Raw genomic sequence first — 57,671 nt, 5'->3', positions numbered from 1 at the left:
AGCCTGGTCGTTCTCGTCATCTACCTCTTTACCGGCCATGTGACGGCAACGATCATCCCGGGCCTTGCCGTGCCTCTGTCGCTGATTTCGACATTCGGCATGATGTATGTGCTTGGCTACAGCGTCGACAATATCTCGCTTCTAGGATTGACGCTCGCCGTCGGCCTTGTGGTGGACGACGCGATCGTCATGCTGGAAAACATATTGCGGCATGTCGAAGAAGGCATGCCGGTGCTCCAGGCGGCGATCAAGGGATCGGCCGAAGTAAGCTACACCATCATTTCCATGTCCATCTCGCTGATTGCTGTGTTCATCCCGATCCTGCTGATGGGCGGTGTCGTCGGCCGCATCTTCAACGAGTTCGGCATGGTGGTCGCCATCGCCATCGTGTCTTCCGCAATTGTCTCCCTCACCGTCACGCCGATGCTCAGCTCGCGCCTGTCGGCAGGTCACAGCCAACCACCCTATCCGGTACGCCTCTTCAACCGGGCTTTCGACTGGACCCAGCGCGGTTACGACAAGGGCGTCGCATGGTGCTTGCGCAATCGCGGCACGGTTCTGCTCAGCTTCCTCGCCTCCGTGGCGCTCTCGGTCTATCTCTTCATGGTGCTGCCGGCGAGCTTCTTCCCGACGGAAGATATCGGCCGACTGCAAGTTTCCACCCAGGCGCGTCAGGATATTTCCTATCCGGCCATGCGTGAACTACAGAGTCAGGCCGCAGCGCTCGTCAGGCAGAACCCGGCCGTCGACCACGTCATGTCCATCGTCGGCGGTAGTGCCCGCCAGCCGTTGAACAACGGCACCATGTTTGTCCAATTGAAGCCGAAGGAACAGCGTCCACCGCTGGACCAGACGCTGCGCGAACTGCGCACCAGCATTGGCACCGTAGCGGGCCTCAAGGCCTATATAACACCACAGCAGAGCCTGCGCTTCGGCGGCCGCCAAACCGCCAGCCAGTATCAGTTGGTCGTTCAGGCTTTGAGCGCCGACCAGACCAACCTCTGGGCCAACAAGATGTTGGATGCGATGCGCCGCGACCCCAGCTTTACCGACGTTGCATCAGACGAGCAGAACAATGCGCTGCAGGCCAATATCGTCATCGATACTGAAAAGGCAGCGCAATACGGGATCAACAACAATCAGCTGCGGACGACGCTGGAGGAAGCCTTCGGCGGCTATGATGCCGCCCAGATCCAGACCACCGGCGACAGCTACGACGTGATGGTCGAATTCGACACAAGCAAGCCTTGGGATGACCAAAGGCTGCAGGACATCCACATCACGTCGTCCAACGGCTCGCTGGTTCCGCTGTCGAACTTCGCTCGTGTCCAGCGCACGACCGGTCCGGTTACCATCAACCAGACGGGACAGCTCGTTTCGACCACCGTGTCGTTCAACCTGCCGGCTGGCGAAGCGCTTGGTGATGCCACGGCGCGGATCGATCAGATCAAGAAAGAGATCGACATGCCGGCGGACATCTTTACGTCCTACGGCGGCACCGCCCAGATCTTCCAGCAATCGCAAGGCAGCACGCCCTATCTGATCCTTGCCGCCGTGTTGACGATCTATGTCGTGCTCGGCGTTCTCTACGAGAGCTTCATCCATCCGTTGACCATCCTGTCGGGCCTGCCGGCTGCCGCCCTCGGCGCTCTGCTTGCCCTCAAGGTCTTCGGCTTCGACCTCTCGATCATCGCGCTGATCGGTCTGTTGATGCTGATAGGCATCGTGAAGAAGAACGCGATCATGATGATCGACGTGGCGCTGGAAACGCTTCGATCGACTACGGGCATATCGCCTGCGGAGGCGATCCACGAAGCCTGCGTCCGTCGTTTCCGCCCGATCATGATGACGACCTTCTGCGCACTGCTCGGCGCTCTGCCGATCGCCGTCGGCGGCGGCGCGAGCTCCGAGCTCCGTCAACCGCTCGGCATCGCTGTCGTCGGCGGCCTGGTGGTCTCGCAGCTTCTGACGCTGTTCATCACGCCTGTGATCTTCCTTGAGATGAACCGCCTGAACGAGTTCCTCGCTCGGTTCGGCCGGCGCAAGGACGAGGATCCGCATCACAAGGAACCGCCATCGGCTATTGCCGCGGAGTGACAAAGGCGGGCGCCGAGAGGCGCCCGTTTCATTTGTGCCAGACGCTACCGACAATAGGCCAAGGCGCCGGCTGAAACAGTTCCGGGGCGGGGAAATAAATCCGGAACGGCGTCTTGCACTTGCCGAGCAGCCATGCCATGACGCGCCCTCTTTGCGATCTGGGCGCGCCTTGCGCCTCGTCGGGGCCCTGCCCCAATCCATACAATCTCAACGGAAAGGAGTGCGGGCATGGCTCGGGCGCTTGGTTTCGACTTCGGCACCACGAATACGGTTCTGGCGATGGCCGATGGACCTGAAACGCAATCTGTCGCCTTCAACAGCGCCGCCGGCACGGCTGACAGCATGCGCACGGCGCTTTCCTTCATGAAGGATCCCGGACTGGGCGCAGCCGCGCTCAAGGTCGAGGCCGGACATGCGGCCATCCGCCAGTTCATCGACAATCCCGGCGACTGCCGCTTCCTGCAGTCGATCAAGACCTTTGCCGCAAGCGCGCTTTTCCAGGGCACGCTGATCTACGCCAAGCGCCATAGTTTCGAGGATCTGATGGAGATCTTCGTGCGCCGTCTGCGCGCCTATGCCGGAGAAGGCTGGCCAAGCGACGTTTCGCGAATCGTGACCGGGCGCCCCGTGCATTTTGCCGGCGCCAATCCGGACCCGGCACTTGCGACAGAGCGCTACAATAACGCCCTCGCCCGCTTCGGCTTTCCCGAGATCCATTATGTCTACGAACCGGTGGCCGCCGCATTCTATTTCGCGCAGAACCTGAAGAAGGACGCGACAGTATTGGTAGCCGACTTCGGCGGCGGTACGACGGACTATTCTCTTATCCGCTTCGAGACCGTCGCCGGCAAGCTCACGGCCACGCCCATCGGCCATTCCGGTGTCGGCATCGCCGGCGATCACTTCGATTTCCGGATGATCGACAACATCGTCTCGCCGGCCATCGGCAAGGGCAGCTACTTCAAGAGCTTCGACAAGCTGCTGGAAATGCCCTCTTCCTATTATGCCAATTTCGGACGCTGGAACCAGCTTTCGATCTTCAAGACCTCGCGCGAATATGCCGACCTGAAGACGCTGGTGCGCAGCAGCCTCGAGCCCGAGAAGCTCGAAACCTTCATCGATCTCGTCGAGCATGATGAGGGCTATCCGCTTTATCAGGCTGTATCGGCCACAAAGATGGCGCTCTCGGCCGAGGAAGAGGCTGAGTTCAGCTTCCCACCGCTTGGCAAAGCCGGCCGCCGGAGCGTTCGCCGCGCCGATTTCGAAAGCTGGATCGCCGAGGATCTCGCCCGCATCGAAGGGGCTCTTGACGACGTGCTGACAACAACGAATACCTCTCCCGATGCCATCGACAAGGTGTTTCTCACCGGCGGTACGTCCTTCGTGCCGGCAGTCCGGCGCATCTTCACGGAACGCTTCGGGCAGGAGCGCATCGAGACCGGCGGCGAGTTGCTGTCGATTGCGCACGGTCTTGCCCTGATCGGTGAGCGCGAGGACATCAGCCAGTGGACGGCGTGAGATAGCGGGCCGCCCTGCCCTTTCGCTCCGGCGCTGCTTTGATTGACGCCTTTCCGCTTTTCTTCGAATCGCGAAAAGGCTCAATCTTTTTGTTTTCACGCAATTTCGAACGGAAAACCGCTATGCACTTTTCCTGGAATTGCTTTAGGGTTCCCCCATGATTTCCGCCAGCGACCTCACACCGGCCGAACTTGCCGCCCTTCTGCATTTCCATGCGGATGCCGGCGTCGATTGGCTGCTGGAAGAGGAGCCGGTGGATCGCTTCGCCGAATTCGAGGCCATGCGCGCCGCGCGCCAAGGCGCAAGGGCCGCACAGCCGCGGCCGGACGCTCCGCAGCCGGCGGGCAGAGTGCAGCCGGATCGCCGCCAGGCCGCGAAACCGGCCGCTGCCCCGCCGCCCGCTTCACCACGCAATGCTCCGGCCATTCCCGACGAGCAAGCGGTCGAGCAGGCGCGATTCGCGGCCGAAAGTGCTCGCTCGCTCAGCGAATTGAAGGCCGCGCTCGAGGCCTTCAACAGTTGCAATCTCAAGAACAGCGCCCGCTCGACCATCTTTGCCAGCGGCTCTCCGGAAAGCCGGATCATGGTGATCGGTCCGATGCCGAGCGCCGATGACGATCGCGAAGGCACACCGTTTGCCGGCCGTGCCGGACAGTTGCTCGACAAGATGCTGGCCTCCATCCGCCTGCAGCGCGAAGACATTCTGCTGACCAACGTCATTCCGTGGCGCCCGCCAGGCAACCGCGCACCGTCAGCGCCGGAAGTCGAGATATGCCGTCCGTTCATAGAGCGGCAGATTGCGCTCGCCGAGCCGAAGGCCTTGCTGCTGCTGGGCAATTTCACCGCAAGGCACTTCTTCGAAAGTGCTGAAACGATACACGGACTACGCGGACAATGGCGGCAAATTGGCATTCTCGGCCGAACGATACCGGCGATCGCCAGCCTGCACCCGCAGGAACTGCTGACCGCACCAATCAACAAGCGGCTCGCATGGAGCGATCTTCTGGCGTTCAAGAATCGTATCGACGCCGAAATATTGGGCTGATTTTCGTTACAATTAACAGAATATGACATGAGCCATGCATTTTCGCATGACAGTTCATCGTTGTTGTGCATTGCGAAATCCATGTTGCGCTGCAATATATAATCATGTCTTGGGAGGAATCTCGAAAGGAACCAAGGCAATGACTATGCGTTTTCGCCCTATTCACTGCGGGTTTGACACCCTGCGTCGCGCCCTTGAGCCCGTGCGTGCCACAAACGGGCATCGCAACCTCGGCATCGCTGCCAATGAGCAGATGACAGCCCGAGGCACCGGCATCTCGACTCGCGTTGGCCGCCCGACCGCCATTTTCGCCGATTTCCGCGCCTGCTAATCAACAGGCGCGAAGTCGCATTCGCGCGACCCCGGACGCATTTGCGTTGGAATCCAACGACGAAAATCCTCCGTCTCCCTATTTTCATAGAATTCCGGATGCAAAGCAGGGCTCGCCGCTTGCTGGAATCGCTCAATCTTTCAGGAACTGAATCATGTCTTCGGGCTTACGCTCACTCATCAGTCTTTTCGATTCTGTCGCGCATATCGGCTCTGCCGTACGGGCAGCCGAAGAGTTCGAACGCTCGCGGAGCCTTCGCGAGGACGAAAGCCGAAACTTGAGCCCCGCCCGCGCGGCGGCTGCGAGCATTCCTCTATAGGGAATTCGAAGACCGGGCAGCCGCGACCGGTTTCGCCATCTCTGGCGAGAGATCCCCGCAAAAGCCGGAGCGCAAAACCCGCAGACATCTCGACGAGTATTAGCTCTTTTGATCGGGTTGCCCCGTGACTTGCCGCGCCCAGGCAAAGGCTTCGTCGATCGCCGCAAGCTTCACGGCTTGCCACCCACAATATTGATCCAGGAAGTCGCGCGAGATCCACATTCGCGTTTTCTTCGTCTCGTCGTACCACCCTATGTCGCCACGATCGGCGGACTTGCGGAGAAGACGCTGCAGATGGGTGCGCGATATCATGAAGTGCGCCGCAAGCGCGCGGGCATCGATCCGCCCGATGTCGATCTGCGGACCCGGCTCCCCACTGAGATCCATTTGCGACATGATATAGTCGACGACAAGGCCTCCAGCCTCAGTCCATAGAAATAGGCCGACGGATTCCGGCGGCTCGCGCCAGACCTCGGCCTCCAGACAGTAACGCGCCATGCGCGGCTGTGCGAGATCCATCAATTGCGGAGCGGCAGCCAGCGCCGCGGCGCGACCACCATCATCCAGCAGATCAAGCGTCGCCAGATTGGACAGGCACCAGCCGAACATCCCCGTCAGGCTGGCCTCGGTCGGCACGTAGCGTCGCGGGCGCCGGACATGACCGGGAGCCAGCATCAGAAAGCGATAGGTGAGCAGCTCGTCGATAAAGCTGAGCACTGTATTGCGGCTGGCGACGCGGTGATGCGTAATCAGATCGCGAAGGCCGACGACGGTCAGACCGGAACCTGGCACCGCCGGATCATATTCAAGATGAAGCGCATAGGCCGTCTGCGTCAGAAGCCAACGCTGATGCGAGGCCAGCATGCGGGCAATCCGCGGACCATGATCGTAACGATTGCGCAGCGCCTCTGCGAGAAAACGCAGTGACGACACGAATTTAGGATGGCGAGCAATTTGCTCGATAGAAAAACTCAAACGGGCCTCCTTGGGGTGCCCTTCTCAACGTATCAACAAAAGGAGGATGTTTCATTTTTGTGAACGAGTTCACCGGAATCGATCATAATTCCGACATCTAATAGCGTGCTATAGTTATGTAGCTGTGCTTATACCGCAAGAGACTAAACAAATAATTTACTTTAAGTAATTGTTTCCTTGAACAGACCTGATGACGTTCGGCAACGGCACCTCAAGGATGATGGGTCACCCAGCGCAACGATTGTCGCCCCGATTATCCGCAAATGCGGGTAGTAGGTGAGTGTGTGAGGATTCGGTATACATCCGCAGGCAGAGCTTGACCGGGCAAACGCGACGGATCGTCACCCCAATACTTGTTGTGCCACAACGGAACATTTCAGTGTAATGATATGACTTTAACTTTGGTTCAGATTTCGATGTAATGATGCGGCGACTTTCGGTCCGGAGGAGGGCTTCGGACTGTGCGGCAATGCATAGCCTGATCAGGATAGACCATGCGAACAGATACCGGCCAGATCGTAAATCTGGCAGACTACCGTCCTACCGACTTCGTTCTGGAACGCGTGGACCTCACCTTTGATCTGCACCCAACCGAAACGAAGGTTGAAGCGCGGCTGATTTTCCATCGCCGCGACGGCATCGACCCGAAGGCACCGCTGGTGCTGGACGGCGACGAACTGGTGTTATCCGAACTGCTGCTCGACCAGGGCGAACTGCCCACCGAGCAATATGTTGCCACCCCCGAGAGTCTGACAGTTCGCGATCTTCCCGAAAGCACACCCTTCGAGTTGACGATCACCACCGTCATCAATCCAGAGGCCAATACGCAGTTGATGGGCCTCTATCGCACCGGCGGCATCTATTGCACGCAGTGCGAGGCCGAAGGCTTCCGCCGCATCACCTATTTCCCCGATCGGCCTGATGTTCTCGCCCCGTACACGGTCAATATCATCGCCGACAAGGCTGCCAATCCGCTGCTGCTGTCGAACGGCAATTTCCTCGGCGGCGCCGGCTATGGTGAAGGCAAGCATTTCGCCGCCTGGTTCGATCCGCATCCGAAGCCGAGCTACCTTTTCGCCCTCGTCGCCGGCGATCTTGGCGTCGTCGAAGATACCTTCACGACCATGTCCGGCCGTGAAGTGGCGCTGAAGATCTATGTCGAGCATGGCAACGAGCCGCGTGCGGCTTACGCCATGGATGCGCTGAAGCGTTCGATGAAGTGGGACGAAGAGCGGTTCGGACGCGAATACGATCTCGACATCTTCATGATCGTCGCCGTGTCGGATTTCAACATGGGGGCGATGGAGAACAAAGGTCTCAACGTCTTCAACGACAAATACGTGCTCGCCGACCCCGAGACGGCGACCGATGCCGACTATGCCAATATCGAAGCCATCATCGCGCATGAATATTTTCACAACTGGACGGGCAATCGCATCACCTGCCGCGACTGGTTCCAGCTGTGCCTGAAGGAAGGCCTGACTGTTTATCGCGACCACGAATTTTCCGCCGACGAACGTTCGCGTCCAGTCAAGCGTATCGCGGAAGTCCGCCATCTGAAATCGGAACAGTTCCCCGAGGACAGCGGCCCCCTCGCCCATCCGGTCCGCCCGACAAAATATCGCGAAATCAATAACTTCTATACGACGACCGTCTATGAGAAGGGCAGCGAAGTCACGCGTATGATCGCGACCCTGCTTGGCCGCGATCTCTTCAAGAAGGGCATGGATCTCTATTTCGATCGGCACGATGGTCAGGCCGTCACGATCGAGGATTTCGTTAAATGTTTCGAAGATGTCAGCGGTCGCGATCTCACGCAGTTTTCACTGTGGTATCATCAAGCGGGCACGCCTCTCGTAACGGCTTCCGGCGCCTATGATGCCGACGGCAAGACCTTCACCCTGTCGCTCGAACAGATGATGCCGGCGACGCCGGGCCAGGCCACCAAGAAGCCGATGCATATTCCACTTCGCATGGCGTTGATTGCCGAAGATGGAACCGCGATCACGCCGACATCAGTCAGTGGTGCGGAACTGACCGACGATGTGCTGCATCTGACCGCGCAAGCGCAGACGGTGGTCTTTCACGGCATTCAGTCACGGCCGGTGCTGTCGCTGAACCGCAGCTTCTCGACACCCATCAACCTGCAATTCAACCAGAGCGCAGCCGATCTCGCCCTCATCGCACGTTATGAGACCGATCATTTCGCCCGCTGGCAGGCGCTGATCGATCTCGGGCTGCCCAATCTGCTGCAGGCGGCGCGCGATGCCCGGCAAGGCCACGATATCACATGCGGTCCGGCGTTCGTCGACGCGCTCTTGGCTGCGGCCGCCGACGACAGTCTGGAGCCTGCCTTCCGGGCACAGGCGCTTACTTTGCCGAGCGAAGCGGATATTGGCCGCGAACTTGGCGGCAACAATGATCCCGACGCGATCCACGTAGCGCGCCGAGCTATCCTTAAGCAGGTTGCCGAAGCCGGCAAGGATATCTTTGCGGCACTTTACGACAGCATGCAGACGACTGGCCCCTTCAGTCCGGATGCGGCAAGCGCCGGCCGGCGAGCCCTGCGCAATGCGGCGCTGGCCTATTTGTCGCAATTGGATGGCAATCCGGCGCGCGCGAAAGCCGCCTATGACGCGGCAAACAACATGACCGATCTCAGCGCCGCGCTGACAATTCTGGCACATCAATTTCCGGAAAGCGCGGAGACGGCGGCAGCCCTTGAGCATTTCCGCGACCGCTTCGCGGAGAATGCCCTAGTCATCGACAAATGGTTCGCCATTCAGGCCGGGATCCCTGGCGCCGACGCGCTTGCGCGCATCCAGCGCCTGATGGAGACCTCGCAGTTCAAGCGCACCAATCCCAACCGGATGCGTTCCCTGCTCGGCACCTTCGCCTTCGCCAACCCGACCGGTTTCGGCCGTGCCGATGGCGCAGGCTACAATTTCCTTGCGGACGAAATCCTCGATATCGACCAGCGCAATCCGCAGCTTGCGGCGCGTATCCTGACCTCGATGCGCTCCTGGCGCCTGCTCGAACCGGTGCGGGCCGACCACGCCCGTTCGGCTCTCCTGCGGATCGAGCGCACTGCCGGCCTTTCGACCGATGTGCGAGATATCGTCGACCGCATTCTCAAGGAGTGATCTCGATCACTCGCGATGCTGATCTGAAAGGCCGGTTCTCACCGGCCTTTCAGCTTCAACGAGTCCCGCGACTGCGCAACTTACCGCTGCGTGTGCGGAAAATGCCAAAATCACAGATGGTTAAGAAAGTTTTACCTCACCCTCTGGACAAGCCGAATCACGAATGATTCATTAGGGCAGATTCGGGCGAGCGGCGCAGCGAATCACACGAGGGACAAGGCTAAAGCGATGGTGGACGTGCGGCGGGCAACCGCAGCCGATGGACGGCTGCGTGTTAATTTCGACGGTCTGAAATCCTGGCATAGCGGCGTTACTGATCGAACCGGCATACGGGTGGAGACGATATCGCGCCGCTTCCCACAGACCGAACACATCCTCAAGCGCATCATCCCAGTTCTCATCGTTTCCTTCCTGATGGTCGTGGCCGCCTCGCACTTCTTCGGCATGGTGACCGAGCATGGCCGGATGGCTTCTGCCGCCCGCCGCACAACCTCGCTTTCCATCGCCGCCGCATCCGCCGCCTTCTCGAACGACGCCAGCCTGTTTCAGATGGGCGACCGGGGCGGAGCGGAGCGGAAGCTGGCCACCTATCTGCCACAGGACCGGCTGGACGCCGGTGCATTCGTCCTGCTCGTGCAATCAAGCGGTCGCGTTTTCGGCTCGTCCGCTGCCGGCTCCGCCTATATCGGCATGTCGATCTCCGATTTCTTTCCGCAAGTATCCGCCATCCGCAGCTTCGGCGACCATGCCGGCGTGATCGAGACGACGATCGCTGGCGAGCCTTACTATGCCGCCATTTCGTTGATCGGCGACAAGGGCGATTTCGTCCTCTCGGCAGCGTCGATGGATCAGATCGAAAAGCTTTGGCGCGACGAGTTGACGCTCAACGTCACCCTCTTTGCCGGCATCTCTTCGATCCTGCTCGTCATTCTCTATGCCTACTACACGCAGGTACGGCGGGCCCGCGACGCGGACGAGATCTTCCTCGAATCCAATCTGCGCGTCGAGACGGCGCTTTCACGCGGCCGCTGCGGTCTTTGGGATTTCGATTTCACCAGCCGCGAGTTTTTCTGGTCGCGGTCGATGTATGACATGCTCGGGCTGCCGGCGGCCGACAAGCCGCTCGCCTTTGCCGACGCGGCCCGCCTGATGCATCCTGACGACAGCAGCCTGCACATGCTGGCACGTTCCGTCACCCGCGGCGGCGCCGGACAGGTGGATCAGATCCTGCGCATCCGCCATGCCAAGGGGCACTATGTCTGGATGCGCGCCAGAGCGCAGATCATCCGCAACAATTCCGGCCGCGTGCATATGATCGGCATCGCGATGGACGTAACGGAGCAGCACCGGCTGGCGCAGCGCTATGCCGAAGCCGACCAGCGCCTTGCCGATGCGATCGAATGCACCTCCGAAGCCTTCGTCCTGTGGGACAAGAACGACCGCCTCGTCATGTGCAATGCCCATTTCCAGCAGGCCTACGGCCTGCCCGACAATGTGCTCGTGCCCGGCACCGAGCGCGCCGTGGTCAACGCGGCAGCGGTGCGGCCCGTTATCGAACGGCGCATTGTCGATCCCGGCCGCTCCAACCATTCGCAGACGACGGAAGTGCAATTGGCCGACGAGCGCTGGTTGCAGATCAACGAGCGCCGCACCCGTGACGGCGGTCTGGTCTCGGTCGGTAACGACATCACGCAGTTGAAGCGCAACCAGGAGCGCCTTCGCGAATCCGAGCGCCGGCTGATGGCGACGATCAACGATCTTTCGGCATCGCGGCAGATCCTAGAGCGGCAGAAGGCGGAACTTTCCACCGCCAACACCAATTATCTTGCGGAAAAGGAACGCGCCGAGGCCGCCAACAAGGCCAAATCGGAATTCCTCGCAAACATGTCTCACGAGCTGCGCACGCCGCTCAATGCCATCCTTGGTTTTTCGGAGATCCTGCAAGACCAGATGTTCGGCCCGCTCGGCTCGGCGCGCTACAATGAATATGCCAAGGATATTCACGACAGCGGCAAGCATCTGCTCAACGTCATCAACGACATCCTCGACATGTCGAAGATCGAGGCAGGCCATATCAAGCTTTCCCGCGAGCAGGTCGATCTCGCACCGCTGATAGAGGAATGTCTGCGTTTCACCCGCATTCCCGCGGCAAACAAGAACATTCTCGTCGAGCAGTGCATTTCCCCCGACATCAAGCTCAGCGCCGATCGCCGGGCGATGAAGCAGATCGTGCTCAACTTGCTTTCCAACGCCGTGAAATTCACCAATGACGGCGGTCGCATCGCGGTGCGCACCCGCAGGGTCGACGACGCGGTGATGCTTGTTATCGCCGATACCGGCATCGGCATTCCGAAATCGGCACTCGGCAAGATCGGTCAGCCTTTCGAGCAAGTGCAGAGCCAATATGCGAAAAGCAAGGGAGGCTCCGGTCTCGGGCTTGCGATTTCACGCTCGCTGACGGTGCTGCATCAGGGCCGCATGCGCATCCGCTCGCGCGAAGGCGTAGGCACGGTCATTGCCATCCGTATTCCGGACCAGGATTGATCAGTTTCCGACTGTCGCCTGAAAGATTTTCCGGACCGCTTTCGACAACCGCTTCAGCTCCGCTTCCAGCGTGCGAATATCCGGGCAATCGCCAGCGCGGCAGACCAATTCGATCAGGCCGGAAGGCGTGTTTTTCGGATCGAACGTACCGTCGATGCAGAGGCGGATAAGCTGTGACACTTCCGTGTAGAGATGCAGCGCCTCCAGGCAGATATCCAGATCGTTACGATCCATCAGGCTGCCGCCGAGCAATTTCAGCGCTTCTGCCGTGCTGAGGCCGTTCGCATCGATGCCGACCCCGCGGGCCGGTGCGATCAGCCGCAGATATTGCGCGATGAATTCGATATCGATCAGTCCGCCAGGAATAAGCTTCAGATCCCAGATGCTCTCCGGCGGCTTCTCCTGATCGATCAGGCCGCGCATCTCGCGGACATCCTTGGCGATCTTGGCGACATCCCGCGTCGAGGACAGGATCTCGCCGATGATGCGCTCCGCATCCAGCGAAAACTCTTCGTCGCCGCAAATCAGACGGGCGCGCGAAAGCGCCATGTGCTCCCAGGTCCAGGCTTCCTCGCGCTGATACTTCTCGAACGAGTTGATGCGCGTCGCGACCGGGCCCTTGTTGCCGGACGGGCGCAGGCGCATGTCGACTTCATAGAGCACGCCTTCGGCCGTAGGCGCCGAAAGAGCCGCGATCAGGCGCTGTGTAATGCGCGTAAAATACCGCGTCGCATCCAGCGGTTTCGGGCCGGAGGATTCGGCCGCAGCATCGTCGTAGTCATAGAGCAGGATGATATCGATGTCGGAACCAGCCGAAAGCTCGAAACTGCCGAGTTTGCCCATTCCGACGACGGCGACGCGGCCGCCCGGATATTCACCATGCGCCGCCCGGATTTCCTGCAGGACAGCATCGAGCGCCGCCTCGACGATAAGATCGGCAAGATAGGTGAAGGCGCGGGCCGCCATGGTCCCGCCGATTGCGCCCGTCAACAGGCGAATACCGATCAGGAAGCGCTGTTCGGATGCGAAGATCCGCAGCAGGTCAAGCGTCTCTTCATAGTGCCTTGCCGGGGCCAGGAAGCTCTTGAGGCGTTCGGCCAGATAGTCGCGCGTCGGCAGCTCGGCCATCAGGCTCGGATCCAGCATGCCGTCGAAGACGTGCGGCTTGGCCGCGATGATTTCGGCGAGCCGCGGTGCCGACGACATGATGTTGACGATGAGCGAGAGCAGTGCCGGATTGGTTCCGAGCAGCGAGAAAAGCTGGATGCCCGCCGGCAGGCCAGAAATGAAGCTGTCGAAGCGCAGCAACGCCTTGTCGGCGCGCTTGCTTTCGCCGAAGACCCGCAGCAGCTCCGGCGTCAGCTCCGTCAACCGCTCGCGCGCCTCTACCGATTGCGTGGCGCGGTATCTTCCGTAATGCCAGGTGCGGATCACATTGGCGATATCGGACGGCCGCTCGAAACCGAGACGACGCAGCGTTTCCAGAGTGTCGGGATCATCGCCCTGGCCGGTGAAGACCAGATTGCCGGTTTCGGACGATAGTTTCGTCTCCTGCTCGAACAGGCGCGCGTAGCGGCGCTCCACCGCCTTCAAGGTCGAGACAAGCGCCTCGGAGAAAGCCGGCAGATCGGCAAAACCCAACATGAACGCGATCCGGCGAAGCTCTGCATCGGTTTCCGGCAGCAGATGCGTCTGCTCGTCGCGCACCATCTGGATGCGATGCTCGACATCACGCAAGAACCAGTATGCGGTGGCCAGTTCGTCGCGCGTTTCCGCGTCGATCCAGTTTGCCTTGGTCAACTCGGCAAGCGTCTCCTCGGTCGCCCGGCTACGCAGTGCCGGCATGCGGCCGCCCGCGATCAGCTGCTGGGTTTGCACGAAGAACTCTATCTCGCGAATGCCGCCGCGACCGAGCTTGACGTTATGCCCTTTCACGGCAATCGCACCATGGCCCTTGTGCGCGTGGATCTGCCGCTTGATGGAATGGATGTCCGCGATAGCGGCGTAGTCGAGATACTTGCGGAAGACGAAGGGCACGAGATCACGGATGAACGCCTGGCCTGCGGCAATGTCGCCGCCGACAGGCCTTGCCTTGATGAAGGCGGCGCGCTCCCAATTCTGGCCCCTGCCCTCATAGTAGATCATCGCCGCATCGACCGGGATCGCCAGCGGCGTCGAGCCGGGATCGGGGCGCAGACGCAGATCCGTGCGGAAGACGTAGCCATCGGCGGTGCGCTCCTGCAGAATCCGCACCAGCCGTCGCATCAGCCGCGGGAAAATATCGATCGCATCTTCGGGATTGGGGACAATCCCGGCCATCTCGTCGAAGAAGACGACGAGGTCGATATCGGACGAGTAATTCAGCTCCTTGGCGCCGAGCTTACCCATGCCAAGCACGATCAGGCCGGAGTTTTGGCTTGGAACGGCGGTATCGGCAACCGAGATTTTGCCCGCCTCGTGCGAGGACAGCAGCAGATGATCGATCGCCGCCGATATCGACGCCTCCGCCAGTTCGCTCAGCCAGCGGGTCGTCGTTCTGCCGTCATGGATCCGCGCGAGGTCTGCAAGGGCGGCGAGAAAGGAGGCGCGGCGCTTGGCGACACGCAGGCGGCTCATCACTTCGGATTCCGAGGGCGACTGCTCTTCGCCATCGACGGGCCGCCAGGCATTCCGGGCTTGTTTGACCAGCGTTTCGATCCGTGGCGTCAACGGCTTTTCGATAGCGGCCACGAGCAATGACGGCTCGAGATTGGCCGTTTCGCGCAGATGCGGCGATAGAGCGAGTACGGCGACGACGAAGTCCCTGAGTGCACTTTCACCGGCGAGCAAGGCGGCGATGGCCGGCTCTGCGGCGGCCATCTGCTTGAGGTCGGCGAGCGCAGATTTCGTCTCTGTCTGGTTCAGCGGCCGTAACCGCCCAGGCGGGACATCCCGCAACATATCGCCTTGCGTCATCGTCATGCAGCGCTCCCCATGAGCAATCGGATAATGCAGGATTAACCTATTGTTTCTGCATGGGGAAGATCATCGTTACCGTTAGCCCCTTCGCATCGGCACTCTCGGGATTGGTATCCGAAAGCTCCAAGCGTCCGCCGTGCAGCTCCATGACGGCCTCCACCAGCGCCAGACCAAGCCCGGTTCCCGGCTTGGAACGGCTTTCATCCAGCCGGAAAAAGCGCTTGACGACATCGGCACGCTGATGAGCCGGAATGCCGGGGCCATGATCCGCAACGGCAAGCATCACCGCATCATGCGTGCGCGACAGTTTCAAGGTTACCGTCGGCTCCCCTTGGCAGCCGGCCGCATATTTGAGTGCGTTGTCGATGAGGTTGAAAAGTGCCTGGCCGATCAGTTCGCGATTGCCCTGCACTTCGACGTTAGACTCGATATCGGCGGTGAGCGTCAGACCGGCCTCCTCGGCCACCGGCTCGTAAAGCTCTGAGGTATCGGCGACGATGGACGAGAGGTCGACGCCGGTCATCTCGGCTGCGACGGATCCCGCCTCGACGCGAGAAATCATCAGCAGCGCATTGAAGGTGCGGATCAGTTGGTCGGACTCGCCGATAATGCCTTCCAGAGCGACACGGCGACCATCGCTATCGGCATTGTCGAGCGCATCGGCCGCCTTGTTGCGCAGCCGGGTCAGCGGCGTCTTGAGATCGTGGGCGATATTGTCGGAGACCTGCCTCAACCCCTCGTTCAGCTTCTCGATACGCCCCAGCATGGAATTCAATGACGCCGACATACGATCGAACTCGTCGCCGGAGCCGCCGACGGGCAAGCGCTGCGAGAGGTCGCCGGCCATGATCTTGCGGCTGGCATCCGTCATCCGGTCGATGCGCTTCAAGGCATTACGGCCGATGCCGAACCAAATGACCAGCGCGCCGACGCCCATGATCGCCAGCGCCAGCATCAGGGCCTGGCGCACCAGGACCCGGAACCGTTCCGGTTCGCCGAGGTCGCGTCCGATAAGGATACGCAAGCCGTTATCGAGAATGAAGATATTGGCGATCGCCAGGTGGCGGCGCTCGGGATCGTTCGAAGCGTCCGTATAGCGCTCGTAGATGAAGGGCAGCTCCGTCCAGCCGGACTGGCCGAGCACTCCGGGTTGCACCGAGGCAACGTTGCCGGCGAGGATATCGCCCGACGGACCGGCTATGACATAGAGATTGGCGCCTGGCTGGCGAGCCCTGCGCTCCATGGTGCGCAACAGCAAGTTCAGCCCGCCAATGTCGTAGGCGCGCTTGACCTGGCTGACTTCCTGTTGGACGGCATCGCGGATCTGCCCCGTCAGCAGTCGCTCGGACATAGCCGTGACGTAGAAGACCAGCGTGGCGGCACACAGCGCAAAGAGGAGGATGTAGAGAGCGGAAAGGCGGACTGCCGTCGACTTGAAGAGGACGCGGAAGCGACTCATCACTCGTCCTTGATCATGTAGCCGGCGCCGCGAATCGTCTTCAACAGCGGCTGGCTGAAATCCTTCTCGATCTTGGAGCGCAGCCGCGAGACGTGGACATCGATGACGTTGGTCTGCGGATCGAAATGGTAGTCCCAGACATTTTCAAGCAGCATCGTGCGGGTGACGACCTGGCCGGCATTCTTCATCAAATACTCCAGCAAGCGGAATTCACGCGGCTGCAGCGGGATTTCCTTGCCGCCGCGGCGAACCTCATGCGACAGCCGATCCAGTTCGAGATCGCCGACGCGATAGAGAACATCCTGCTCGGGCGTGCCCTTGCGGCGCCCCAGCACTTCCACGCGCGCGAGCAACTCGCTGAAAGCATAAGGTTTTGGCAGATAGTCATCGCCGCCGGCACGCAAGCCGGTGACGCGGTCATCGACCTGCCCAAGCGCCGAGAGGATCAGAACCGGCGTGTGAACGCCCTTGCGGCGCAATTCGCTGATGACGGAGAGGCCATCACGGCGCGGCAGCATGCGGTCGATAATGGCGACGTCGTAGGTGTTTTCCGTGCCCATGAAGAGACCGCTCTCGCCGTCGCTGGCGTGATCGGCAACAATGCCGGCCTCGCGAAACGCCTTGGTGAGATAGGCCGCCGCCTCGAGATCGTCTTCGATGATCAGAATCTTCATGTGGGCGACATTACCTGCCGAGGGTGTCTCGGCACAACCGGATTCGGAAGGATTCACGGCATGTTGGCCAGCGGTTGTCATCTTTCACCTGCCTCGGAGCCAGTCATCGTTGAAGTCAGTTAAAGAAGAAGCCGCGCAAGCCGTAGCTGCGCGGCTTCCCATTGCATTCTAAAGCGCGTCGCGATCTTCAGATCGCTTCTTGCGCTTTAGATCCTTGTTTGTGCACATGTCGTCGTCGCAAAACCGCTACACACTTTTGCGCGACATGCGTTGAAGACTGAAAGGATCAGCCCGCATTGATCGGCAAGGCGACGAAACGGCTGCCGTCACCGGACTGGATCTGGAACAAGGCGCGCGTGCGGCCGTCCTTCTTGGCCTGCTCGAGAACCTTGACGATGTCCTTCGCGCTCGAAACCTGCTGGTTGTTGACCGAGGTGATTTTCTCACCTTCCTTCACGCCCTTGTCGGCAGCGTCGGAGTCCGGGTCGACGGCAGTGATTGCGACGCCCTTGCCGTCGTCGGCAGGGCCGACGGTAAGGCCGAGGTCGGCCAGCGCCTTTTCGGAGGACGGCTGCGACTGGTTCTGCTGTGAGTTGTTGCCGTCGTCGTTCGAAGCCTGGCTCTGATCGAGCGGCAGCGTGCCGAGTTCGACGGTGACCGACTGAGACTTGCCGTTACGCCACAGGGAAACCTCAACCTTCGCGCCCGGCTGCATAGCTCCGATGCGACGAGCGAGATCACGCGGATCCTTGACGGGATCGCCGTTGACGGCCGTGATCACATCGCCGTTCTTGATACCGGCCTTCTGTCCGGGCGAGCCATCTTGTGGGGAAACGACGAGTGCCCCGCTTGCTTCGGAAAGGCCGAGAGATTCGGCAATATCCTTGCTGACAGGCTGGATCTGCACGCCGAGCCAGCCGCGCGAAACGGTGCCGGTCTTGATCAGATCGGTCACGACATCCTTGGCGGTGGTCGCCGGAATGGCAAAGGCGATGCCGACGCTGCCGCCCGACTGCGAGAAGATGGCGGTGTTGATGCCGACCACCTGGCCATTCAGGTTGAAGGTCGGGCCACCGGAATTGCCCTTGTTCACCGGCGCATCGATCTGAATGTAATCGTCATACGGGCCGGAATGGATATCGCGGCCACGCGCCGAGACGATACCTGCGGTGACCGTGCCGCCGAGGCCGAACGGGTTGCCGACGGCAACGACCCAATCGCCCACACGGACCTTGGAGTCATCGGCCCAGCCGACATAGGTGAACTTTTTGCCCTTGGGATCGACCTTCAGCACTGCGAGGTCGGTGCGCGAGTCCTTGCCGACGAGCTTGGCGTCAAGCTCGGTGCCATCGTTGAGAACGACGACGAAGGCTGCGCCATCGGAAACGACGTGGTTGTTGGTGACGATGTAGCCGTCCTCGGACACGAAGAAGCCGGAGCCCTGAGCGACCGGCCGCAGGCGACCCTTGCCATCCTCGGAATTCTTCTGCTGGCCGCGGCCCTGCTGCTGCTCGAACTGGCGGAAGAACTTCTTCAACGGATGATTGTCCGGGAGATCGTCGAAGCCGCGACCGAGACTGAAGGAGTCGTCTTCATCGGAAGCCGAGTTGACCCGCGATTCCACGCGGACAGAGACGACTGCCGGCGACACGGCATCCACGACATTAGCGAAGCTCGGAACCTGCGGGGCCTGAACGTTCACGGCATCGGCATAGGAGCTGCTGACCTCGGCGGGAATGCCCGTGGCGAGAGCAGCAACAGCAAGGCCGGCGACGACAGAAGCTTTCATAGCAGTGCTACGGGACAAGGTGTCCTTGATATTCCTAAACATATGCGAGTTACCTTCTCTTCTCTCGTCAGATTTCCGCCGGCGCAAGCCAGCGGTGACTTGTGGTGGTAAAGATATAAGGCGCGGGACCTTACGACGAACTGTCCGCCCCATGAAAAATTGGTAATGTAGGGAAATGATGGCAATGAGGTGAAGGAAGATGACGCAAGCGTCACTTTCCCAAGATCTCGTCCAGTTGCGCCTCTTCTTCGGCGCTGAGAGCCTTGCCGGTTGGTTTTCCGGCGCGGCGGCGGGCATAAACGGCAAGAGCGATGCCGCCCAGGACGAAGAGCGTGATCGGCGCGCCCCAGAGTATCAGCGTCTTCGCGGTGACGCGCGGCTTCAACAGCACGAACTCACCGTAGCGCGAGACGACGTAGTCCAGGACCTGCTGATCGGTATCGCCGTCGCCGAGGCGTTTGCGGACCAGCAAGCGCAGGTCGCGGGCGAGATCGGCATTGGAATCGTCGATGGACTGGTTCTGGCAGACCATGCAACGCAATTCGGCTGATATCGTGCGTGCCCGCGCCTCCAGCGCCGGATCGGGCAAGACTTCGTCGGGATTGACCGCGAAGGCCGAAAGCGGTGTCAGAAACATTGCCAGGCAGAACCACAGCAGGACAGCCCCGGACGGACGCCGGCGACTGGCAGACAACGATATAGACCCGGCACTGCTCATTCGGCTGGCTCCATAGCGGAAAGGGCCGGTTTTGCCTTCCGGCTCGGGGCGCCGACGCGCAGGCGACGATCGCTGAGCGATACAAAACCGCCGATCGCCATGACAAGGGCGCCTATCCAGATGCAGAGGATGAACGGCTTCCACCAGATGCGCACGACCATGCCGCCATCCTTGCCGGTGTCCCCAACCGATACGTAGAGCTGGTTCGGCCCAAGCGTCAGAATGCCGGATTCGGTCGTTCCCGTCCGGCTCGCGGTGAATACCCGCTTGGATGACGACATTTCGGCAAAGGCGACACCGCCGCGGCTCACGGTGAAGCGGGCGCGATCCTCGGTGAAGTTCGGGCCGACAGCCGGCTGCATACCCTCGAAACGCAGGCTGTAGCCGCCGAGTTCGGCTGTCTCGCCCGGTTTCATGCTGGTGATGTTCTCGGACTCGAAGGTCGTCACCGCAACGATGCCGAGCACGGTAATGCCCAGGCCGGCATGGGCTAGCGCCGTCCCGAAGGCTGAGCGCGGCAGACCGCGCAGCCGGTGCCAGGCGACGTTTGCTGCGACCTTACGAATGCCGGCGCGATACCAGAGATCGGCCAGCGCGCCGAAGATCAGGAAAAAGCCGGCGGCAAGGCCTAGGACGGCCAACACCGGGCCGCCATGCTTGAGATAGAACAGGACGAGCCCGGCCAGGAAGGCAAGACCCGCGACGACATAGAGCCGCTGCAACGCACCGAGCAGATCGCCCCGCTTCCAGGCAAGCAGCGGACCGAACGGCACCGCCACGAGGATCGGCGTCATCAGCAGGCCGAAGGTTAAGTTGAAGAACGGCGGTCCAACGGAAATCTTGTCGCTGGTCAAAGTTTCAAGCGCCAGCGGATAGAGCGTGCCCGTCAGCACCGTGCCGCAGGCAACCGTCAGGATCAGATTGTTGAGGACCAGCGCCCCCTCGCGCGAGATCGGCGCGAACAATCCGCCGGCGGCGAGCTTCGGCGCACGCAAAGCAAAGAGCGAGAGCGCGCCGCCGATGAAGACCAGGAGAATGCAGAGAATGAAGATGCCGCGGGTCGGATCGCTGGCGAAGGAATGAACCGAGGTCAATACGCCGGAGCGGACGAGGAAGGTGCCGAGCAGAGAGAGCGAGAAGGTGAGGATCGCCAGCAGCACAGTCCAGATTTTCAGAGCGTCACGCTTTTCCATGACCAGCGCGGAATGCAGCAGTGCCGTGCCGGCAAGCCAAGGCATGAAAGAGGCGTTCTCCACCGGATCCCAGAACCACCAGCCGCCCCAGCCGAGTTCGTAATAGGCCCAATAGGAGCCCATGGCGATGCCGAGCGTCAGGAAACTCCAGGCGGCGAGCGTCCATGGCCGAACCCAGCGCGCCCAGGCAGCATCGATGCGGCCTTCGAGAAGCGCTGCAACGGCGAAAGAAAAGCAGACGGAGAAGCCGACATAGCCGAGATAGAGCAAGGGCGGATGGATGGCGAGGCCGATATCCTGCAGGACGGGATTGAGATCCTTGCCTTCCGCCGGAGCCGGATCGAGCCGGATGAAAGGATTGGATGTCAACAGGATGAAGACCAGAAAGGCCGACGAGATCCACGACTGCACCGCCAGAACGTTGGCACGCAAAGCATCCGGCAGATTACGGCCGAAGAGCGCAACGAGCGCGCTGAACAGCACGAGGATCAACAGCCATAGCATCATCGATCCCTCATGGTTGCCCCAGACGCCGGAGATCTTGAAGATCAACGGCATCAGCGAATGGGAATTGGCCCAGACGTTGAAGACAGAGAAATCGGAGGCGACATAAGCATAGGTCAGGACGCCGAAGGAAAAGGCGACGAGCAGGAATGTGACGACCGAGCCAATGGGTGCGATATCCATCATCGAGACGTCGCCGCGCCGCGCGCCGATGACAGGCAGAATGGAGACGATGAGCGCGGTCGCCAGCGCCAGCACTAGGGCATAATGTCCGAGTTCTATGATCACCGGGTCGCCTCCTCGCCCTTCCACACGCCGTCCGCCTTCAGCTTGTCGGCGACCTGCTTGGGCATGTAGCGCTCATCATGCTTGGCCAGCACGCTGTCGGCAACGAAAACGTCGCTGCCCGGCACGAACTTGCCCTCGGTCACCACGCCCTGCCCTTCCCGGAAGAGATCCGGCAGGATGCCGTCATATTTGACCTTGATGGTATCGGTGCCGTCGGTCACGGCAAACTGAACCTGCGTGCCCTGTCCCCGCACGATGGAACCCTCACCGACAAGGCCGCCGAGACGGATCAGAGTTCCGGCATTGACGGGGGTCTTGGCGAGATCCGCCGGCATGTAGAAATAGGCGACCGACTGGCTGAAGGCGAACAGGACGAGCAGCACGGCGGCGGCTATGAAACCCATGCCGCCGGCGATCACAGCCAGACGTTTCTGCTTGCGGGTCATTGCTGCGTCACCTCCGTCGGCAGTCCCAATTCCTTCGCCAGCGCCAGAAGCTGCTGGCCTTCTCCTCCATCAGCCGGGAAAGCCGCAAGGCCCCGCTTCAGGGCGTCCGCGGCACGATTCCGATCGTTCAGCACGGCATAGGATCGGATCAGCCGCATCCATCCCTCGAAATTCTTCGGATCGTCCTTGAGCTTCGCATCGAGGCTTTCGACCATGCCTCGGATCATCTGCTGGCGATCACCGCTGCTAAGCGCATTGGCGGCAGCAACGTCCGCGGCGGTGGGATTGCCCGGTGCGTTGGTATTTGCGGTCGCTATCGGCTGGCCGCCATTCTTGACGATATGCTCATTGACGGCTGCAAGCCAGGGCGCATCCGGTGGCGACTGTTTGGCGAGCGCCTCGAAGGCAGTTTTCGCGTCGGCGGCCTTGCCCTCCTGCTCCAGCGCCAGCGCCAGATAGAAGAGCGTACGCGGATTGGCAGCGTCGAGCGCTAGGGATTGCTGCAGCACGCCGCGTGCATCCGCCGTCACGATACCATTCGCCTTGACCACCAGCACTTCGCCCAGATCGCCGAGGCGTGTCGCATTCGGCCCGAGTATGCGAATGACGTTGCGATAGGCGAGTTCCGCGTCGCCGATGCGATTGGTCTTGAAATAAATCGGCGCCAGAACTTCCCAACCCCTGGCATCGTCGGGGTTCTTGGCCAGATGCTGCTCGATCTTGACAATGGAGATGGCGAAATCGCCTCCCGATTTCTCCAACCGTGCTTCCAGCGGCTGCGAGGGCAGGCCGGGATTGCCGTTGGCGAGATAAAGACAGAGACCGACAATAGGCAGAATGGCGATGATGAAAGCCTGGGAAAGGCGATAGTTGCCGCGAGCGGACGATTTCGCTTCACTCGGCTGATCTTTGGAAACAGCAATGAGACGCCGGCCGATCTCCGCACGGGCATAGCTTGCTTCTTCCTTCGAGATCAGCCCCCCGGCCAAATCACGATCCAGCTCACGAAGCTGATCGCGGTAGACCTCGACCTCTCCGGAACGACCGTCGTCGGCCTCTTTCGCACCACGCAGAAGAGGATAGAGCAGCACAGCGCCGACAACCGCCGTGATAACGGCCACAAGAATCCAGAACAGCATAAACGCCCATTACTTTAACGGGGCGCTTATTCCAACCGCGAAAGCCCTGCTGACGAAGATTTGAGGCGTTTGGCCGCGCCTTTCGGCTTTAGAATCTAGTCGAGCGGCGTCCAGGTACCGTCGTCATTGCGGCAGGCGGCGCCTCTTCCGGTCGTCGGCTTGCCGTCGACGGTGATGGTATGGGTATATTGCCGGCAGTTCTGCGAACCGACCTGATAGGGCGCGGCAGCGACGACCTCACCGCTCGCAGCCTTCCCCTTCCAGACCACGGGCTGGCCAAGCGGTGCGCTTTCCAGCGCCCGATATTCCGCCTCCAGCGCCCGCTGCTTGTCGTTGTCGCCAAGCTTGATGCCTGTGCGGTCGATAATGCCGCCATCGAGCGCCGCGATAAATGTCGCCGACGCCGGCAGCTTCGACGAGGAAAGCAGGCTACCGCTGCCGTCCTTGCCACTTGTGGTGGAACAACCGGAAAGCGCAATTGCTGCGAATAGAGAGGGGGCGACCAAGAAAGAGGTACGAAGCTTCATACAACCGAACCAGTATCAAAAAGCAAAACCATAGGTACTGCGATGCGGCATCATCATGACCCACAACGTCTTTTGGCATCAAGGCGTGCGTCACGCAACATCCTTCGTCAAACCGGGTAGAATTAGGCTGGCGCGAAGGCCGCCCCAGGCGCCTCGGGACAGTTCGAACCGGCCCTGGTATTCATTGGTGATCTCGCTGACGATCGACAGGCCCAGGCCCGTACCGGGCTTGCTCTCGTCGAGCCTGCGGCCGCGCTTCATCGCCTCGCGGATCTGATCCGGCTCAAGACCCGGACCGTCGTCCTCTACCACCAGTTCCACCCAATGACGGCGCGCCGGATCGAGGCCCTTGACCTCGGCTGGCGCTTCGGTTGCAACCACGCGAACCTTGTTCTGCGCAAACCGCGACGCATTTTCGAGGAGATTGCCGACCGTCTCCTCAAGATCCTGCTGCTCCATGGCAAGCGCCAGATTGGGGGAGACTGTGAGTTCGAACTCCTTGTCCGCATTGAGCCGCCGCATGACGCGGACGAGCCGCTCCAGCGCGGGCTCCGCCTCTGTTCGCGCCAGCACGGATTCGCGCTGCGCGGCAATGCGGGCACGATTGAGATAGGATTGCACTTGCCCCTGCATGGCCTCCGCCTGGTTCTTCACGAGATCGCCGTGCGAGCGCTCCAGTACGCGCGATTCGTTGAGCAGCACCGCGATCGGAGTTTTCAGTGAATGGGCGAGATTGCCGACCTGCATGCGCGCGCGCTCGACGATGCGACGGTTGCTTTCGATCAGTGCGTTGACTTCGTTGGCAAGCGGCAGGATCTCGCGCGGAAAATCGCCCTGCAACCGTTCGCTTTCACCGGCGCGGATGCGCTCCAGCGCCGCGCGCGCCTTATCGAGCGGTTTCAGGCCGTAAAGAATGGCGAGCGCATTGACGATAAGGCTGCCTACGCCGAAGCCCACCAGGGCGAAGTAGAGGCTGTGGGAGAAATTGCTGACGTCGTCCTCCACGACGGCGACGTTGCCCGTGACACGGAAACGCGCCGCACGGCCATCCGTATCGAGCACGACTTCGGTTTCGGCCACCTGGACGCGATTCCCGAAGGCGTCGGTGACGACATAGTAGCGCTCGTAACGCTTGTCGAAGGGTGCCTCCAGCACCGACAGCACCGGCAGATTCGACGCGCCCAGCGAGGGCGACGCCAGCGGTGTCGCGGTATAGGTGCCAAGCGGCTCGACTATCCAATACCAGCCGGTCTTCGGCTGGGCAAAGCGCAGGTCGCCAAGCTGCGGATTGCCTGACAACGCACCCTGATCGCCGATCGTGACCGAATTGATGACGCTGGAGAGCTGTGCCCGCAACAGGTCCTGAAAACCGCGTTCGGCGCTCTTGCGATAGATATTGGAAATGACCAGGCCGATCACCACAAGCGCCATGGCAGACCACAGTGTGGTCAGCAGCAGGACGCGCGCCGTGAGCGACTTAATTCGCATTGGTCGGAGATTGGATTCGGTAACCAAGGCCACGGACCGTCTCAATCAGATCGACACCCATCTTCTTGCGCAGGCGCCCGACAAAAACCTCGATCGTATTGGAATCGCGGTCGAAATCCTGATCGTACATATGCTCGACAAGCTCGGTGCGCGAGACGACTTCGCCCTTGTGATGCATGAGGTAGGCGAGAAGCCGGTATTCATGCGAGGTGAGCTTGAGCGGCTTGCCGTCCACCGTCGCCTTCGAGCTTTTGGTGTCGAGGCGCACCGGGCCGCAAGCGATTTCCGAAGAGGCATGGCCGGCGGCGCGACGGATCAGGGCTCGGATGCGGGCGAGCACTTCCTCGACATGGAAGGGCTTGGCAACGTAATCGTCGGCTCCGGCATCGATACCGGCAACCTTGTCGCTCCAGCGGTCGCGCGCCGTCAGGATCAGCACCGGCGTTGCACGTCCGGCGCCGCGCCATTTCTCCAGCACGGTAATACCGTCCATTTCCGGCAGGCCGATATCGAGGATGATGGCATCGTAGGGCTCGGTATCGCCGAGAAAATGCCCCTCTTCACCGTCAAAAGCCGTATCGACGACATAGCCTGCCTCTTTCAAGGCTTCGGCAAGCTGGCGATTGAGGTTGATATCGTCTTCGACAATCAGAATGCGCATATTTGGATCCAATTTCCCCGGTTCGAGAAACAGTACTGTAAATCGAGCTGCAGTGGAATCACGGAAACGATAAGATTTTACGTGAAATTCAAGGTCTTAGAACATCCGTCGGGCGCGATGCCCAAGATGCCTTCACATCGGCACCTTCATCGTCACCTTGCGCGGGCGCTGCCCATTGCCTTGCACGAGAACGGTAATGACACAGCTATCGCCCGACGGCTGCGCGGAAAGGAGTTGCCCGCCCGTCTTTTCAACCACTTCGGCTGCAGCCTCGCTGCAATCGTTGCTGGCTCGGGCCACGAGGGTCGTCGGCGGCGTAGGCAGAACAGCCGAGCTGGCCAACACAAGGGCCGCTGCTGCTATGCTTGATAATGAGGCCATGCTTCGGACTTCCCACAGGGACATTAACTTGAGCAAATATGTACCCAAACACGTCTGAATGGCAAATGAATGGGCCGTAATTTTCCGTTTTCAACGCCTTCAACGAGCCTGAAACAAGATTTAACCATTTGAATTCATTGAATGTGCGATCATAAGACTACCACAATGACAGCCTATCGGCGCTCCGCGACATGTCGCCGGTACAATCGCACAGCAATGCATATTCGAGCGGTATCTAAATAGCTGATCTGAGCATGAGCAAAGCAGAGGCTCAGTCAATTTTAATCATTGTCGAGTATCTTTGATGACACAGGCGCAACACGAACGACCGCGCTACCATGGCCAATACAATTGGCCTTAAGGTGTTTTACTGAGGTAAGGCACCCTGCTTTCCTTGAGTCTTTTGAATCGCTTGGGGCGACTTCCTTTCAAATTGAATCCGCTGCCTCAGACGCCGATTCAAGAACTTCAGGTAAAGAATCCGGGCGCCGATAATTCGATTCCGCCGGCGAGCACAATCACCTGAAATGGCTCATTGCGCTCTTATGGTCGGCTCGCAATTTCGCGCCGTTCAGAAGGGCTCCCGGACGGCAGCTGATGTCTCGTAGTCGGCCGCAATCCGCATTTCCCGCAGAGGACGCACGCGCTCTATGGAGCGCTGATAGTTCGGGTGAGCTTTGTAGGCGGCAAGTGCTGCCTCATTGTCGAATTCGCCGTAGACGACGAGATCGATGTCGGTGCCGAACTGATCGGTCTTCACATTCGTCCCGATCTCCAGCAGACGTGCGTGTGGGATGGCCGTCAAAATTGAGAGGCCGGAGCGGACCTCCTCAAGCTTGGCGCGATCGGGAACAGTGAAAAAGACGATATGACGGATCACGCGACAGCTCCTTGTGCATGAGCGAAGGTCCGCGCGATATCACGCGTATCAGCGCAATTCAATGAAGGGGCTCGATCTCTGCCAAGGCTTCGTTGTCGCAGGCTTCACAGGTGCGATTTTCTGCGTGGAGCCGGGCGTGATATGCTTTTTCCATGACCGACGAGGATCTCATCGCCCTTGCACTTGGCTTGCCGGACGCTACGGAAGGCTCGCACTTCGGAACGCGTGATTTTCGGGTGCGCGGCAAGATCTTCATGACGCTACCCGGCCCGGATTTCTGCGTCGTGAAGCTGACGCCCGATCAACAGCAAATGGCCAGGGCGACCATGCCCGAAGAGGTTGCTGCCGTGCCGGGCGGCTGGGGTCTCAAGGGCTCGACTCGTCTCTTCCACCATCGCGCAGACAAGGACGCGGTCGCAATGCTCGTGCGGCGAGCCTGGCGGAATGTAGCGCCGAAATCTATGGCTTTGCCGGAGGATTAGGCAGCATGTCGTCTTCGACGGTCAGCGGCCAATCGACGACGAAATCCTCGAAATCATCGAGATCGACATCGGTTTCGCTCACCGTGCGGCCCCGCGCAGACACCCCAGCGATATGCACCGTCTCCGGATCGCCCGAGACGAGCGGATGCCACCAGTAGAGATCGCGACCATCGTTGACGAGGCGATAGGCGCAAGTGGGCGGCAGCCATTCCAGCTCCGGCACTTTTTCCGGCGTGAGCTGCACGCAATCGGGCACGAAATCCCAGCGGTTCGGATAGCTCGTGCACTGACAGCTTTCGCCATCCATCAGCTTACAGCGGATCGAGGTGAAATAGACGTCGCCGCTATCCCACTCCTCCAGCTTGTTGAGACAACAGAGCCCACAGCCGTCACAAAGGCTTTCCCATTCCGACGGGCTCATCTCCGTTAGGGTCTTGCTTTTCCAGAAGGGTACTTCGTCTGTCATCATCATCATCGTCCTCGCCGCCCGGCTAAGGGGAATTCGGGCTGCGGCATGCATGTCTCTTGTTCTTTTCTCTAAATCAACCAATTATTCAATTAGCCGTCCTATGAGATAATAGGCTTTGTGTGTGCCGCAAGGAAACACGCAGCAGTATTGTGGTCGGGAAGTAGAGCGTGGAAGACCCATCCAATCCAGAAAACGGGCCGAACATGGAGCCCGAGACGCCACAGGATAATGGGGCCGGCAAGCCGCGGCGGCGGAAGCGGTATTTTTTCCTGCGTCTTGATTCCTGGATCGACTCCACCCTTTGGAACGCCGGCTTCCGTCTTGCGGAGGCCTGGGAAGAGATCACGATTTTCTTCCGCCGCTTTCGCGTGCGCGGCTGGAAGCGCATCCTTTTCGAATTGCTCGGCGAAGGCCTGACGCTGGGCGCTGCCTGCTCCGTCGTGATGCTGATGCTTGCCATGCCGGCCTTCGAGGCGACCCAGGGCGACTGGCGCAATCGCGGCAACTTCGCCGTCACCTTCCTCGACCGCTACGGTAATGTCATCGGTCATCGCGGCATCATTCATGAGAATTCCGTACCGGTAGACCAACTGCCGGATTATTTCATCAAGGCAGTGCTTGCGACCGAAGACCGGCGCTTTTTCGACCATTTCGGCATCGATGTGATCGGCCTGTTCCGCGCCGTGACCGTCAATGCGCAGGCCGGCGGCGTCGTTCAGGGTGGCTCGACGCTGACACAGCAGCTCGCCAAAAACATTTTCCTCAGCAACGAACGCTCGATCGAGCGCAAAATCAAGGAAGCCTTCCTTGCGATCTGGCTGGAGGCCAATCTCTCGAAGAAAGAGATCTTAAGCCTTTATCTCGACCGCACCTATATGGGCGGCGGCACCTTCGGTGCGGCGGCGGCCGCGCAATTCTATTTCGGCAAGAGCATCACCGACGTCAATCTGGCAGAAGCCGCGATGCTGGCAGGCCTTTTCAAGGCGCCCGCGAAATATGCGCCGCATGTCAATCTGCCGGCGGCGCGTGCCCGTGCCAACGACGTGCTCTCCAACCTCGTGCAGAGCGGATTGATGACCGAGGGGCAGGTGATCGCCGCCCGGCGCAACCCGGCTTCGGTCGTCGATCGCGCACAAATCGAATCTCCCGATTATTTCCTCGACTGGGCCTTTGATGAAGTGCAGCGGCTTGCCACCCGCTTCCCGGAACGCTCGCTGATCGTCCGCACGACCATCGACATGGGATTGCAGAAGGCAGCGGAGGATTCGATTCAATCGAGCCTGATGGAATATGGCGAGCGCTACCACGCCAAGCAGGGCGCGAGCGTGATGATCGAAAACGGCGGCGCCGTCCGCGCCATGGTCGGCGGTAGCGACTATGGTGAAAGCCAATTCAACCGCGCGACCAAGGCGCTGCGTCAACCTGGCTCCTCCTTCAAGATCTACACCTATTCCGTGGCGATGGAGAGCGGCATGACCCCGACCTCGGTCGTCGTGGACGCGCCGATCTCCTGGGGCAACTGGAGCCCGCACAATTACGAAAACCGCTATGCCGGCAAGATAACGCTGACGACGGCTATCACGCAATCGATCAACACGATCCCGGTGCGTCTGGCCAAGGAAAAGCTCGGCATTCAGCCCATTCGCGAGATGGCCAAGGCCATGGGCGTGGAAACGCCGATCCGCAACGACAAGACCATTCCGATCGGCACGTCGGAGGTGACGGTGCTCGACCAGGCGACGGCCTATTCCGTTTTCCCTGCCGACGGCATGCAATCGAGACGCCACGGCATCGAGCAAATCTCCGGCTATGACGGCAAGGTGCTTTATGATTTCGGTCACGACGAGCCGCCTGCCAAGCGCGTGCTCAGCGAAAAGGCCAATTCCTATATGAACCAGATGCTGACGCAGGTTCCGGTCATCGGCACCGCCCGCAAGGCGGCTCTGGACAACGGCATCGTCGTCGGCGGCAAGACCGGCACGACGCAAGCCTATCGCGATGCCTGGTTCATCGGCTTTACCGGCAATTACACCTGCGCCGTCTGGTTCGGCAACGACGATTATACATCGACGAACAACATGACCGGCGGCACTCTTCCGGCAATGACCTTCAAGAAGATCATGGACTATGCCCATCAGGGCATCGTGCTGAAGCCGATTCCAGGGATCAGCGATCCGTTCCCCGCGCAAAAGCCGCAGACGGCATCCGCCAAGAAGCCGGCGGATCCGGCAAATGGCAGCCTGCCACCGCTCGTGCGCCCTCGCTCGCTTTCGGTGGACTCGACGAGGGTCCTGCGCGATATCGGCGAAAAGCTGAAGGGCGCGGCTCCGCTCGAAGCCCAGAAGCTCGCAGCGGCGAAATAGCAAGCTAAGCCGGCATAACTCCCTACACGGGCGCCCCGCCCTTCCCCCTGCGGTCAGAATCAGGAATAAATCGATATCGATTTGTCACGAGGACGATCCCAGGGTGTTCCGAGTTCCCTTTCTTGTTGCGCTTTCGCTGCTGATCGCCTTCGGCGGCGGGATCATGTTCACGCTCTTTGCGCTGAATGCGACATCCGGTTTCGGCGCCATTAAGCTTGGCGCCTGGCAGGCGTTCCCGGAAATGCAGACAGCGGATGCAGACCCTTACGCGAAGTCGCATCGCGCCCGTGCCGGCCGGCTGCTGTATGGAACTGCCGAAGGACTGGTCTTTACCGCCTCAGACGACGATGGCCGCGCGAGATTGACGACGAGCTGCAGCTATCGCATCAGCGGCCAGACGCCGCCGGCGCGGCTCTGGACGCTGTTCATCGCCGGCAATGACGGCCAGCCGATCGAAGCGACCGCCGGGCGCCCCTCCACCATCAATTCATGGGTCGTGCTGCGCAATCCGGATTCAAGCTTCAGCATCACCGTTTCGCCGAATGCGCAGGCGGGCAATTGGCTTGCCCTGCCCACCGCCGGCAATTTCCGGCTTGTTTGGACGCTTCTGGATTCGCCGGCGGCAAGCAGTTCCGGTCTGATCGACCTCACCATGCCGAAACTCGAGAAAATCGGGTGCGGCAATGTTTAAATATGCTTTCGCCATTCTGACCGGTCTTTTCGGCGCGGCGCTGCTGCATATCGTCATCATCCTGGCGCTGCCGCATTTCTCCGACCGCGATGCCTATACGCGTGTATCCGACGAGGGCGACGAGAACCATTTCTACGTGCTCGACGAAGCGGATGACGACGCGGGACTATCCAATACCGACCCCTATATTCGCGCTGCTGTCTGCGCATACGATATAGAAGACAAGCCGGTGCATCTGACCGCAAAGGGCAAGGTGCCGTTCTGGTCCCTTGCCGTCTATGATGCCGCGTCCAACGAGGTATTCAGCATGAGCGACCGCACATCCGTCGGCGGCGCTCTTGACCTGTTGCTTGCCTCTCCTGTCCAGCTGACGGGAATACGCAAGGCGCTGCCGCAAGCTCTTGCGCAATCTATCCTGGTGGAGGCTCCGCATGCTCAAGGCTATGCGGTTCTGCGCACGATGGCCCCGCAGACAAGCTTCAACGATGCGGCGAAGGAATTTCTGTCGCAAGCCGGCTGCGACGAGTTCAGCAACAATTGAAACCAATGGGCGACGATGCAAGCGCCTTCGATCGCCACATCCGGCAACGCAAGGCAACCCGTAGCAAGCGACAGGTGCGGGTTTCGCGCACCAACGGATTTCGTCAGGCGCGCGTTACTTGCCTTTCACGCGCTTGGGTCCAGCTCCCGGACGGTGAGTAGGAGTATCCAGGTGCTCGTAACGCACCCCGGTAAACAGCAATATTCTCGCTTCCACCGGCTCCTTCTGGGCGCGAGGCGGCAGGCGCAATCGCCAATCGGAAAGAGATATTATCTTTGCCATTCTCGTCTCCATTTACGTCTCGAGACGGATGAACTTGCGACTGATTTCACCCTACCCGCCACCAAGGCAGGCTAGCGCTTCCCTTTCTCAACCCTATCCTTTCCGGTTAAAACAAGGGACATTTACGCCTTCTCGCGGCATTTCAGGAACGCCTCGGCATAGGCCCCGCTATCGGTTTCCATGCCTTCACTGCATGTGATTACACTCTGCAAACAACTGCTTTCTTCGGAATTCAGACATATCGCAGTTAACAGAATGCTAATCTTCGTCGCACGCTATCCGTCGCACGTGTCGTCATGCTCTATTAACGCAGCGATGGCGGCTTTGGTTTCATTCACCGCGGAAAAATATTGAATGCCAGCTTTCTGAATAAATAGAATAATATCAGTCTCTTATCTTCAATATCGATGCGGATGAGAGGTGCACCGCCTCTGAATTCGTTGCATAAAAGCGTCACGCAAATAATATTTGCGCTCACGAAAAATTAACGTATTGTAAGATCGCTAATTGAGGGCGAAACATGTTTGCGACGGGCAACTCCGTCTTCTCTCCAGAGGATGTCATGGTCCTGCGTGGCGCGCTCGATGAGTGGTGCCAGGAGAGGCGCATCGACATCAAAAGCGCCGAAGCACAATTCGCAGCAACAGCCGCGCTCGGCCTTTTCCAATCCGGCCACAACACTTCCGAAAAACTCCTGACGGCTCTGCGTGAACACAGGGGCATCTAAGCGCCGTTTCGGGCGTTGCCACTCCAAGCGCATCTCGCTGTGGATAAACCTGCGGAGGCAACTGGCGCCCTCCGAGCCGAAACTCTCATAAGTTGAATTCTGAAACGAGCAACCCTGCGGCGAAAGCGGTCTATGGCCGGGCATAGCCTCTGATCACCGCCCTATTCCGCAGAAACGCCGCGGTTTCATTCGCGCAAGCTTAACGCGCAATTTTTATTTGGATTTTAATAAAGTTTTCACGAACCATTAACCCAACCGGCCTTAGTCTTTCCCGAAAGCCAGACAAGGACGGCCGTGTCCATACCCGTTTCGCCAATCGTTGCCGCGGACGCCCCGCTACCGGGAAGCATCACTCGACACGAACGGAAGATGGTGCGGCAACATCGGCCGTTGATGATCCGGTTCCCCGTGTTTTTGTTCTGCGTATCAGTGTGGGTGTTTGCGTGCGTGACCGGTTTCGAGACCTTGAAGAGCCTGCAACAGTCCGGAAAAAGGACGTGGTTCTAATGGCGACGATCACCAGCTTTGAAGGCATGGGACATCCGTCCAAATCGGAACTTCGCCAGTTCGCTGAACTTTTCACGCCGGTTTTCCAGGCTTCCTCGGAGGAGGCAAAGCGCCAGGCAGTAGCGGCCCTCTCCCAATGCCCGACCGTGCCACAGGCAGTCGCCCTCTTCATCGGCTGTCAGCCGATCTCAATCGCCGCTCCCTTCCTTACGGGTTCTCAGGCGATCGATGACGACACCCTGATCACCATTGCCCGGACGCAGGGAGCAGCCCATGCCCGTGCGATCGTCAGCAGGCCGTCGCTGTCACCCAAGGTGATCGACGCGCTCGTCGGCCTGCATCAGGCTGAGCCGGATCGCGGCATGGCTATGCAGGACGCCGCGATGAATGCGCCCATGGTGAAAGTCGAGACGAATGAAACCGATCGCCTGGCGCGCGAAGAAGCGCTGCGCATGCAGATCAAACAGGCAGCGCGTCATCTGGCGCGGGACGACAGGGATCGTCTCGGCCTGCGCAGCCTAGGGGAAATGCAGGAAGCGCTACTCGTTCGTTTCGCACGAGAGCGCGACGCTCTGCAGTTTGCAACTACGCTTGCCGATGCGCTTTCATCGAGCCAATGGTTGGCGGAACGCATCATGCTCGACACGTCGGGACAGCAATTGGCCGTCACGCTGGTAAGCCTCGGGATGGGTATCGCGGATGCGGTCTATTCGCTCGAGCGCTTCTATCCGCATCTGGCTGAAAGCCATGGCAGCGTCAGCCGCGCTTGGCTTGTACTTGACGGCATCGACGCCGAAGAGAGCCAGAGCCGTGTCGAAGCCTGGCGTCGGGCCGACAGCTATACCTATCTCCCGCAGGACAGCATTGCACCTCGCCCCGCCGCCCCGCTGTTCGGTGCCAAGTCCGTTTCGATCCGTGAACTGAGAGTGGCCGGCAAGCGTTGAAGCACCTGGTGATCTTCAAGATTCGCTTTAGGTCTTCGATCTTACCTGTGCCGTTGCCGTAACGCCGCGTCGCACTTTTGCACGGCATGCTTTGGCGGCCTCAATCCAAAGGATTGCGGCGCAGTTCGGCCAATGGGACGATATCGGCAATGTCGTCCGTCTCCAGCTCGATGATCCACAGATCCGGATCGAACTTCAGTTCTCGATCGAGCGTCTCGCGAACCTGCTCCGGCTGCCGCCGATCGACGCGAAGCTCGAACAGGCGCCCTGTGTCCCCTTCCCCGTCAAAGAAGCTCTGCGGCGCCGGCGCATAGAGGGTTTCCAGACCATCGCGGAAACGTTGCCGTATGAAGATCGCTCCCGCCTGCTCTTCGCCCTTTCGCTCGACGGCGGCAAAATCGCCCCGGGCAAACATCCGGCGCGTCATGGCGGAAACGAAGATGTCGCTGCGCAATCTCATGATCGAGCTATAGCGTCGAGCAGTTTGTCAGGCAATTGAAGCGATGGATTAAAGCGCGCCGATATCCTGAAGTTTCTTCAGCACCACCATGTTCGGCTCACCGGTCTCAGGCAGACGATAATGCTTCTGGAAGCGGCGAATGGCGGCCTTGGTCTGCTCGCCGGCGACGCCGTCGATGCTGACATTGCTATAGGCGATGTTGCTCAGGCCCTTCTGAATCTGCATGACCATATTGACCTTGGTGACCGGATCGCTCGACACGGGTTTCGGTGCAACGGCGCCGGTCCTCAAGGTCTTGTCGGCATTCTGTATGGCGGCGGCCACCGGATCGATTGCATCGGCAGTAGCAGACACGTTGACCGGGCGCGGCGCAGGAATGGCCGCGGCGTTTGCCTTGGTGACGGCGGCGGACGGCGGCCCTCCCGCAGCATTGCTGGCTTTCAAGGCCGCCAGAAGCTCGGGCGTCGGTGCACCCGTCTGCGGTAGGCCGGACGCTTCTTGAAAGAAGAGGATTGCGGCTGTGGTGCGCGATCCCGGCACACCATCTGCGGCGCCATCGTAGAGGCCATTACGGATCAGCTCGGACTGTACGTCGGCAATCAACTTCGCTGGCGCGGCTGCAGACTGAGAGGCAGGCGGGCTGCCGGCGGCAGGTGCGGCCGCGGTGGAATCCTGCCGCTCGATGCGGAATGTCGTAACATTGCCGGCATCAGTCTGCTGCGCATGCAGGAACGATTTGCGGCCGGGGATTTGATAGGGAGACGCGGGATCACGCGTACGCAGCAAGGGCGATGGATGCGTGCCGGGCTGATACCAAAGCGCATTTGCTGTGACGAAGCCGAAAACGCCGAGAAAGAGCGCGATGCCGCCGGCGATGGCAGGGTGCCGACCGACCGCACCGCCGACCAGGCCCGCAAACACACCCGCTCCGCGAAGGCCAAGACCACCCAGCGCGGTGCCGCCGCGCAGGCTGAGGCTGCCCAGGGCGACCACTCCGCGAGAAGCGAACCCAGGCTGCTTGCGTTTGCCTTTGCCTCTTCCCTTAGGCGATTTTCGCTTTTGCGGCGCCATCCATCCCTTCCTCTTTTCGCCCTTCACTTATCTCCACAGTATGTTTCAGACGCGGCGGAAAATCGACCGGGCGATTGACATCCACAGGCTGTTGTACAGCCGAGGCGCCCGAACCGTCGAACGGAATGAGAATTGTGATCACCGTGCCCTCGCCCGGAGCACTGGCGATGGAGAAGCTGCCGCCATGCAGGGCGACGAGCCCCTTGACGAGCGACAAACCAAGGCCGGTGCCTGCATAGCGACGGGTGTAATCGTTCTGGATCTGCACGAAAGGCTGCCCGAGGGAGGCCAGCCGTTCGCTGGCAATACCGATGCCCGTATCGCCGACCGAGAGTTTCAGCATACCGTCCGTCAACGCTGCATCGACGGTGACCGCGCCACCCGCATCGGTGAACTTGATCGCGTTGCCGACGAGGTTGATCAGAATCTGCTGGATGGCCCGTTGGTCAGCCACGACATCGCCGAGGCCGCGCTGAATGCGGCTCGAAAGGGTAAGTCCCTTTTCCTTCGCCTGCAGTCCCAGCATCGCTTCGCATGTCGCAATGGAATCCTCGATCGAGAAGGCTTCCATCATCAGCTCATAGCGGCCGGCCTCGATCTTGCTCATGTCGAGCATGGTATTGACCACCGACAGCAGATGCGCACCGGACTGGCGGATCAGGCCGACATATTCGCGTTGGCGGTTGTTTTCGAGCTTGCCGAAATATTCGCCGCTGAGGATATCCGAAAAGCCGAGGATCGCATTGAGCGGCGTGCGCAGCTCATGGCTGACGGCGGCAAGGAAGCGCGACTTGGCATCATTGGCCGATTCGGCCTCTGCCGCCTTGCGGGCGGCATCTTCACGAAGCTGCTGATCCTGCGAGATATCGCGAAGCTGACTGACGATCGCGAACAGTCGCCCATCGACATCGCGGCGCGCCGTCAGTTCCACGCGAACATGGACGAACTGCTGGTCGCTGCCGATGACGGCGGAGCGCTCCAGCCGGAGGTCGACGCAGAAGGCGTCCTTACCCTGGCGGAGCAAATCGATGGCCTGCAGGAAGACGATCCGATCCGAGACATGGATCTGCTCGATCAAGCCGCGACCCGTCGGATCGCGCATCCAACCCAGGAACTCGGCCCGGTCGCGGCCGCCGACGGTGGTGACGTTCCCCTGCGGATCGAGCAGCAATACCAGGCCAAAAGCAGCTTCCAGCATCAGGTCGCGATGCTCGACGAGAACGGCTTCGGAAGATTGAGCGGCTGGCCGCTGGCGCGACAGCGCGATGCTGCCGACCGCGGAAAACAGAAAGGCGGCGCATACGGTCGCCACACCGGCTGGCAGAGCCACGGCCGGGCTGGTGATGAAGGAAAGCCCTGCAGGCACGGCAAAAAGCGCCACCGAGGAAGCAAGCGCAAGCCGGCGAAGAATCGCCAACTCCTGCGTCCGGACTTCGCCATTACCACTCGTCCCGGAGAGCCAGCTTCCGCTCACCCGATCCACGAAGGCTACAGCCCCGACTGCCATGTCACTCAATACGCGCACACTACAACCCGTCAAAACGGTCACTTATTGGACTGCACAATAGGCCTTCGCGACTTAAGGAAAGAATAAAGAGAGAACCCGCCGATGGGCCGAAAAAGCTCCAAAATCCCGTTTTGGCGCAGAATGCGAGACCTTTGTTTTTTGTGGTTAACAGCGGGTAAGCAACGGATTTTATTCATATTTCCGCCGCGCGTTAACTTTTTCGGCGAAGCGTGGAGCCGCAAAGCCCTGCATATCAGGCGGATAGGGCGAGACATGCTTAACAGCAATCGCTACAATTTGAACGAAATGCCGGGCGAAATCGGAAAGCTAAAATTTGAATCAAATTTGCCGAAAAAGCCACCGAGTTTTGCAAAGCGATGTTGTCCTCTGCCGGATAGGGTCAAGTCACATCGGACGAATGAAGTCCGAATCGGCGATTGCGCCGACCGACATAGAGGATGGGCAGGAAAATGTGGTTTCTGATTAGAGCGGGGTTCTGGTTTTCGCTGGTTCTCATGTTCCTGCCGATTTTCGCCAAGCCCGAAGGCGCGCCGAGGCCGGCTGGCGAAGCGACCCTGCAGGTTTCCGATGCGATTTCGGCCGCCTCGGGCGTCGTTCAATATGTCGGCGCCATGTGTACCGAAAAGCCAGAGGTTTGCGTCAAGGGCGGCGAAACGCTGACGGCACTTGGATATCAGGTCGGCGACGGTGCCCGCGTCGCCTATGACATGCTCGGCCGCCACTTCAAGGATCAGTCCTCCAATGCACCTGCCAACGTTGCAACGGCGGCGCGTGCCAGTGCCGAGCAGATTGCCGCCACAACGCAGCCGATGCCTGCAAAACGCATTATAGGAACCGAGACGGCCGATGTGGTCGTGACCGGGACGGTGCGGCTGCCCGATTCCGTACCGCTGCCGAAGCCGCGCCCGCGAACCTGAAACCTCTCCTTCCCCCCATCCGACGCCGCTAGCCCTTGCATGCCCGCGGCGTTCTTTTTTGCCGTGGGTTCAAATCATCAGCCGTTTCGCCTATATCCAAAGTCAACGGATAATGTGGACAGATACAATGGCTGCGCTTGATAAGATCATCGATGACTTTTCCTTCCTGGAAGACTGGGAGGATCGCTATCGTTATGTGATCGAACTCGGCAAGGCTCTGCCCGATCTGCCGGATGATAAGCGGACACTGGAAAACAAGGTGCAGGGCTGTGCAAGCCAGGTCTGGCTCGTCACACATGCATCCGGAGATCCGGAGAACCCGATACTGACCTTCGAGGGTGATTCCGACGCGCATATCGTCCGTGGGCTTGTGGCGATCGTGCTCGCCACCTATTCCGGCAAGCCGGCCTCGGAAATCGCCGCACTCGATGCACTCGACGTCTTTGGAAAGATCGGCCTGGTCGAGCATCTCTCGTCGCAGCGCGCCAACGGATTGCGTTCGATGATCAAGCGCATCCGCGAAGAAGCCAGCATCAGGACTGCGGCCTAAATCGCCTCGGAAAAGCCAAGAGCATTTTCCATTCCGAGCCATGCGCCAGAGCGTTCAAGTCGGCGCACTTGCAAGATTCCGTCACCGCATCACCGGCAAGGCCGCCGCTACCTAGCGGCGATACACAAAACCCGGCTCGAAAGCCGGGTTTTGAAAACCGCTGGAACTCTTAGCGGGAGCCGCGCTTGCGGCGCTGGCCAAGACCCATTTCTTTCGCAAGCCGGGAACGTGCTTCTGCGTAAGCGGGCGCTACCATCGGGTAGTCGGCGGCGAGATCCCACTTTTCGCGATATTCTTCCGGGGAGAGACCGTGATGGGTCATCAGGTGACGCTTCAGCGACTTGAAGCTGCCACCGCATTCCAAGCAAGTGATCTGGTCATCCTGGACCGATTTGCGGACCGATACGGCCGGCTTCTGCTTCTCCACGACAGCAACGGCAGGGGCCGGCGCGGACGTGTTGCTTAAGGCGGAATGTACGTCGGAAATCAAATTCGGAAGGTCACTGACCGGTACGACATGGTTGCTGACATAGGCCGCAACGATGTCGGCAGTCAGTTCAACCAGTAACTCCTGCCCATTGCCAAGGGCCGCGTCTGACATTGTGTTCTCCTGTTCATCGGCTTGCTTGCTGCACCGCGCCCCACAGAGCGCGCAGGTACAGCGTTGCTATAAGATCTGCGCTCATCCCAGAAATCTGTTGATCATCAAGTTCCCGTAGCGCCGAGCAATCCGCACAAACGTATTGCTCGCATTCGTAGCAGCGACCGACAAAAAACGGTGCATAACGCCATATTTCTTACCGCAGGAAATCCACCCCTAGACTTCATGCGAGGAAAACCGTCTAATGCCGCCTGATGTTAGGATTAGCGATCGCGAAAGGTGATCTCCAATCGTTAACCGGAAGAAAGTTTCGCCCAGCTTTTCCCAAAAGAAAGTTAAGAGCATTGTGAGCTTAAACCCGGTCGAGACTAATTCAACATCAGAACTCTACTTGAATCTGAATTAGCACTCTTTACCCAAATGTCCAGTTTTTAATCCCAACATTTCTTTGCAAAAATTTCATCTACAAAAAAGCAGGTAACTAAAGAGGCGAACTTGCGTTGCTTCTTCTTCAATCTCCGCGTTTGTTAGCCCTTCTTTCCATACCCGCGTTTCGCGATTCTTCGTTGCAATAGTAGTTCATCCCGTACGGAAGGTTCCGTCAACCTGTACCCAGCTTCATGCGCGGCGCGCGCAAGAAGATGTGCAGCGATCGGCGCAGTCAACGCGAAGAAGACGAAACCTGCCAAAGCGCGGGCCAGAATCGACAAATCCTGCGAATGAATGCCGACTGCTAGCAGTAGAAGTCCCGAGCCCACAGTCCCGGCCTTCGACGCCGCATGCATGCGGCTGTAGAGATCGGGCAGGCGCACGATACCGATGGCGGCTATGAGCGCGAACAGCGCACCTCCGACAAGAATGACGGCCACGATAATCGCCCAAACCAGATCCATTAACGCCCTCCCTTACGCCGTTTGCCATGTTTGCGCGTCCTTCCGCCAAGCGATTCGCCCTTACCACCCTGATCCGAGAGAGGCTGCTTAGAGGAACTAGATTGCCCCTGCGTGATGATAAATCGAGCAAAGGCAACGGTCGCGAGAAAGCCGACAAGGCCAAGCGAGATGGCGATATCGATGTAGAGCATGAAGCCTGTCTTGATGGCGATGACAGCAATGAAGCCGATCGCGATCGCCACCAGCATGTCGAGCGCCAGAATCCGGTCCGGCAAAGTCGGGCCTGTCACGACGCGATAGACCGTGAACAGAAATGCCAGGCTCAAAATGCCTAGAGCCACCATTGCTGCGGCCGAAACGACGGATGCCGCCATCATCGGAAAGCCTCCATGATCCGCCGCTCAAAACCATCGGCTATACTTCGCCGGATGGCGTCCGGATCGGAGCAATCGAGCGCATGGACATACAAGGTCTTGCGATCTTCTGAGACATCGACGGACAAGGTGCCGGGTGTCAGCGTGATGAGGTTGGCGAGCAAAGTAATTTCGAAGTCACGCTCCACGGTCAGTGGGAAGGCGAAAATCCCCGGCTTCACGTCCATCCTTGGGCTCATGACCGTGACGGCGACCGCCCAAGCCGATTTGGCAAGCTCGCATAGGAACAGCAACAGCAGCGCGAGGATGCGGCGAACGCGGCCGAGATAGAGCGTGCCCCCGTAGGACGATCGCACGACGGTGAGTGCGAGCGCGGCAAGGAAGAAACCGAATACCAGGTTGAGGAACGATGCGCTGCCGGTGATGGCGACCCAGACGATGGCAAGCAGGAGATTGAAGACCAGGAGGATCATTGCGCGTTCCCCGCCTGCGGGAAGACCGAATGCAGATAGGCGGATGGTTGCTCCAGTCCGGCAGCGGCCACCTGAGTCAACTGCAACAGCCTCTCCGGAAACACGCCGAAGCCAATGACGAGGGCAGTAAGAGCAATGAGCGGCAGCCCCGCCTGCCACCTGATCGGCTCCGAAGCCATGCTCCCCTCATCCGCAGCCGGCCGCCAATAAGCCAGCAGGAAGACCCGACCGAAAGCGATCGTGGTCAGGAAGCCCGCGAGCAGGATTGCCGCCGCGAGCCACCAGGCTCCCGCTGCCAGCGACGCCTTTACCAGCACGACTTTCGGCCAGAAGCCGGAAAATGGCGGCAGGCCGCTGACGGCAAAGAACAATATCAGGGAAAGACCGGCGAACCAGCCGCTTCGCCGGTAAAGCCCGCCGAGCGCGGTGAGCGAAAAGCTGCCACCGAGCCGGGCGGCTTGACCGGCCATCAGATAGAGCGCCGTCATCAGCACCATCGAGTGCAACGCATAGAAGATCGCGCCGCTGAGACCATCGGCACCGCCAAGCGCAACGCCCGCCAACATCGTGCCGATGCCAGAAATAACGATATAGCCGAGCAAACGGCGAATATCGCTCGACCCGAGCGCACCCAGTACCCCGGCCAGCATGGTGGCAATGGCAACAACCGTTATCACCGGCCCAAGCTCGGCGCGCTCGACCGGCAGCAGCATGACTAGGACCCTGATGAGCGCATAGACGCCGACCTTGGTCAGCAGACCCGCAAAGAGTGCCGAAACGGTGATGCGCGGCGTGTGGTAGGAAGCAGGCAGCCAGAAATTGACGGGGAAGGCAGCGGCCTTCATGCCGAAGGCCAGCAGAAAGAGGCCAGCCAACGTCATCATTGGCGCCGTGTTGCCGCCTGCCCTCGCCTTCACGGCAATATCGGCCATGTTGAGCGTGCCAAAGACGGCATAGAGATAGCCGACCGATACCAGAAACAGCGTGGTGGCGATCAGGTTCAGCACGGCATATTTCAGCGCTCCGTCGATCTGCTCCCGCTCCGAGCCGAGGATGAGCAGGCCGAAGGACGAAATCAGCAGAACTTCGAACCAGACATAGAGGTTGAAGACGTCTCCGGTCAGGAAGGCACCGCTGACGCCCGCGAGCAACAGCATCAGGAAGGGAAAGAAGCCGTAGCGGCGGCCGCTGGTGCCGATTTCTGCGAGTGCGTAAATGCCGGCGGCCAGTGCCACGATCGCCGCGGTCAGAGCCAGAGCCGCGCTGAGAAGATCGACGCTGAAGGCGATACCGAAAGGCGGCAGCCAGCGTCCCATGACCATCGTTACCGGTCCATCAACGACAACCCTGTAAAGCAAGGCGGCGTCGGCCAGCACCAGGAGCAGCAGTCCGGGAATGGCGATCCAGGGATGCCATTCGGTGCGGTTGCGCAGCATCAGAAGAATGGCGCCAAGGCCGATGCATAGGCCAACCGGCAGGATGACCAGCCAGTGCGCGAGCGGCACCGGTGCAGCAACCAGCGCAGCGGAAAGATCGACGGAAATATCGGTCGGTCCGGCCATTTATCAGTACCCCAGGGGCGGCAGCGGCCGCTCGTCCGGTTCGGCTGCCTGCATCTCGCCTGTATTGTCCGTCTTGAGGTCCTGATAGGCCCGATAGGTTAGGACGAGCAGAAAGGCCAAGAACGAGAAGGAAATAACGATGGCAGTCAGGATCAATGCCTGCGGCAGCGGATTGGCCGCCGACAGATCAAGCGTGCTGGCGCCCTGCAGAATAATGGGCGGCACTTCGGGCGTTATCCTGCCCGCAGTAAAGAGCAGCAGATTGACGGCGTTGCCGAGGATGGCGATGCCGAGCATGATGCGGATCGAAAACTTCGACAGCATCAGATAAATCGCCGCCGAGAAGAACAGGCCGACAAGAACGGCAAAAACAGCCTCCATCAGTCGACCTCCCGCTCTTCGAGCGCAAGCGCAATCGATGTGATCGCACCGACAACGACCAGATAGACCCCGATATCGAAGAGCATCACCGTGGAAAGCGCCACTTCGACGCCGAGAAGATGCGGATAGATCCACAGCCCGGTCATGAAGGGCACGCCAAAGACGATGGACAGGAAGCCTGCAAGCGTCGACGCCAGCAGGCCGAAGCCGGCGATCGTCAACGGATGAAAGACGATGGCGCGGCGCACCGCAGTCACGCCGCAGGCAATGCCATAGATCGCGAAGGCGGATGCGGCGATCAGACCGCCGATGAAGCCGCCGCCGGGTTCGTTATGACCGCGCAGCAGGACAAAGACGGAAAAGAGCAGCATCAACGCGGTCAGAAATGGCGCAGCCGTCCGGAAGATCAGCGTGTTCACGAGCGCTCGGCCTCCATTCTATTTTCGACATCGGCCTTTTCCTCACGGTCGGGATCGTTGGCTGCAAGCTTGCGCTCACCGCCCGCACGGATGCGGATTAACGCCAGGATCGCCAGTCCGGTCATGGCAACGACGGCAATCTCGCCGAGCGTATCCGTACCGCGGAAGTCGACGATGATAACGTTGACCACATTGTCGCCGTGGGCGATCAACTTCGAGTAACGGTCGAAGAATGCGGTCAGCGTCAGATCGAAGGGAGCCTGCGTCGCCTTCAGCAGGAGAAGCGAGAAGCCTGCCCCGCAGCCAATCGCGAGCAAGGCATGGGCAAACATTTTCAGCGGCGGACGGCGATCGGCCGGCGAAAGACGCAGCCTCGTCATCACCATCGCCAGAATGACGACGGACAGGGTCTCTACCATGAATTGCGTGAAGGACAGATCCGGTGCACCGAACAGCAGGAAGATGACGGCGACGGCAAAGCCCTGGATGCCAAGCGACACGATGGCCGTCAGCCGGTCCCGCGCCAGAACGACCGAGGCAAGCCCGATGACGGCAATCAGGAAAATGGTCGCCTCGTGCCACTGCAAACTCGGCCAGGCCGGCACAGCCGGAAGCTCGCCATACACGACGAGCGGCACCAGCAACATGGCCGCAAGGCAGAGAAATGTAACCGTGACGTAGATTTCCAGGCGGCCCGGCTGCAGGATGCGTGAGACCGCATGCGACAACCGCACCAAGCCGGAGATAAGGCCATCGAAACCACGATCCGGTCCCGGCCCCAGGTGCCGCAGGATGACCGACATGACGAAACGAGCGCGATCAAGCTGCCAATAGACCAGGATACCAGCCAGCACGGTTGCGAGTGAAAGCGCCAGCGGCAGACCGACATGCGGGATCGGCGAGGCGGATATATGCAACTCCTTGCCAGCAACGGCGCTAGCCATCGGCGACGTCACATAGACATGCCATGCCCCCGAGAGCAGAGCCGCCGCGAGGCCGAGCAAGGCGAGCAACACCGGCCCGAGCCACAACAGCGGCGGAGCTTCGTGCGGATGACGCGGCGTGTCGACCAGAGGCCCGACAAAAGGCTTCAGCGCCACGGCAAAGGCGATGGCGAACATCAGGGCATTGCCGGCGACGGCGACGATCGTCAAAACGACCGCCCATGGCGAGGCCTGCGCCAATGCGGCATAGATCTCCTCCTTGGCAATAAAGCCGAAGGCGGGCGGCAGGCCGCCCATCGAGATGGCAGCGGTGAGCGCGGCGGCAAAGGTGAGCGGCATTGCAGAGCACAGCCCGCCGAGGCGCGTGATGTCGCGGGTTCCCGTCTCGTGATCGACGATGCCGGCGACCATGAACAGCGCGCCCTTGAACAGCGAGTGCGCCACCAGATAAAGGACCGCGGCTTCGACGGCATAATCCGTGCCGAAGCCGGTCAGCAGCACGAGCAGTCCGAGAGAGGATACCGTCGTGTAGGCGAGCTTCAGCTTGAGGTCGGTCTGACGGATCGCCAGTAAGGTGCCTACGAGCAGCGTCGCCGCACCGAAAACCGGCAGGATCGTCTGCCATGCCGCCGTATCGCCCATGACCGGATTGAGCCGCATCAGGAGATAGACGCCAGCCTTCACCATAGTAGCGGAATGCAGATAGGCCGATACGGGCGTCGGCGCTTCCATGGCGTTGGGAAGCCAGAAGTGAAATGGAAACTGCGCCGACTTGGTGAAGGCGCCGCCGAGCACGAGGATCAAGGCCGTGAGATAGAGCGGGCTTGCCCGCAAGACATCGCCGGAGCCCAACAACTCCGACATCGAGCCGATGCCGGTGATCTGCCAGATGAGCAGCAGGCCCGCCAGCAGCAGCAGCCCTCCTCCGCCGGTGACGACCAGCGCCTGCAGGGCCGCCCGCCGCGGCGCCTCCCGACGATAATCGAAGCCGATCAGCAGGAACGAGGTGATGGAGGTCAGCTCCCAGAAAACGAACAGTGTGAGGAAACTATCCGCAACGACAAGGCCGAGCATCGAGCCCATGAAGAGCAAGATGAACGAGAAAAAGCGTCCGAGATCCGCATGTCCCTTCAGGTAGCCGCCGGCATAAAGCACGATCAGTGTGCCGATGCCTGTCACAAGTAGTGCGAAGGTCAGCGAGAGGCCGTCGAGCAGCCATGAAAAGCGCAGGCCGAGACTCGGCACCCAATCAAAGCCGCCTCGAACCGTCTGTCCCGCTGCGATCTCAGGCAGAAAGCTGCAGAAATGGAGAAAGGCAAATGCCGGGAGCAGCGCCAAAAACCAGGCCGCATTGTGTCCGAGGCGTCGAACGAAGACGGGCGCGATCAACGCACCCAAAAACGGCAGACATAGAGCCAGGAATGTCAGGCCCGTGACACCGGCCATGCCTTCTCCCTGCTGAACGATCATGCGGAATCCGGCAAAGCCGGAGCTAGAGTGCTGGGATAGGCGAATGGGTTGATCGCCTCAAGTGCAAACGGTCGAAAACCGGTATTAAACCACTGAAATCGCTTTTCGACGGGGCAAAGCCAGGCGGTTGCCATGGATATCGAGCCCCTTCGAAGCAAGACTTAAGGAGGCTCGGGAAAGAGCCCGCGCATAGATGCATCGACCCGGCGGAAAATCATACAATCCTGCATGGCTCGCAATGAAGCTGTAATGAATTTGAGCTAATTTTGTATCATTTCCAGAATCGCTATGGAATTTCCGCTGAAAAAATGCGCTATTCTTGACCGGTTTGCAGACCCCGCCTCCGGAAACCGCAATGCTTGCCCGCCTGATAGCTTTCCTGCTGCTTTGCCCCGCCTCGGCGTTTGCCGCCGAGTGGTGGTCCTATGACGATGCAGGCTTCGGCTACGCGATCGAACTGCCGTCGGACTTCCATCTATCGACCCCTTCCCATGACGCCAATCGCTTGTCGCTGTCGCCTGCGGACCGGTCGGCGGTGCTGCAGGTTTTCGGTACGGCGCTCGCAAATGGCGATTTCGTGGAAGAGGCAAATGTGCGCGTTGCCCTCGCTAGGGATCAAGGCTGGAAGATTTCCTACACCAAGTCGAATTCACGCGGCATCAGCTTTTCCGGCACGAAACAGGGCCGTATAGTCTATGTGCGCGGCGTGGCGCTTTGCAACGGCGGCGCGGCCTTCTTCCAGATGGATTACTCGAAATCCGACATGCAACGCTATGACGCCATCGTGATGCGCCTGGTGCGCAGCCTGCGCCCGACCAAGAAGTGCACGCCGACGGCGCAGATCGTCAAAACCCTTCCGGCGACAGGCTGAAGCAGGTGAGCACCGCCGAGTAATGTACGGCGGCGGCTGCAATAACGAAGCCGTGCCAGATGGCATTCTGGAAGCGCAGCTTTTCCCAGATGTGGAAGATGACGCCAAGCGAATAGATCACCCCGCCGATGACGATGAGCAGCATCGATGCGGAAGGAATATACATCGAAACCGGCTTGGCGACGATGATGCCGCTCCAGCCCATGGCGAGATAGAGCAGGATCGCCAACCGATCGTAACGCCCCGGGAACAGGCATTTCAACACGATGCCGAATGCCGCGAAAACCCAGACGGCGATCAGCATGGCAAATAGCAGCGGATCCTCGGCCCCACGCTCGAGAAACGGCGTGTAAGTGGCGGCAATGAGCACGTAGATGAAGGAGTGGTCAAAGCGCCGGAGGAACCATTTCGTCCGCGACACCGGCCAGAGATTGTAGGTGAAGGACATGCCGAGCGTCAGCACCAGGCCGACGCCATAGATCCAGGCGGCAGCAATCGCGCCGTAGGAGCTCCAGACCGTCGCGTAGAAGATCAGGACCGTCGCGCCGATCAGCGCAAACACCACACCGACACCGTTGACGATGCTGTCGGCGATCACTTCGTATCGATCGTATGCCCAGCGGATGCCTTTGTACTCGGTCATTTGTTCGTGCGCTCAAATTCCGTAACGGCTCGATCCTTGCACCTCGCAAATGGGGAAGCAACTGCGTCAAACTGGCATTTCGATCAATCTTCGTGAACGACACCAGCTACATCGTCAACGCTTGGCGAACGCTCAATCCGCAATTTCTGGCCTTCTGTGAACAATCGAAATCCGCCATATAGAAAGGCAAGTACAGCGGGCAGAGAATATCGAAGAGGCATATCAACCGGCGAAACCTTCCGCTCGCCACTGACGGCTCACCTGCCGCCAACGCCGGTTGCCTTTTCTAGAAATGTCGAGGTTGGAACTGCTCATGACCGAAACTGCCCCCTCCTACGCGCTTACCCGCCCCGCCTATGTCGGCCAATCGCATCTCGTCGTCACCGACCTGCCGCTTGTCTCCCGCTTCTATCAAGACATGCTTGGCCTGAAGGTGATAGAGAAGACCGCAAGCGGTGAAGTGCTCGGCGTCGCCGGCCAACCGCTCCTGACCCTGACGACGGATCGCGCTGCAGCTCGGGCACCGCGGACGGCGGCCGGCCTGTTTCACACCGCCTTCCTGCTGCCGAGCCGCGTCGAGCTTGCCCGCTGGCTCCGCCACGCCGCGCATAACAACGTCGCGCTCGAAGGCGCATCCGACCATATCGTCAGCGAGGCGATCTATCTTTCCGACCCCGAAGGCAATGGCATCGAGATCTATGCCGACCGGCCGCATGAGGAATGGACCTTCCACGACGACGGCACGGTAGAGATGGCGACACTCAGGCTCGATCTGCAGAAACTCTACGAAAGCGCTCCGCAGGACCGCTGGGACGGCATGGCCGACGGTTCGGCGATCGGGCACATCCACCTGCAGGTCGGCGACGTCGCTGAAGCGAACGCCTTCTATCGCGATGTCCTCGGCATGAAGGTCATGGCGGCGCGCTATCCCGGCGCGACCTTCCTTGCGACGGGCGGTTATCACCACCATCTCGGCGCCAATACATGGAACAGCCGCGGCGCCGGCATACGCTCCGAACACATGACCGGCCTTTCGGATTATACCTTGCGCTTCAACGATAAGGCTTCGCTCGACAAGGCCGTTGCCGCTCTGGAGCAGCACGAGATCAAAACCGAAAAGCGCGACGGCGGCATTTCGCTGCGCGACCCTTGGGGCATAGGCCTTAATCTGGTCACCTGACCGCTTCGTTCAATGTGCTTTCACAAGCCCGTTTCGGAACCGGAACGGGCTTTTTCGCGTTTGAATCTCGAGGCAATCGTGCCTTCGGGGATTTGAGTGCATGGAGACCGATAGAAACGCCGGAATCCAGTCAGGCGGACCGGAGCTTTGCGATGGGAACTCCGGCGGGCGGCAGAACATGTCGCAAGGATATGGCAACGACGCAACCACTTCCGAACCGGCGGACAATCCGCCAACCGGCCAGCTTCGTATCGCCGCCGAGTGGGCGACCATAGGTATCTTTCTTATCCTTGCTCTGGCCGGCGTTTATATGATGTCGATCATTCTCATTCCAGTGACCCTCGCCGTCGTCGTCGGCATGATCCTGGGGTTGGCGGCTGAGAAACTCAGCAAGCTCGGTGTGCCGCGCGTCCTCAACGCCGTTCTCCTCTCATCGGCCGTAGCGTTCGCGATTTTCCTCGTCATCAATGCGCTTGCCGGGCCGCTGGCAAAGCTGGCGCAGGAGGCTCCCGATTTCTTCCAGCGAACCGCGGATAGGCTGATGCCTTATCTCGACCGGTTCAAATGGCTGCACATTTCGCCGGAAACCTTCCAGAGCGGCCCGATGTCGATCACCACCCTCCTGGAAAACAGCGGCAATGTCCTGCATGTCGTTTCCAGCAACCTCACCCCGGCCATCGTTCAGATCCTGATCTTCTTTGCGGCGCTGCTCCTGTTTCTCGTTAGCCGGCTCAGCCTGCGCAAGACGATCATCATGACCTTCTCAAACAGGGCGGCGCGACTGACGACAATTAGGATTATCTATGCGGTGGAGCAGGTGCTGGGGTTTTATTTCGCCACGGCCTCATTGATCTATGCCGGCATCGGTGTCGCGATGACGATCATCGCCTATGTCGGCGGCTTAAGCGTGCCGGTGCTCTGGGGCGTATTCGCCTTCGTTGCCAGCTTTATTCCATTTCTCGGCGTCACCACCATGACGATTGCATTGGCAATCGCCGGTATCATCACGCATTCGGACATAGTCTTTGCGCTCGCTCCCGCCATTGCCTTCTTTGCAGTCCACCTCGCTGTGGAAAATCTGGTCTTTCCAGCCGTCATGGGCCGTCAGTGGGAACTCAATCCCTTTGTCGTCTTCTTCGCTATCATCTTCTGGACATGGATGTGGGGTGCCGTCGGCGCCATGTTGGCGCTGCCACTGTCGCTGATTGTCATGACCGTGATCGACGAGCTCTTCATCGAAGAAAAGGCCCAGCCGCAACTGCCGGGTTAAACCAATTCCACGAGAAGCGGCGCGGTTTACTGCCGAAAATGCGTGAAAACAAAGGGATAGAGCATTTCCGTAACTCAGATTGAAAACAGATATGCTCCAACCGGTTCACGCCATCAGTTCGTCGTGCCGTCGTCGCCCTTTTCGGGAATGTCCTGAAGGCGGACGAACTGCACGCCCTTCGCTTTCAGCGCCAGGATGCTCGCGGCCACCCCCTCGCCGGCGGCGTGCGTCGGCTGGTTGATATGGGAAATGATGACGTCGCCGTCCTTGGCAGAGACATATTGCTTTTCCACCATCTTGGCCGGCAGGAGCGAACCGCCGTCGCCATTCACCGAATAGCCGGCGATCCGGTAACCCATGCCGCGGATCTGCTCGATCGACGAGCGGCTGTATTTGGCAGTAGCGCCGCGGAACCAGCGTGGTTGCGGTATGCCCGCCGCGATCATCGCATCCGCCCCGCCCTTCACTTCCTGGGCGACCGCCTCCGGCGAGCCGGCAGCAGGGATGCCGTAGACCTGGGTCGGGATGTCGACGGCCGGGATATGGTTCTGCCCGTGATTTTCCAGCTCGAACAAATCCGGGTGAGCCAGGAAGACCTTCAATGCATCGGGATTGGTGCGCAGCCAGCGCGCGGTCACAAAGATGGTTGCCGGGATGCGCTGATCGACCAGTGTGCTTAGAATGCGTGGGTCGGTCTTGCCCATGCAGGCGTCGAAGGTGAGCGCGATACGCGGCGCGCCCTTGCCGGCTCGATTGACTAGTAAATGCGGCTCGACGAGCTTGACGTTCGAGACCGCTGCCTTCGGCGGCAATTGCGGCCAGCCTGCCGGCGGTTGTTCCGGCTGTGCTGCAAAAGCAGCACCGGTGGCTAGAAGAAATGCGGATGCAAGCACAAAACGGTTCATCAAGCGGCCACCGGGCGAATCGAGACAATCTAATCTGACGGAAGACCGTGGGATCACCACGGATTTTCCACCTCTCCGCTCGCCATCTTCCGGCAACACGCCGGAAATATGGCAGACCGAGGGCAAACCCACCCATATCGCATCAGATATACGCTGGGCTTAGAAAGCATCACGCTCCGGGCTTCAACCCGGCGGCGTCTATGCTACGATTGATATGAGGCCATCGTAACACTATCTGCGTATTTTCCGTGCTCCCGAAGAGAGACATGCATGAGCCGCGATCCGTATGAAGTATTGGGCGTAAAACGCGACGTCCCGCAAAAGGATATTCAAAGCGCCTATCGCAAGCTTGCCAAGAAGCTGCATCCAGACCTCAACCCCGGCGACAAGCAGGCCGAGGACAAATTCAAGGAGGTCTCAGCGGCATACGGCATCGTCGGCGACGAGGAGAAACGCGCGCGTTTCGACCGCGGCGAAATCGACAGCAGCGGCGCCGAACAGGCACCGCGCAACTATTATCGCGACTACGCCGCCAATGAAGGCCAGCGTGGCCCCTATCAGAATACCGGCGGCTTTGCCGATTTCGGTGATGCCGATGACATGTTTTCCAGCTTCTTCTCGCGGCGCAGCCGAGGCCATTCCCAAATGCAGGGTCAAGATCGTCACTATACGATGGAGGTCGACTTTCTTGATGCCATCAACGGCGCGAAAAAGCAGATCAGCCTGCCTGATGGACCGGCCCTCGACGTCCAGATACCGCCAGGTACCCGTGACGGGCAGACGCTGCGGCTGAAGGGCAAGGGCGACCCCGGCTTCAATGGCGGGCCAGCCGGCGATGCTTTGATTTCGGTGCATGTCCGTCCGCATCGGTTCTACACCCGTGAAGGCGACGACATTCGGCTGGAGCTGCCGATATCGCTGACGGAAGCGGTGCTTGGCGGCAAAATCAGGGTTCCCACTCCCTCCGGCGCCGTCACGGTGACGCTGCAGCCGAATTCCAACACGGGCAAGACATTGCGGCTGAAGGGCAAGGGCGCGCCTGTACGCGGCAAAGACCATGGCGACGCCTATGTTACCCTGAAGATCGTGCTTCCGGATGCGTCGGATCCCGAGCTGACGCGTTTCGTCTCGGAATGGGAAGCCGGCAAGACACAAGATCCCAGAAAGACCATGGGAGGATAAGCAATGAACGAGAGAGAGTTTCGACTGCACCTCGAAATCGAGACCACGGTGCTGGAAGTCTGGATCTCACAGGGCTGGGTGGTGCCGGAGGTGACGGATCAGGGCCGGAACTTCCGCGAGGCCGACATTGCCCGCGGCCAGCTCATCCTCGATCTCGGCAATGCCATGGGCGTCAACGAGCCCGGCGTCGATGTCGTCATGGATCTGGTCGATCAGATCCATAGCCTGCGCGCGACGCTGCGCGATCTCACGGACGCCGTTCGCCACCAGCCTTCCGACGTGCAACAGCTCATCCTCTCGGAGCTCAATCGCGTCGAGGTTCTGAGGCGGCGCTGACGGCACCTGCCAGTCAATTGTAGAGATAGTGCTCCTGCCACGCCTCGCGCGGCACTTTTTCGCCGATCTGGTAGCTCAACTCCCGGACATGAATGTGCTTCGGGCCAGTGACGCAATTATATGAGAGATGATACCAGTCGCCCTTGCTGCGGAAGACCGCGCCCGGCGCATCCATCGAATCCGGGTTCATGGCAGGGTCGCCGAATGTGTAGGCGATGACTTTATCCGGCTTGAAGCCCGTCTTTTCCGTGCCGATCCGCTTCATTGCCTCTGCGTCGCATGCCTGCTCCATGCGTTCCGATGGATCAAGCTTCTCCAGTTGTTTCTTCATTGCCGGATCGACAGCGAAGGCGGAGTTGGCGACAGCAGCCAATGGAATGAAGATGGCAACGAGTTTCAGCATGAAGACCGGTCCCTTGCATTATTCTGGATTTGGTTGCGTCCGTTCCATCAGGGATGGCGGTTCGACCGCCTTTATGTCGACGCAATGTATGCCGACTTCGATAAAGATTGTGGTCTCATCAAGGCAGCTCCCGATCGGTTTCCCGCAAGCTGCCTACTGCGCCATTCCTCGGATCGAGATCGATTTGCTGAATCTTGAAGCATTTAAAGGCGCTAAAGCGCCCTTGGCGCGCGATGAAAGATGCGCGATACCGTAGTCGATCAACAGTAGTTTACCCGACTTGTATGAAGCTTGAGGGGAGAGTTCCCTATTGAACCTCATGCGGCCCGCCTCTATTTCTCTGTTCTCTTCGCATCCGACTTTCACTCCAGAGAAAGCGCACTCGTGTCTGTATTCAAGAACCTCCCCACCCCGCCTGCCGCCCCGAAGCATCCTGTTGCGGATACGCGTCACGGCATCAGCCGCAGCGACGATTACGCCTGGCTGCGTGCCGACAACTGGCAGGCGATGTTTAAGGATCCGTCGATCCTGGCGCCGGAAATCCGCGCTCATCTGGAAGCTGAGAACACCTACATGAATGCGGCAATGGCCGACACGAAGGAACTGCAGAAGGTTCTCTTCGGCGAGATGAAGGGCCGCATCAAGGAGGACGACAGCTCGGTGCCGGTCAAAGACGGCCCCTATGCCTATGGCACGCTTTACGTCACCGGCGGCGAGCAGCCGCATTATTTTCGCGAAGCCCGCAACGGCGGCGATCGCAAGCTGCTGCTGAACGGCGACAAAGAGAACGAAGGAAAGTCCTATTTCCGCCTTTCCGGCCTCGATCACTCCACCGACCACAGCCTCGGCATCTGGGGCTATGACGACAAGGGCTCGGAATATTTCACGCTGAAGGTCCGCAACCTCGAGACCGGTGAGGATCTCTCGGATGTTCTCGAGAACACCGGCGGCGGCGGCGTCTGGGCGCCCGACGGCAAGAGCTTCTTCTACACGCTGCAGGACGAAAACCATCGCCCGTCCAAGATCTACCATCACATCCTCGGCACACCGCAATCGCAAGACCGGCTCGTCTACGAGGAGGAGGATGCAGGCTTCTTCATGGGCGTCGGCGGCTCGCTGCTCGATGACTACATCTTCATCGACATCCACGACCACGAGACCAGCGAATATCGCATCATCGCGACTTCCGACTTGACTGCCGAGCCGAAGGTGGTCGCCGTGCGCGAAACGGGGATCGAATATGAGCTCACCGAAGGTGGCGACGTCTTCTACATCCTGACCAACGACGGCGACGCCAAGGATTTCAAGATCATGGAAACGCCGGCCGACAGACCGGGTAAGGAAAATTGGCGCGAAGTGGTGGCTCACAAGCCGGGCACGCTGATCCTCAACCACATGGCTTACGCGCGCCACCTCATCTGGCTGGAGCGCAAGGATGGCCTGCCGCGCATCGTCATCCGCGATCGCCGCACTGGCGAAGAACATTCCATCGCCTTCGAGGAAGAGGCCTATTCGCTCGGCCTGCAGGGGGCTGCGGAATACGATACCGACGTCATCCGCTTCTCCTACTCTTCGATGACGACGCCGAGCCAGCTTTTCGACTACAACATGGTGACGCGCGAGCGCACGCTGTTGAAGACGCAGGAAGTGCCCTCGGGCCACAATCCCTCGGACTACGTCACCCGCCGCGTCTTCGCGCCCGCCTGGGATGGTGAAAAGGTGCCGGTGACGCTGCTTTACCGCAAGGACACGCCGCTCGACGGTTCAGCACCCTGCCTTCTTTACGGCTACGGGGCTTACGGCATCACGATTCCTGCCGGCTTCAACACCAACTGCCTGTCGCTTGCCGATCGCGGCTTCGTCTATGCCATCGCCCATATCCGCGGCGGCAAGGACAAGGGTTTTGCCTGGTACGAAGACGGCAAGATGGCGAAGAAGACCAACACCTTCAAGGACTTCATCGCGGCTGCCGACTATCTGAATCAAGAGAAGTTCACCTCTTACGCGAAGATCATCGCCGAGGGCGGTTCGGCAGGCGGCATGCTGATGGGCGCAATCGCCAACATGGCGCCGGAGAAATTCGCCGGCGTCATTGCCGCCGTGCCTTTCGTCGACGTGCTCAACACTATGCTCGACGACACCTTGCCGCTGACGCCGCCGGAATGGCCGGAATGGGGCAACCCGATCGACAGCAAGCAAGAGTATGAGCAGATCGCCGCCTACAGCCCCTATGACAATGTCGGCGAGAAGGCCTATCCGCCTATCCTCGCGCTCGGTGGGCTCACCGACCCGCGCGTCACTTATTGGGAACCGGCCAAGTGGGTTGCCAAGCTGCGCGACAAGACGACGGGCGACGCGCCCATCCTGCTGAAGACGAATATGGATGCCGGCCATGGCGGCGCATCCGGCCGTTTCCAGCGTCTGGAGGAAGTGGCCTTCGAATATTCCTTCGCCATCAAGGTCGCGGGCAAGATGTAGGCTGAAGTCGGGAGGAGCGAATGGCAGTCTTTGTGGCCCTGCTGCGTGCCGTCAATGTCGGCGGCACCGGCGCATTGCCGATGGCAGAACTCAAGGCGCTCTGCGAGGAGATCGGCCTCAGCGACGTGAAGACCTATATCCAGAGCGGCAATGTGCTCTTTCGCTCCGACGAGGGCGAGGCAAAGGTGCAGGCACGACTTGAAGAGGCACTGGCGCGCAAGATGGGAAGCTCTCCGGGCGTCATCCTGCGTAGCCGCCAGGAACTGGAACATGCGGCCGACAATTCGCCCTTTCCGCTTGCCAAGCCAAACTATCTGCTCGTCAGCTTCCTGCCGGATGAACCGCCGAAGGATGCGCTGGACAAGCTCGTGGCACCCGGTGGCGAGGAAGTGCATATCGCCGGCCGCGAAATCTATGTGCATTACCCTGATGGTTCAGGACGCTCGAAACTGAAGCTGCCGGCGCTAAAGGCAGGTACATCGAGAAATCTCAACACGGTACGGAAACTCGCGGAGATGGCGCGCGAGCTGGAGGCGAAATAGGGACGCACAGCATCACTTTGATGCGACCCGCCAAGGAGGGTCTATCCGGTTCGTTCCCGCAAAATAAAGGACGACCCGGTTCCCGCCTGGATCGAACAATTCGGCCTCACGCCAGAGCCAGCTTTTGTCTTCAGGCCCGCTTGTGAAGCCGATACCGGCCGCTTTGAGACTTTGGACCACCTCATCCAGATTATCGCACTCGAAGTAAACAGTTGTACCGCTGCCGTCTGCTTCGCCCTGATGCAGGGAGAATGTACTGTTTCCATCTGGGCAGACGAAACGTGCATATCGCGGGCGCGCATCGACCACAGGCGAGACCGAGAGCAGAGTAGAAACTCCATCCCGCATCCAAGTCCGGCATCGTCACTGTCACTTGATTCAGACGCATGCTTTCTCCCCCGCGTTTCGGCGCATTTTCAGCCGGCGTTCATATGGCCTCGCCGCCACGGCTTCGTTCGCCGACGAAATCCTCGTGTCGTCAATCAGGTAGGTCAAACCCTGCCTGGAACAAGCGCCTTGCGCCTCCCCCTCAGCAACCTTACCTTATACGCATGAGCTCTCCTCTTCATGATGATACCGCGCTTCGTGCGCCGCCCGTCGCCTTCGACAACAGCTATGCGCGCCTACCGCCGCAATTCTTTGCGGATCAGGCTCCGACGCCTGTTGCAGCCCCGAAGCTGATCAAGTTCAACGAGTTGCTGGCGCAGGAACTCGGGCTCGACGTCGATGCCTTGAGGCTGGATGCTGCGGCGATCTTCTCCGGAAACGAGCTGCTGCCAGGCTCGCGGCCGATCGCCATGGCCTATGCCGGGCATCAGTTCGGCAACTTCGTGCCGCAACTCGGCGACGGGCGCGCGATCCTTCTCGGGGAAGTCAAGGACCGCAACGGCAGACGCCGCGACATCCAGCTCAAAGGCCCGGGACCGACGCCATTTTCACGGCGCGGTGACGGACGCGCCGCAATTGGCCCAGTTCTGCGCGAATATATCGTCAGCGAGGCCATGCACGCTCTCGGCATTCCGACAACGCGGGCACTCGCGGCCGTGAGCACCGGCGAGCCTGTCTACCGCGAGGAAGTGCTTCCGGGCGCCGTTTTCACGCGCGTTGCGGCGAGCCACATCCGCGTCGGCACCTTCCAGTTTTTTGCGGCGCGCGGCGACACGGACAATCTGAAGGTTCTGGCCGATCATGTCATTGGCCGCCATTACCCTGATATCAGCGACCGCGCGAACCCCTATCTTGCGCTGCTGGAGGCCGTGGCCGAGCGGCAGGCCGCGCTCATCGCGCGCTGGCTGCATGTCGGTTTCATTCACGGCGTGATGAACACCGACAACATGACCGTGTCTGGCGAGACGATCGATTTCGGCCCCTGCGCCTTCATGGATGCCTATGATCCGGCGACGGTCTTCTCCTCCATCGACCGGAATGGCCGCTATGCCTATGCCAATCAGCCGGCGATCGGCCAATGGAACCTCGCACGCCTCGGTGAGACGCTTATTCCGCTGATCGATCCATCCGTCGACACGGCGATCGAACTGGCGAATACCGTCATCAAAGCTTATGGCGAACGCTTTCAGGCCCAATGGCTCTCGGGCATGCGCGGCAAGATCGGCCTTGCGAGTGAAGAGGAGGGCGATCTCGATCTCATCCAGTCGCTGTTGACGATCATGCAGCAGCAAGGCGCGGATTTCACACTGACCTTCCGCCGCCTCGCCTCCGTTGCAGCCGACGAGGACGTCACCGATTTCGCGGCGACCTTCCACGATCCGCAAGCCGTTGCGCCATGGCTTGCGCGCTGGCGCGAGCGCCTTGCCAGGGACCCTCAGTCATCCGGCGCACGGGCGAGTGCCATGCGAAAGGCCAATCCGGCGTTCATCCCGCGTAACCATCGAATCGAACAGGCGATCCAGGCTGCAGTCGAGGACGACGATTTCTCTCTGTTCGAAGCGCTGCTGGAGGTATTGGCCAAGCCCTATGACGATCAGCCTGCCTTCGCACCCTATACCGAGCCACCTTTGCCCTCGGAACGAGTGCTGCAGACCTTTTGCGGCACCTGACACAACTTAAGACATAAGCCCCAGACAGGCTTGCGGAGTCATCGTCGCGCCAACCCATAGGGAGACATGACGATGAAA

General features: G+C 60.0%; 53 protein-coding genes and 1 pseudogene (2 of these 54 only partly in view). 23 read left to right on the top strand and 31 right to left on the bottom strand.

Going from position 1 to position 57,671, the window contains the following annotated elements; all coding sequences use genetic code 11:
- From QD461_RS03335 to QD461_RS03320, 4 genes are all read left to right on the top strand, one after another.
- Positions 1 to 2,097: the 3' portion of an efflux RND transporter permease subunit gene (locus QD461_RS03335; RefSeq protein WP_414086468.1), read on the top strand. Its footprint begins 1,023 nt before the window's first position; 2,097 of the gene's 3,120 nt are visible here — the last part of the coding sequence; its start codon lies off the left edge, out of view; its stop codon occupies positions 2,095 to 2,097.
- 228 nt (positions 2,098 to 2,325) lie between these two features.
- Entirely contained in the window at positions 2,326 to 3,615 is a 1,290-nt protein-coding gene (locus QD461_RS03330; RefSeq protein ID WP_414086467.1) for an Hsp70 family protein, read from the top strand.
- Between the two features lie 157 nt (positions 3,616 to 3,772).
- Positions 3,773 to 4,660, top strand: a complete 888-nt coding sequence (locus QD461_RS03325) for a uracil-DNA glycosylase (RefSeq protein WP_414086466.1) — start codon at positions 3,773 to 3,775, stop codon at positions 4,658 to 4,660.
- 139 nt (positions 4,661 to 4,799) lie between these two features.
- Entirely contained in the window at positions 4,800 to 4,991 is a 192-nt protein-coding gene (locus QD461_RS03320; RefSeq protein ID WP_184701338.1) for a hypothetical protein, read from the top strand.
- Between the two features lie 418 nt (positions 4,992 to 5,409).
- Here QD461_RS03320 and QD461_RS03315 read toward each other — a convergent pair whose 3' ends face one another.
- Entirely contained in the window at positions 5,410 to 6,285 is an 876-nt protein-coding gene (locus QD461_RS03315; protein WP_184701336.1) for a hypothetical protein, read from the bottom strand.
- A gap of 494 nt (positions 6,286 to 6,779) precedes the next feature.
- Here QD461_RS03315 and pepN point away from each other — a divergent pair, with 494 nt between their 5' ends.
- Complete coding sequence (pepN, locus tag QD461_RS03310; RefSeq protein WP_414086465.1) at positions 6,780 to 9,428, top strand: aminopeptidase N; 2,649 nt, start codon at positions 6,780 to 6,782, stop codon at positions 9,426 to 9,428.
- Between the two features lie 228 nt (positions 9,429 to 9,656).
- Positions 9,657 to 11,972 (top strand): PAS domain-containing sensor histidine kinase, encoded by a 2,316-nt coding sequence (locus QD461_RS03305; protein WP_414086464.1) that lies wholly within the window; start codon positions 9,657 to 9,659, stop codon positions 11,970 to 11,972.
- On the opposite strand, the gene QD461_RS03300 is transcribed toward QD461_RS03305, so the two are convergent.
- The 13 genes from QD461_RS03300 to QD461_RS03240 form a co-directional block, all read right to left on the bottom strand.
- Positions 11,973 to 14,933 carry a bifunctional [glutamine synthetase] adenylyltransferase/[glutamine synthetase]-adenylyl-L-tyrosine phosphorylase gene (locus tag QD461_RS03300; protein ID WP_414086463.1) on the bottom strand — a complete coding sequence of 987 codons (2,961 nt, stop codon included), beginning with the start codon at positions 14,931 to 14,933 and terminating at the stop codon, positions 11,973 to 11,975.
- Positions 14,934 to 14,973: 40 nt separating this feature from the next.
- Entirely contained in the window at positions 14,974 to 16,389 is a 1,416-nt protein-coding gene (locus tag QD461_RS03295) for a sensor histidine kinase (protein WP_414086462.1), read from the bottom strand.
- On the bottom strand, positions 16,389 to 17,144 hold the full coding sequence (locus tag QD461_RS03290) for a response regulator transcription factor (RefSeq protein ID WP_184701327.1): 756 nt from the start codon (positions 17,142 to 17,144) through the stop codon (positions 16,389 to 16,391). Before QD461_RS03290 ends, QD461_RS03295 begins: the two co-directional genes overlap by 1 nt.
- Before the next feature lie 205 nt (positions 17,145 to 17,349).
- The gene (locus QD461_RS03285; RefSeq protein ID WP_184701325.1) at positions 17,350 to 18,894 is read right to left on the bottom strand and encodes a Do family serine endopeptidase; all 1,545 of its coding nucleotides are present in this window, start codon (positions 18,892 to 18,894) and stop codon (positions 17,350 to 17,352) included.
- Positions 18,895 to 19,063: 169 nt separating this feature from the next.
- Complete coding sequence (locus QD461_RS03280) at positions 19,064 to 19,489, bottom strand: cytochrome c-type biogenesis protein CcmH (RefSeq protein WP_414086696.1); 426 nt, start codon at positions 19,487 to 19,489, stop codon at positions 19,064 to 19,066.
- Between the two features lie 77 nt (positions 19,490 to 19,566).
- Positions 19,567 to 21,555: a heme lyase CcmF/NrfE family subunit gene (locus QD461_RS03275; RefSeq protein WP_414086461.1), complete on the bottom strand. Its 1,989-nt coding sequence runs from the start codon at positions 21,553 to 21,555 to the stop codon at positions 19,567 to 19,569.
- Complete coding sequence (ccmE, locus tag QD461_RS03270; protein WP_184701319.1) at positions 21,552 to 22,001, bottom strand: cytochrome c maturation protein CcmE; 450 nt, start codon at positions 21,999 to 22,001, stop codon at positions 21,552 to 21,554. Before ccmE ends, QD461_RS03275 begins: the two co-directional genes overlap by 4 nt.
- Positions 21,998 to 23,140, bottom strand: coding sequence for a c-type cytochrome biogenesis protein CcmI (gene ccmI / locus QD461_RS03265; protein ID WP_414086460.1), 1,143 nt, complete (start codon positions 23,138 to 23,140; stop codon positions 21,998 to 22,000). The genes ccmE and ccmI overlap by 4 nt, the downstream gene beginning before the upstream one ends.
- A 95-nt stretch (positions 23,141 to 23,235) precedes the next feature.
- Positions 23,236 to 23,667, bottom strand: a complete 432-nt coding sequence (locus tag QD461_RS03260) for a hypothetical protein (protein WP_414086459.1) — start codon at positions 23,665 to 23,667, stop codon at positions 23,236 to 23,238.
- Positions 23,668 to 23,757: 90 nt separating this feature from the next.
- On the bottom strand, positions 23,758 to 25,155 hold the full coding sequence (locus tag QD461_RS03255; RefSeq protein WP_414086458.1) for an ATP-binding protein: 1,398 nt from the start codon (positions 25,153 to 25,155) through the stop codon (positions 23,758 to 23,760).
- Entirely contained in the window at positions 25,145 to 25,816 is a 672-nt protein-coding gene (locus tag QD461_RS03250) for a response regulator transcription factor (RefSeq protein ID WP_414086457.1), read from the bottom strand. The genes QD461_RS03255 and QD461_RS03250 overlap by 11 nt, the downstream gene beginning before the upstream one ends.
- A 132-nt stretch (positions 25,817 to 25,948) precedes the next feature.
- Positions 25,949 to 26,197 carry a hypothetical protein gene (locus tag QD461_RS03245; RefSeq protein ID WP_184701310.1) on the bottom strand — a complete coding sequence of 83 codons (249 nt, stop codon included), beginning with the start codon at positions 26,195 to 26,197 and terminating at the stop codon, positions 25,949 to 25,951.
- 571 nt (positions 26,198 to 26,768) lie between these two features.
- Complete coding sequence (locus tag QD461_RS03240; protein WP_184701308.1) at positions 26,769 to 27,077, bottom strand: Dabb family protein; 309 nt, start codon at positions 27,075 to 27,077, stop codon at positions 26,769 to 26,771.
- Between the two features lie 152 nt (positions 27,078 to 27,229).
- On the opposite strand from QD461_RS03240, the gene QD461_RS03235 reads away from it, so the two are divergent.
- Positions 27,230 to 27,559, top strand: a complete 330-nt coding sequence (locus tag QD461_RS03235; protein WP_414086456.1) for an MmcQ/YjbR family DNA-binding protein — start codon at positions 27,230 to 27,232, stop codon at positions 27,557 to 27,559.
- Here QD461_RS03235 and QD461_RS03230 read toward each other — a convergent pair.
- On the bottom strand, positions 27,537 to 28,025 hold the full coding sequence (locus tag QD461_RS03230) for a YcgN family cysteine cluster protein (protein WP_184702215.1): 489 nt from the start codon (positions 28,023 to 28,025) through the stop codon (positions 27,537 to 27,539). The two genes, QD461_RS03235 and QD461_RS03230, sit on opposite strands and share 23 nt — an antisense overlap.
- 170 nt (positions 28,026 to 28,195) lie before the next feature.
- On the opposite strand from QD461_RS03230, the gene QD461_RS03225 reads away from it, so the two are divergent.
- From QD461_RS03225 to QD461_RS03215, 3 genes are all read left to right on the top strand, one after another.
- Positions 28,196 to 30,391, top strand: a complete 2,196-nt coding sequence (locus QD461_RS03225; RefSeq protein WP_414086455.1) for a transglycosylase domain-containing protein — start codon at positions 28,196 to 28,198, stop codon at positions 30,389 to 30,391.
- Positions 30,392 to 30,494: 103 nt separating this feature from the next.
- Entirely contained in the window at positions 30,495 to 31,082 is a 588-nt protein-coding gene (locus tag QD461_RS03220; RefSeq protein ID WP_184701302.1) for a DUF1214 domain-containing protein, read from the top strand.
- Positions 31,075 to 31,623 (top strand): DUF1254 domain-containing protein, encoded by a 549-nt coding sequence (locus QD461_RS03215; protein WP_414086454.1) that lies wholly within the window; start codon positions 31,075 to 31,077, stop codon positions 31,621 to 31,623. Before QD461_RS03220 ends, QD461_RS03215 begins: the two co-directional genes overlap by 8 nt.
- A 114-nt stretch (positions 31,624 to 31,737) precedes the next feature.
- On the opposite strand, the gene QD461_RS03210 is transcribed toward QD461_RS03215, so the two are convergent.
- Entirely contained in the window at positions 31,738 to 31,905 is a 168-nt protein-coding gene (locus QD461_RS03210) for a hypothetical protein (RefSeq protein ID WP_414086453.1), read from the bottom strand.
- A gap of 520 nt (positions 31,906 to 32,425) precedes the next feature.
- Here QD461_RS03210 and QD461_RS03205 point away from each other — a divergent pair.
- Both QD461_RS03205 and QD461_RS03200 read left to right on the top strand, forming a co-directional pair.
- Positions 32,426 to 32,632 (top strand): hypothetical protein, encoded by a 207-nt coding sequence (locus QD461_RS03205; RefSeq protein WP_184701298.1) that lies wholly within the window; start codon positions 32,426 to 32,428, stop codon positions 32,630 to 32,632.
- 443 nt (positions 32,633 to 33,075) lie between these two features.
- Positions 33,076 to 34,083, top strand: coding sequence for a DUF2336 domain-containing protein (locus tag QD461_RS03200; protein WP_414086452.1), 1,008 nt, complete (start codon positions 33,076 to 33,078; stop codon positions 34,081 to 34,083).
- Between the two features lie 100 nt (positions 34,084 to 34,183).
- Here the strand turns inward: QD461_RS03200 and QD461_RS03195 are convergent, their stop codons facing one another.
- From QD461_RS03195 to QD461_RS03185, 3 genes are read right to left on the bottom strand one after another with little or no spacing between them, the layout of a single operon-like run.
- The gene (locus QD461_RS03195) at positions 34,184 to 34,543 is read right to left on the bottom strand and encodes a DUF1491 family protein (RefSeq protein WP_184701294.1); all 360 of its coding nucleotides are present in this window, start codon (positions 34,541 to 34,543) and stop codon (positions 34,184 to 34,186) included.
- Positions 34,544 to 34,591: 48 nt separating this feature from the next.
- Positions 34,592 to 35,614: a peptidoglycan-binding protein gene (locus QD461_RS03190; RefSeq protein WP_414086451.1), complete on the bottom strand. Its 1,023-nt coding sequence runs from the start codon at positions 35,612 to 35,614 to the stop codon at positions 34,592 to 34,594.
- Positions 35,586 to 37,121 (bottom strand): sensor histidine kinase, encoded by a 1,536-nt coding sequence (locus QD461_RS03185; protein ID WP_414086450.1) that lies wholly within the window; start codon positions 37,119 to 37,121, stop codon positions 35,586 to 35,588. The genes QD461_RS03190 and QD461_RS03185 overlap by 29 nt, the downstream gene beginning before the upstream one ends.
- A gap of 470 nt (positions 37,122 to 37,591) precedes the next feature.
- Here QD461_RS03185 and QD461_RS03180 point away from each other — a divergent pair, with 470 nt between their 5' ends.
- Together QD461_RS03180 and QD461_RS03175 are read left to right on the top strand one after the other, a co-directional pair.
- Positions 37,592 to 38,059, top strand: a complete 468-nt coding sequence (locus QD461_RS03180; protein WP_414086448.1) for a DUF5330 domain-containing protein — start codon at positions 37,592 to 37,594, stop codon at positions 38,057 to 38,059.
- 127 nt (positions 38,060 to 38,186) lie between these two features.
- Entirely contained in the window at positions 38,187 to 38,609 is a 423-nt protein-coding gene (locus QD461_RS03175) for a SufE family protein (protein ID WP_184701285.1), read from the top strand.
- Positions 38,610 to 38,778: 169 nt separating this feature from the next.
- Here the strand turns inward: QD461_RS03175 and QD461_RS03170 are convergent, their stop codons facing one another.
- From QD461_RS03170 to QD461_RS03135, 8 genes are all read right to left on the bottom strand, one after another.
- Positions 38,779 to 39,210: a MucR family transcriptional regulator gene (locus QD461_RS03170; RefSeq protein ID WP_184701282.1), complete on the bottom strand. Its 432-nt coding sequence runs from the start codon at positions 39,208 to 39,210 to the stop codon at positions 38,779 to 38,781.
- A gap of 527 nt (positions 39,211 to 39,737) precedes the next feature.
- Complete coding sequence (gene mnhG, locus QD461_RS03165; RefSeq protein ID WP_184701281.1) at positions 39,738 to 40,103, bottom strand: monovalent cation/H(+) antiporter subunit G; 366 nt, start codon at positions 40,101 to 40,103, stop codon at positions 39,738 to 39,740.
- Positions 40,103 to 40,480, bottom strand: a complete 378-nt coding sequence (locus tag QD461_RS03160; RefSeq protein WP_414086447.1) for a cation:proton antiporter — start codon at positions 40,478 to 40,480, stop codon at positions 40,103 to 40,105. Before QD461_RS03160 ends, mnhG begins: the two co-directional genes overlap by 1 nt.
- Complete coding sequence (locus tag QD461_RS03155; RefSeq protein WP_184701278.1) at positions 40,477 to 40,950, bottom strand: Na+/H+ antiporter subunit E; 474 nt, start codon at positions 40,948 to 40,950, stop codon at positions 40,477 to 40,479. The genes QD461_RS03160 and QD461_RS03155 overlap by 4 nt, the downstream gene beginning before the upstream one ends.
- Positions 40,947 to 42,512: a Na+/H+ antiporter subunit D gene (locus QD461_RS03150; protein WP_414086446.1), complete on the bottom strand. Its 1,566-nt coding sequence runs from the start codon at positions 42,510 to 42,512 to the stop codon at positions 40,947 to 40,949. The genes QD461_RS03155 and QD461_RS03150 overlap by 4 nt, the downstream gene beginning before the upstream one ends.
- A gap of 3 nt (positions 42,513 to 42,515) precedes the next feature.
- Positions 42,516 to 42,893, bottom strand: a complete 378-nt coding sequence (locus QD461_RS03145) for a Na+/H+ antiporter subunit C (RefSeq protein WP_414086445.1) — start codon at positions 42,891 to 42,893, stop codon at positions 42,516 to 42,518.
- Positions 42,893 to 43,312: a Na+/H+ antiporter subunit B gene (locus QD461_RS03140; RefSeq protein WP_414086444.1), complete on the bottom strand. Its 420-nt coding sequence runs from the start codon at positions 43,310 to 43,312 to the stop codon at positions 42,893 to 42,895. Before QD461_RS03140 ends, QD461_RS03145 begins: the two co-directional genes overlap by 1 nt.
- Positions 43,309 to 45,702, bottom strand: coding sequence for a putative monovalent cation/H+ antiporter subunit A (locus tag QD461_RS03135; RefSeq protein WP_414086695.1), 2,394 nt, complete (start codon positions 45,700 to 45,702; stop codon positions 43,309 to 43,311). Before QD461_RS03135 ends, QD461_RS03140 begins: the two co-directional genes overlap by 4 nt.
- A gap of 379 nt (positions 45,703 to 46,081) precedes the next feature.
- Here QD461_RS03135 and QD461_RS03130 point away from each other — a divergent pair, with 379 nt between their 5' ends.
- Positions 46,082 to 46,597 (top strand): hypothetical protein, encoded by a 516-nt coding sequence (locus QD461_RS03130; protein WP_414086443.1) that lies wholly within the window; start codon positions 46,082 to 46,084, stop codon positions 46,595 to 46,597.
- On the opposite strand, the gene trhA is transcribed toward QD461_RS03130, so the two are convergent.
- Positions 46,572 to 47,240 (bottom strand): PAQR family membrane homeostasis protein TrhA, encoded by a 669-nt coding sequence (gene trhA / locus QD461_RS03125; protein WP_414086442.1) that lies wholly within the window; start codon positions 47,238 to 47,240, stop codon positions 46,572 to 46,574. The genes QD461_RS03130 and trhA overlap by 26 nt on opposite strands.
- A gap of 313 nt (positions 47,241 to 47,553) precedes the next feature.
- On the opposite strand from trhA, the gene QD461_RS03120 reads away from it, so the two are divergent.
- Together QD461_RS03120 and QD461_RS03115 are read left to right on the top strand one after the other, a co-directional pair.
- On the top strand, positions 47,554 to 48,420 hold the full coding sequence (locus QD461_RS03120; protein ID WP_414086441.1) for a VOC family protein: 867 nt from the start codon (positions 47,554 to 47,556) through the stop codon (positions 48,418 to 48,420).
- A 100-nt stretch (positions 48,421 to 48,520) separates the two neighbouring features.
- Positions 48,521 to 49,690 (top strand): AI-2E family transporter, encoded by a 1,170-nt coding sequence (locus QD461_RS03115; RefSeq protein WP_414086440.1) that lies wholly within the window; start codon positions 48,521 to 48,523, stop codon positions 49,688 to 49,690.
- Between the two features lie 113 nt (positions 49,691 to 49,803).
- On the opposite strand, the gene QD461_RS03110 is transcribed toward QD461_RS03115, so the two are convergent.
- Positions 49,804 to 50,595: a polysaccharide deacetylase family protein gene (locus QD461_RS03110; protein WP_414086439.1), complete on the bottom strand. Its 792-nt coding sequence runs from the start codon at positions 50,593 to 50,595 to the stop codon at positions 49,804 to 49,806.
- A 270-nt stretch (positions 50,596 to 50,865) separates the two neighbouring features.
- Between QD461_RS03110 and QD461_RS03105 the strand changes: the two genes are divergently transcribed.
- Entirely contained in the window at positions 50,866 to 51,777 is a 912-nt protein-coding gene (locus tag QD461_RS03105; RefSeq protein WP_414086438.1) for a DnaJ C-terminal domain-containing protein, read from the top strand.
- 3 nt (positions 51,778 to 51,780) lie between these two features.
- The gene (locus QD461_RS03100) at positions 51,781 to 52,113 is read left to right on the top strand and encodes a chaperone modulator CbpM (protein WP_184701259.1); all 333 of its coding nucleotides are present in this window, start codon (positions 51,781 to 51,783) and stop codon (positions 52,111 to 52,113) included.
- A gap of 13 nt (positions 52,114 to 52,126) precedes the next feature.
- Here QD461_RS03100 and QD461_RS03095 read toward each other — a convergent pair whose 3' ends face one another.
- Entirely contained in the window at positions 52,127 to 52,516 is a 390-nt protein-coding gene (locus QD461_RS03095) for a DUF930 domain-containing protein (protein ID WP_414086437.1), read from the bottom strand.
- Between the two features lie 384 nt (positions 52,517 to 52,900).
- On the opposite strand from QD461_RS03095, the gene QD461_RS03090 reads away from it, so the two are divergent.
- Positions 52,901 to 54,994, top strand: coding sequence for a S9 family peptidase (locus QD461_RS03090; protein WP_414086436.1), 2,094 nt, complete (start codon positions 52,901 to 52,903; stop codon positions 54,992 to 54,994).
- Between the two features lie 20 nt (positions 54,995 to 55,014).
- A complete protein-coding gene (locus QD461_RS03085) occupies positions 55,015 to 55,536 on the top strand; it encodes a DUF1697 domain-containing protein (RefSeq protein WP_414086435.1) in 522 nt (173 codons plus the stop codon).
- Between the two features lie 12 nt (positions 55,537 to 55,548).
- Here the strand turns inward: QD461_RS03085 and QD461_RS03080 are convergent.
- Positions 55,549 to 55,924, bottom strand: a pseudogene (locus tag QD461_RS03080) (VOC family protein).
- Between the two features lie 163 nt (positions 55,925 to 56,087).
- Between QD461_RS03080 and QD461_RS03075 the strand changes: the two are divergent.
- Positions 56,088 to 57,593 carry a protein adenylyltransferase SelO gene (locus QD461_RS03075; protein ID WP_414086434.1) on the top strand — a complete coding sequence of 502 codons (1,506 nt, stop codon included), beginning with the start codon at positions 56,088 to 56,090 and terminating at the stop codon, positions 57,591 to 57,593.
- Positions 57,594 to 57,659: 66 nt separating this feature from the next.
- Positions 57,660 to 57,671, top strand: partial view of a hypothetical protein gene (locus tag QD461_RS03070; RefSeq protein WP_414086433.1) — the 5' end (the start) only. 537 nt of this gene lie beyond the right edge of the window; the window shows 12 of its 549 coding nt (coding positions 1-12); the start codon lies at positions 57,660 to 57,662; its stop codon lies beyond the right edge, outside the window.

The organism is Rhizobium sp. BR 314 (assembly GCF_047445805.1).
Lineage (GTDB): Bacteria > Pseudomonadota > Alphaproteobacteria > Rhizobiales > Rhizobiaceae > Rhizobium > Rhizobium lusitanum_B.
This window is presented reverse-complemented; position numbering and strand designations above follow the sequence as displayed.

Bases quoted from the DNA above. Each gene is read 5' to 3' on its own strand.
- QD461_RS03330 (WP_414086467.1), top strand. From the start codon at position 2,326: ATGGCTCGGGCGCTTGGTTTCGACTTCGGCACCACGAATACGGTTCTG.
- QD461_RS03325 (WP_414086466.1), top strand. From the start codon at position 3,773: ATGATTTCCGCCAGCGACCTCACACCGGCCGAACTTGCCGCCCTTCTG.
- QD461_RS03320 (WP_184701338.1), top strand. From the start codon at position 4,800: ATGACTATGCGTTTTCGCCCTATTCACTGCGGGTTTGACACCCTGCGT.
- pepN (WP_414086465.1), top strand. From the start codon at position 6,780: ATGCGAACAGATACCGGCCAGATCGTAAATCTGGCAGACTACCGTCCT.
- QD461_RS03305 (WP_414086464.1), top strand. From the start codon at position 9,657: ATGGTGGACGTGCGGCGGGCAACCGCAGCCGATGGACGGCTGCGTGTT.
- QD461_RS03300 (WP_414086463.1), bottom strand. From the start codon at position 14,933: ATGACGATGACGCAAGGCGATATGTTGCGGGATGTCCCGCCTGGGCGG.
- QD461_RS03295 (WP_414086462.1), bottom strand. From the start codon at position 16,389: ATGAGTCGCTTCCGCGTCCTCTTCAAGTCGACGGCAGTCCGCCTTTCC.
- QD461_RS03290 (WP_184701327.1), bottom strand. From the start codon at position 17,144: ATGACAACCGCTGGCCAACATGCCGTGAATCCTTCCGAATCCGGTTGT.
- QD461_RS03285 (WP_184701325.1), bottom strand. From the start codon at position 18,894: ATGTTTAGGAATATCAAGGACACCTTGTCCCGTAGCACTGCTATGAAA.
- QD461_RS03280 (WP_414086696.1), bottom strand. From the start codon at position 19,489: ATGTTTCTGACACCGCTTTCGGCCTTCGCGGTCAATCCCGACGAAGTC.
- ccmE (WP_184701319.1), bottom strand. From the start codon at position 22,001: ATGACCCGCAAGCAGAAACGTCTGGCTGTGATCGCCGGCGGCATGGGT.
- ccmI (WP_414086460.1), bottom strand. From the start codon at position 23,140: ATGCTGTTCTGGATTCTTGTGGCCGTTATCACGGCGGTTGTCGGCGCT.
- QD461_RS03260 (WP_414086459.1), bottom strand. From the start codon at position 23,667: ATGAAGCTTCGTACCTCTTTCTTGGTCGCCCCCTCTCTATTCGCAGCA.
- QD461_RS03255 (WP_414086458.1), bottom strand. From the start codon at position 25,155: ATGCGAATTAAGTCGCTCACGGCGCGCGTCCTGCTGCTGACCACACTG.
- QD461_RS03250 (WP_414086457.1), bottom strand. From the start codon at position 25,816: ATGCGCATTCTGATTGTCGAAGACGATATCAACCTCAATCGCCAGCTT.
- QD461_RS03245 (WP_184701310.1), bottom strand. From the start codon at position 26,197: ATGGCCTCATTATCAAGCATAGCAGCAGCGGCCCTTGTGTTGGCCAGC.
- QD461_RS03235 (WP_414086456.1), top strand. From the start codon at position 27,230: ATGACCGACGAGGATCTCATCGCCCTTGCACTTGGCTTGCCGGACGCT.
- QD461_RS03230 (WP_184702215.1), bottom strand. From the start codon at position 28,025: ATGACAGACGAAGTACCCTTCTGGAAAAGCAAGACCCTAACGGAGATG.
- QD461_RS03215 (WP_414086454.1), top strand. From the start codon at position 31,075: ATGTTTAAATATGCTTTCGCCATTCTGACCGGTCTTTTCGGCGCGGCG.
- QD461_RS03210 (WP_414086453.1), bottom strand. From the start codon at position 31,905: ATGGCAAAGATAATATCTCTTTCCGATTGGCGATTGCGCCTGCCGCCT.
- QD461_RS03205 (WP_184701298.1), top strand. From the start codon at position 32,426: ATGTTTGCGACGGGCAACTCCGTCTTCTCTCCAGAGGATGTCATGGTC.
- QD461_RS03195 (WP_184701294.1), bottom strand. From the start codon at position 34,543: ATGAGATTGCGCAGCGACATCTTCGTTTCCGCCATGACGCGCCGGATG.
- QD461_RS03190 (WP_414086451.1), bottom strand. From the start codon at position 35,614: ATGGCGCCGCAAAAGCGAAAATCGCCTAAGGGAAGAGGCAAAGGCAAA.
- QD461_RS03185 (WP_414086450.1), bottom strand. From the start codon at position 37,121: ATGGCAGTCGGGGCTGTAGCCTTCGTGGATCGGGTGAGCGGAAGCTGG.
- QD461_RS03180 (WP_414086448.1), top strand. From the start codon at position 37,592: ATGTGGTTTCTGATTAGAGCGGGGTTCTGGTTTTCGCTGGTTCTCATG.
- QD461_RS03175 (WP_184701285.1), top strand. From the start codon at position 38,187: ATGGCTGCGCTTGATAAGATCATCGATGACTTTTCCTTCCTGGAAGAC.
- QD461_RS03170 (WP_184701282.1), bottom strand. From the start codon at position 39,210: ATGTCAGACGCGGCCCTTGGCAATGGGCAGGAGTTACTGGTTGAACTG.
- mnhG (WP_184701281.1), bottom strand. From the start codon at position 40,103: ATGGATCTGGTTTGGGCGATTATCGTGGCCGTCATTCTTGTCGGAGGT.
- QD461_RS03160 (WP_414086447.1), bottom strand. From the start codon at position 40,480: ATGATGGCGGCATCCGTCGTTTCGGCCGCAGCAATGGTGGCTCTAGGC.
- QD461_RS03155 (WP_184701278.1), bottom strand. From the start codon at position 40,950: ATGATCCTCCTGGTCTTCAATCTCCTGCTTGCCATCGTCTGGGTCGCC.
- QD461_RS03150 (WP_414086446.1), bottom strand. From the start codon at position 42,512: ATGGCCGGACCGACCGATATTTCCGTCGATCTTTCCGCTGCGCTGGTT.
- QD461_RS03145 (WP_414086445.1), bottom strand. From the start codon at position 42,893: ATGGAGGCTGTTTTTGCCGTTCTTGTCGGCCTGTTCTTCTCGGCGGCG.
- QD461_RS03135 (WP_414086695.1), bottom strand. From the start codon at position 45,702: ATGGCCGGTGTCACGGGCCTGACATTCCTGGCTCTATGTCTGCCGTTT.
- QD461_RS03130 (WP_414086443.1), top strand. From the start codon at position 46,082: ATGCTTGCCCGCCTGATAGCTTTCCTGCTGCTTTGCCCCGCCTCGGCG.
- trhA (WP_414086442.1), bottom strand. From the start codon at position 47,240: ATGACCGAGTACAAAGGCATCCGCTGGGCATACGATCGATACGAAGTG.
- QD461_RS03120 (WP_414086441.1), top strand. From the start codon at position 47,554: ATGACCGAAACTGCCCCCTCCTACGCGCTTACCCGCCCCGCCTATGTC.
- QD461_RS03115 (WP_414086440.1), top strand. From the start codon at position 48,521: ATGGAGACCGATAGAAACGCCGGAATCCAGTCAGGCGGACCGGAGCTT.
- QD461_RS03110 (WP_414086439.1), bottom strand. From the start codon at position 50,595: ATGAACCGTTTTGTGCTTGCATCCGCATTTCTTCTAGCCACCGGTGCT.
- QD461_RS03105 (WP_414086438.1), top strand. From the start codon at position 50,866: ATGAGCCGCGATCCGTATGAAGTATTGGGCGTAAAACGCGACGTCCCG.
- QD461_RS03100 (WP_184701259.1), top strand. From the start codon at position 51,781: ATGAACGAGAGAGAGTTTCGACTGCACCTCGAAATCGAGACCACGGTG.
- QD461_RS03095 (WP_414086437.1), bottom strand. From the start codon at position 52,516: ATGCTGAAACTCGTTGCCATCTTCATTCCATTGGCTGCTGTCGCCAAC.
- QD461_RS03085 (WP_414086435.1), top strand. From the start codon at position 55,015: ATGGCAGTCTTTGTGGCCCTGCTGCGTGCCGTCAATGTCGGCGGCACC.
- QD461_RS03075 (WP_414086434.1), top strand. From the start codon at position 56,088: ATGAGCTCTCCTCTTCATGATGATACCGCGCTTCGTGCGCCGCCCGTC.